At 51.1% G+C, this 57,671-nt stretch carries 54 protein-coding genes (1 of these 54 only partly in view); 41 read left to right on the plus strand and 13 right to left on the minus strand.

The annotated features are described in order from the left end of the window. The 9 genes from cyoA to MHH48_RS10645 all read left to right on the plus strand — a co-directional run. Window positions 1-211 carry the 3' end of a ubiquinol oxidase subunit II gene (gene cyoA, locus MHH48_RS10605; RefSeq protein ID WP_076320751.1) on the plus strand. It extends 710 nt beyond the left edge of the window, so only the last 211 of its 921 coding nucleotides appear in the window; its start codon lies off the left edge, out of view; the stop codon is at window positions 209-211. Window positions 212-225: 14 nt separating this feature from the next. Continuing rightward, entirely contained in the window at window positions 226-2,199 is a 1,974-nt protein-coding gene (locus MHH48_RS10610; RefSeq protein ID WP_076320752.1) for a cbb3-type cytochrome c oxidase subunit I, read from the plus strand. A gap of 71 nt (window positions 2,200-2,270) precedes the next feature. Continuing rightward, window positions 2,271-2,825 (plus strand): cytochrome o ubiquinol oxidase subunit III, encoded by a 555-nt coding sequence (gene cyoC / locus MHH48_RS10615; RefSeq protein WP_256720416.1) that lies wholly within the window; start codon window positions 2,271-2,273, stop codon window positions 2,823-2,825. Window position 2,826: 1 nt separating this feature from the next. Then, entirely contained in the window at window positions 2,827-3,150 is a 324-nt protein-coding gene (cyoD, locus tag MHH48_RS10620) for a cytochrome o ubiquinol oxidase subunit IV (protein ID WP_076320754.1), read from the plus strand. Continuing rightward, window positions 3,147-4,019: a heme o synthase gene (gene cyoE / locus MHH48_RS10625; RefSeq protein WP_076320755.1), complete on the plus strand. Its 873-nt coding sequence runs from the start codon at window positions 3,147-3,149 to the stop codon at window positions 4,017-4,019. Before cyoD ends, cyoE begins: the two co-directional genes overlap by 4 nt. Before the next feature lie 123 nt (window positions 4,020-4,142). After that, the gene (locus MHH48_RS10630; protein ID WP_179090570.1) at window positions 4,143-4,451 is read left to right on the plus strand and encodes a FixH family protein; all 309 of its coding nucleotides are present in this window, start codon (window positions 4,143-4,145) and stop codon (window positions 4,449-4,451) included. Window positions 4,452-4,488: 37 nt separating this feature from the next. After that, complete coding sequence (locus tag MHH48_RS10635) at window positions 4,489-4,854, plus strand: cytochrome c (RefSeq protein WP_076320757.1); 366 nt, start codon at window positions 4,489-4,491, stop codon at window positions 4,852-4,854. After that, window positions 4,851-5,426 (plus strand): SCO family protein, encoded by a 576-nt coding sequence (locus MHH48_RS10640; protein ID WP_076320758.1) that lies wholly within the window; start codon window positions 4,851-4,853, stop codon window positions 5,424-5,426. The genes MHH48_RS10635 and MHH48_RS10640 overlap by 4 nt, the downstream gene beginning before the upstream one ends. 26 nt (window positions 5,427-5,452) lie before the next feature. Continuing rightward, on the plus strand, window positions 5,453-5,974 hold the full coding sequence (locus tag MHH48_RS10645) for a redoxin domain-containing protein (protein ID WP_076320759.1): 522 nt from the start codon (window positions 5,453-5,455) through the stop codon (window positions 5,972-5,974). A gap of 95 nt (window positions 5,975-6,069) precedes the next feature. On the opposite strand, the gene MHH48_RS10650 is transcribed toward MHH48_RS10645, so the two are convergent. Beyond that, a complete protein-coding gene (locus tag MHH48_RS10650) occupies window positions 6,070-7,506 on the minus strand; it encodes a PLP-dependent aminotransferase family protein (RefSeq protein WP_083659541.1) in 1,437 nt (478 codons plus the stop codon). 306 nt (window positions 7,507-7,812) lie between these two features. On the opposite strand from MHH48_RS10650, the gene rpmG reads away from it, so the two are divergent. The 20 genes from rpmG to MHH48_RS10750 all read left to right on the plus strand — a co-directional run bounded on the left by rpmG (window position 7,813) and on the right by MHH48_RS10750 (window position 27,493). Then, entirely contained in the window at window positions 7,813-7,962 is a 150-nt protein-coding gene (gene rpmG, locus MHH48_RS10655) for a 50S ribosomal protein L33 (protein ID WP_076320761.1), read from the plus strand. A gap of 112 nt (window positions 7,963-8,074) precedes the next feature. Next, a complete protein-coding gene (locus MHH48_RS10660; RefSeq protein WP_076320762.1) occupies window positions 8,075-8,548 on the plus strand; it encodes a hypothetical protein in 474 nt (157 codons plus the stop codon). Window positions 8,549-8,653: 105 nt separating this feature from the next. Beyond that, window positions 8,654-9,262: a DUF1349 domain-containing protein gene (locus tag MHH48_RS10665; RefSeq protein ID WP_076320763.1), complete on the plus strand. Its 609-nt coding sequence runs from the start codon at window positions 8,654-8,656 to the stop codon at window positions 9,260-9,262. Window positions 9,263-9,470: 208 nt separating this feature from the next. Then, window positions 9,471-10,373 (plus strand): alpha/beta hydrolase, encoded by a 903-nt coding sequence (locus MHH48_RS10670; protein ID WP_076320764.1) that lies wholly within the window; start codon window positions 9,471-9,473, stop codon window positions 10,371-10,373. A 190-nt stretch (window positions 10,374-10,563) separates the two neighbouring features. Then, window positions 10,564-10,752 carry a hypothetical protein gene (locus tag MHH48_RS10675; protein WP_076321309.1) on the plus strand — a complete coding sequence of 63 codons (189 nt, stop codon included), beginning with the start codon at window positions 10,564-10,566 and terminating at the stop codon, window positions 10,750-10,752. A 306-nt stretch (window positions 10,753-11,058) separates the two neighbouring features. Next, a complete protein-coding gene (locus MHH48_RS10680) occupies window positions 11,059-11,739 on the plus strand; it encodes a response regulator transcription factor (protein ID WP_076321310.1) in 681 nt (226 codons plus the stop codon). After that, window positions 11,736-13,493 (plus strand): sensor histidine kinase, encoded by a 1,758-nt coding sequence (locus tag MHH48_RS10685; RefSeq protein WP_076320765.1) that lies wholly within the window; start codon window positions 11,736-11,738, stop codon window positions 13,491-13,493. Before MHH48_RS10680 ends, MHH48_RS10685 begins: the two co-directional genes overlap by 4 nt. Beyond that, window positions 13,486-14,052, plus strand: coding sequence for a hypothetical protein (locus tag MHH48_RS10690; RefSeq protein WP_076320766.1), 567 nt, complete (start codon window positions 13,486-13,488; stop codon window positions 14,050-14,052). Before MHH48_RS10685 ends, MHH48_RS10690 begins: the two co-directional genes overlap by 8 nt. Window positions 14,053-14,206: 154 nt before the next feature. Beyond that, window positions 14,207-14,656, plus strand: coding sequence for a hypothetical protein (locus MHH48_RS10695; RefSeq protein ID WP_144023398.1), 450 nt, complete (start codon window positions 14,207-14,209; stop codon window positions 14,654-14,656). Between the two features lie 33 nt (window positions 14,657-14,689). Further along, complete coding sequence (locus tag MHH48_RS10700; RefSeq protein WP_076320768.1) at window positions 14,690-15,664, plus strand: Gfo/Idh/MocA family oxidoreductase; 975 nt, start codon at window positions 14,690-14,692, stop codon at window positions 15,662-15,664. Between the two features lie 367 nt (window positions 15,665-16,031). Beyond that, window positions 16,032-19,706, plus strand: a complete 3,675-nt coding sequence (locus MHH48_RS10705; protein WP_076320769.1) for a nitrate reductase subunit alpha — start codon at window positions 16,032-16,034, stop codon at window positions 19,704-19,706. Then, on the plus strand, window positions 19,696-21,231 hold the full coding sequence (narH, locus tag MHH48_RS10710; RefSeq protein ID WP_076320770.1) for a nitrate reductase subunit beta: 1,536 nt from the start codon (window positions 19,696-19,698) through the stop codon (window positions 21,229-21,231). The genes MHH48_RS10705 and narH overlap by 11 nt, the downstream gene beginning before the upstream one ends. Further along, window positions 21,224-21,802 carry a nitrate reductase molybdenum cofactor assembly chaperone gene (narJ, locus tag MHH48_RS10715; RefSeq protein WP_076320771.1) on the plus strand — a complete coding sequence of 193 codons (579 nt, stop codon included), beginning with the start codon at window positions 21,224-21,226 and terminating at the stop codon, window positions 21,800-21,802. The genes narH and narJ overlap by 8 nt, the downstream gene beginning before the upstream one ends. After that, window positions 21,789-22,481 carry a respiratory nitrate reductase subunit gamma gene (gene narI / locus MHH48_RS10720; protein ID WP_076320772.1) on the plus strand — a complete coding sequence of 231 codons (693 nt, stop codon included), beginning with the start codon at window positions 21,789-21,791 and terminating at the stop codon, window positions 22,479-22,481. Before narJ ends, narI begins: the two co-directional genes overlap by 14 nt. Window positions 22,482-22,532: 51 nt before the next feature. Continuing rightward, window positions 22,533-22,997, plus strand: coding sequence for a GAF domain-containing protein (locus MHH48_RS10725; RefSeq protein WP_076320773.1), 465 nt, complete (start codon window positions 22,533-22,535; stop codon window positions 22,995-22,997). Beyond that, the gene (locus tag MHH48_RS10730; protein ID WP_083659542.1) at window positions 22,994-24,076 is read left to right on the plus strand and encodes an ATP-binding protein; all 1,083 of its coding nucleotides are present in this window, start codon (window positions 22,994-22,996) and stop codon (window positions 24,074-24,076) included. The genes MHH48_RS10725 and MHH48_RS10730 overlap by 4 nt, the downstream gene beginning before the upstream one ends. Further along, on the plus strand, window positions 24,073-24,720 hold the full coding sequence (locus tag MHH48_RS10735) for a response regulator transcription factor (RefSeq protein WP_076320774.1): 648 nt from the start codon (window positions 24,073-24,075) through the stop codon (window positions 24,718-24,720). Before MHH48_RS10730 ends, MHH48_RS10735 begins: the two co-directional genes overlap by 4 nt. Before the next feature lie 164 nt (window positions 24,721-24,884). After that, the gene (locus tag MHH48_RS10740; protein WP_076320775.1) at window positions 24,885-26,399 is read left to right on the plus strand and encodes a nitrate/nitrite transporter; all 1,515 of its coding nucleotides are present in this window, start codon (window positions 24,885-24,887) and stop codon (window positions 26,397-26,399) included. Between the two features lie 51 nt (window positions 26,400-26,450). Beyond that, window positions 26,451-27,176, plus strand: a complete 726-nt coding sequence (locus MHH48_RS10745) for a YwiC-like family protein (protein WP_076320776.1) — start codon at window positions 26,451-26,453, stop codon at window positions 27,174-27,176. Between the two features lie 80 nt (window positions 27,177-27,256). Beyond that, window positions 27,257-27,493 carry a hypothetical protein gene (locus MHH48_RS10750; protein ID WP_076320777.1) on the plus strand — a complete coding sequence of 79 codons (237 nt, stop codon included), beginning with the start codon at window positions 27,257-27,259 and terminating at the stop codon, window positions 27,491-27,493. 108 nt (window positions 27,494-27,601) lie between these two features. Here MHH48_RS10750 and MHH48_RS10755 read toward each other — a convergent pair whose 3' ends face one another. The 4 genes from MHH48_RS10755 to MHH48_RS10770 form a co-directional block, all read right to left on the minus strand. Continuing rightward, window positions 27,602-30,091 (minus strand): glycoside hydrolase, encoded by a 2,490-nt coding sequence (locus tag MHH48_RS10755; RefSeq protein WP_076320778.1) that lies wholly within the window; start codon window positions 30,089-30,091, stop codon window positions 27,602-27,604. A 22-nt stretch (window positions 30,092-30,113) separates the two neighbouring features. Continuing rightward, complete coding sequence (locus MHH48_RS10760) at window positions 30,114-31,118, minus strand: ROK family protein (protein WP_076320779.1); 1,005 nt, start codon at window positions 31,116-31,118, stop codon at window positions 30,114-30,116. Next, window positions 31,115-32,992: a class I mannose-6-phosphate isomerase gene (locus tag MHH48_RS10765; protein ID WP_076320780.1), complete on the minus strand. Its 1,878-nt coding sequence runs from the start codon at window positions 32,990-32,992 to the stop codon at window positions 31,115-31,117. Before MHH48_RS10765 ends, MHH48_RS10760 begins: the two co-directional genes overlap by 4 nt. A 123-nt stretch (window positions 32,993-33,115) precedes the next feature. Further along, window positions 33,116-34,048 (minus strand): AraC family transcriptional regulator, encoded by a 933-nt coding sequence (locus MHH48_RS10770; protein ID WP_076320781.1) that lies wholly within the window; start codon window positions 34,046-34,048, stop codon window positions 33,116-33,118. Between the two features lie 207 nt (window positions 34,049-34,255). Between MHH48_RS10770 and MHH48_RS10775 the strand changes: the two genes are divergently transcribed. Further along, complete coding sequence (locus MHH48_RS10775; protein WP_076320782.1) at window positions 34,256-34,846, plus strand: YdhK family protein; 591 nt, start codon at window positions 34,256-34,258, stop codon at window positions 34,844-34,846. 76 nt (window positions 34,847-34,922) lie between these two features. Here MHH48_RS10775 and MHH48_RS10780 read toward each other — a convergent pair whose 3' ends face one another. Next, a complete protein-coding gene (locus tag MHH48_RS10780) occupies window positions 34,923-35,831 on the minus strand; it encodes a TIGR01777 family oxidoreductase (protein WP_076320783.1) in 909 nt (302 codons plus the stop codon). Between the two features lie 135 nt (window positions 35,832-35,966). Here MHH48_RS10780 and MHH48_RS10785 point away from each other — a divergent pair, with 135 nt between their 5' ends. After that, complete coding sequence (locus MHH48_RS10785) at window positions 35,967-36,932, plus strand: bile acid:sodium symporter (protein ID WP_076320784.1); 966 nt, start codon at window positions 35,967-35,969, stop codon at window positions 36,930-36,932. Between the two features lie 169 nt (window positions 36,933-37,101). Here MHH48_RS10785 and MHH48_RS10790 read toward each other — a convergent pair whose 3' ends face one another. The 5 genes from MHH48_RS10790 to MHH48_RS10810 all read right to left on the minus strand — a co-directional run bounded on the left by MHH48_RS10790 (window position 37,102) and on the right by MHH48_RS10810 (window position 42,822). Continuing rightward, on the minus strand, window positions 37,102-38,292 hold the full coding sequence (locus MHH48_RS10790; RefSeq protein WP_076320785.1) for an ornithine--oxo-acid transaminase: 1,191 nt from the start codon (window positions 38,290-38,292) through the stop codon (window positions 37,102-37,104). Window positions 38,293-38,387: 95 nt separating this feature from the next. Continuing rightward, on the minus strand, window positions 38,388-39,296 hold the full coding sequence (gene rocF, locus MHH48_RS10795; RefSeq protein ID WP_076320786.1) for an arginase: 909 nt from the start codon (window positions 39,294-39,296) through the stop codon (window positions 38,388-38,390). A 238-nt stretch (window positions 39,297-39,534) separates the two neighbouring features. Then, on the minus strand, window positions 39,535-40,896 hold the full coding sequence (locus MHH48_RS10800; protein ID WP_076320787.1) for an ABC transporter substrate-binding protein: 1,362 nt from the start codon (window positions 40,894-40,896) through the stop codon (window positions 39,535-39,537). 124 nt (window positions 40,897-41,020) lie between these two features. Then, window positions 41,021-41,845 (minus strand): carbohydrate ABC transporter permease, encoded by an 825-nt coding sequence (locus MHH48_RS10805; RefSeq protein ID WP_076320788.1) that lies wholly within the window; start codon window positions 41,843-41,845, stop codon window positions 41,021-41,023. Continuing rightward, complete coding sequence (locus tag MHH48_RS10810; RefSeq protein ID WP_076320789.1) at window positions 41,842-42,822, minus strand: sugar ABC transporter permease; 981 nt, start codon at window positions 42,820-42,822, stop codon at window positions 41,842-41,844. The genes MHH48_RS10805 and MHH48_RS10810 overlap by 4 nt, the downstream gene beginning before the upstream one ends. Window positions 42,823-43,057: 235 nt before the next feature. Here MHH48_RS10810 and MHH48_RS10815 point away from each other — a divergent pair, with 235 nt between their 5' ends. From MHH48_RS10815 to MHH48_RS10845, 7 genes are all read left to right on the plus strand, one after another. Further along, window positions 43,058-44,041: a LacI family DNA-binding transcriptional regulator gene (locus MHH48_RS10815; RefSeq protein WP_076320790.1), complete on the plus strand. Its 984-nt coding sequence runs from the start codon at window positions 43,058-43,060 to the stop codon at window positions 44,039-44,041. Then, window positions 44,041-44,919, plus strand: a complete 879-nt coding sequence (gene rbsK, locus MHH48_RS10820; protein ID WP_076320791.1) for a ribokinase — start codon at window positions 44,041-44,043, stop codon at window positions 44,917-44,919. Before MHH48_RS10815 ends, rbsK begins: the two co-directional genes overlap by 1 nt. A gap of 2 nt (window positions 44,920-44,921) precedes the next feature. Continuing rightward, a complete protein-coding gene (gene rbsD / locus MHH48_RS10825; protein WP_076320792.1) occupies window positions 44,922-45,320 on the plus strand; it encodes a D-ribose pyranase in 399 nt (132 codons plus the stop codon). Between the two features lie 15 nt (window positions 45,321-45,335). After that, complete coding sequence (locus MHH48_RS10830; protein WP_076320793.1) at window positions 45,336-46,817, plus strand: sugar ABC transporter ATP-binding protein; 1,482 nt, start codon at window positions 45,336-45,338, stop codon at window positions 46,815-46,817. A gap of 1 nt (window position 46,818) precedes the next feature. Continuing rightward, window positions 46,819-47,787, plus strand: a complete 969-nt coding sequence (gene rbsC, locus MHH48_RS10835) for a ribose ABC transporter permease RbsC (protein ID WP_076320794.1) — start codon at window positions 46,819-46,821, stop codon at window positions 47,785-47,787. A 15-nt stretch (window positions 47,788-47,802) separates the two neighbouring features. Further along, window positions 47,803-48,720 (plus strand): ribose ABC transporter substrate-binding protein RbsB, encoded by a 918-nt coding sequence (gene rbsB, locus MHH48_RS10840; RefSeq protein ID WP_076320795.1) that lies wholly within the window; start codon window positions 47,803-47,805, stop codon window positions 48,718-48,720. A 221-nt stretch (window positions 48,721-48,941) separates the two neighbouring features. Then, complete coding sequence (locus MHH48_RS10845; protein ID WP_076320796.1) at window positions 48,942-50,018, plus strand: Gfo/Idh/MocA family oxidoreductase; 1,077 nt, start codon at window positions 48,942-48,944, stop codon at window positions 50,016-50,018. Window positions 50,019-50,155: 137 nt separating this feature from the next. On the opposite strand, the gene MHH48_RS10850 is transcribed toward MHH48_RS10845, so the two are convergent. Together MHH48_RS10850 and MHH48_RS10855 are read right to left on the minus strand one after the other, a co-directional pair. Beyond that, a complete protein-coding gene (locus tag MHH48_RS10850; protein WP_076320797.1) occupies window positions 50,156-51,778 on the minus strand; it encodes a response regulator in 1,623 nt (540 codons plus the stop codon). Further along, window positions 51,775-53,511: a histidine kinase gene (locus MHH48_RS10855; RefSeq protein WP_076320798.1), complete on the minus strand. Its 1,737-nt coding sequence runs from the start codon at window positions 53,509-53,511 to the stop codon at window positions 51,775-51,777. The genes MHH48_RS10850 and MHH48_RS10855 overlap by 4 nt, the downstream gene beginning before the upstream one ends. A gap of 314 nt (window positions 53,512-53,825) precedes the next feature. Here MHH48_RS10855 and MHH48_RS10860 point away from each other — a divergent pair, with 314 nt between their 5' ends. The 3 genes from MHH48_RS10860 to MHH48_RS10870 are packed head-to-tail and all read left to right on the plus strand — an operon-like array spanning window position 53,826 to window position 57,360. Beyond that, complete coding sequence (locus MHH48_RS10860; protein WP_076321312.1) at window positions 53,826-54,755, plus strand: ABC transporter permease subunit; 930 nt, start codon at window positions 53,826-53,828, stop codon at window positions 54,753-54,755. Between the two features lie 20 nt (window positions 54,756-54,775). Further along, window positions 54,776-55,696 carry a carbohydrate ABC transporter permease gene (locus MHH48_RS10865; protein ID WP_076320799.1) on the plus strand — a complete coding sequence of 307 codons (921 nt, stop codon included), beginning with the start codon at window positions 54,776-54,778 and terminating at the stop codon, window positions 55,694-55,696. 44 nt (window positions 55,697-55,740) lie between these two features. Further along, entirely contained in the window at window positions 55,741-57,360 is a 1,620-nt protein-coding gene (locus MHH48_RS10870; RefSeq protein WP_076320800.1) for an extracellular solute-binding protein, read from the plus strand. Window positions 57,361-57,671 lie beyond the last annotated feature (311 nt).

Genomic DNA, 57,671 nt, shown 5'->3' on the forward strand with positions numbered 1-57,671 from the left:
GGTTGAGGAGGTCAAGTCCAATTCGCCCAAGCTGACTTTGGAGGGATACAAGCAGCTGAGGGAGCCATCCACATCGGAGGTTCAATCGTACTCCGCATTTCCGGAAGGTCTGTTTGAGATGACGGTGACGAAATATGCCGCTTCTCACAACCATGGTTTGTCATGGAAAAACACGCAAAACTTCAATTTCAAGGACCAGGTGACTAGGTAAGGAGAGAGCTTCTAATGTGGGAAAAGATAAAAGAATTTGCTTCCGGATTTTTCGTGACGGGCGATCCGTTAATTTATGGCGCGGATGTCACCATCGTTCTAACGTTGATTGCCATTGTAAGCGGCTTGACGTACTTCAAAAAGTGGAAGTGGTTATGGCGGGATTGGCTGACCACCGTCGATCATAAAAAAATCGGCATTATGTACATTTTGTCCGCGTTCCTGATGCTGTTTCGGGGCGGAGTAGACGCGCTTCTCATGAGGGCGCAGCTGGCTATGCCGGAGCTTGATTTGTTGCCGCCGGATCATTATAACCAGATCTTCACCACGCATGGGGTGATCATGATTCTGTTCATGGCCATGCCGTTCATGTTCGGTTTGTTTAACATCATGGTGCCGCTGCAGCTCGGAGCTAGAGATGTAGCCTATCCGTTTCTGAATTCGCTCAGCTTCTGGCTGTTCTTCTCAGGGGCGATGCTGTTTAACCTGTCCTTTGTCATTGGTGGCTCGCCCGACGCCGGGTGGCTGGCGTATCCGCCCTATTCGGGCTCCATGTACAATCCGGGTGTAGGGCAGGACTTTTATATATGGGGAATCCAAATCTCGGGGCTCGGCAGCTTGATGACCGGGGTTAACTTCCTGGTGACGATTCTGAAAATGCGGGCGCCGGGCATGAAACTTATGAAAATGCCGATGTTTTCCTGGTCGGTCCTATCCAGCTGCATCGCCATTATATTCTCGTTTCCGATTTTGACGGCAACGCTGGCACTGCTTTTCCTGGATCGTTATGCCGGGGCGCATTTCTTCACGCTTGACGGCGGGGGAAACCCGATGATGTATATCAACCTGATCTGGATGTGGGGACACCCTGAGGTGTATATCATTGTCCTGCCGGCTTTCGGCATATTTTCAGAGATCGTCTCCACGTTCTCGAAGAAAAAGCTGTTCGGCTACAAGTCCATGGTGTGGGCGATGATGATCATCAGCGTCCTGTCCTTTCTGGTATGGGCCCACCATTTCTTTACGATGGGGTCGGGGGCGGACGTCAATGCTTTCTTTGCTTTAACAACCATGCTGATCGCAATCCCAACTGGCGTGAAAGTGTTCAACTGGCTGTTCACCATGTTCCGTGGAAAAATTACATTCGAAACGCCGATGTTATGGACGATTGGATTCATTCCATGTTTTATCATAGGGGGGTTGACGGGGGTTCTGTTATCCGTCGCTCCGGCGGATTTTCAGTTCCATAACAGTTACTTCCTGGTCGCGCATTTCCATCAGGTGATCATAGGGGGCGTCGTGTTCGGTTACTTTGCCGGGCTGTACTATTGGTGGCCGAAAATGTTCGGCTTCAAGCTGAACGAACGCATCGGGAAGTGGGCATTCTGGTTCTGGAACATCGGTTTCTATTGCTGCTTCATGCCGCAATATGTGCTCGGTCTGATGGGAATGACCCGCCGGGTCGTTTCGTATAGCTGGGACAAAGGCTGGTGGGAGCTGAATCTGGTGTCCACGATAGGTGCTGTGCTCATGGCGATTGCCTTTCTGTTTCAGGTTTGGCAGATCGTGGATGGGTTTAAGCACCAGGCAAAGAACCGGGATGTCACGGGGGATCCGTGGAATGGCCGTACGCTCGAGTGGTCCATTCCTTCGCCGGCACCGGTCTACAACTTTGCCATATTGCCGAACGTCTCCCATCAAGACGAATGGTGGGAGCAGAAACAAGCGTCAGGGGAACATTGGACCAAGAAACAGCGCCTGGAACCGATTCATATGCCTAGAAATTCCGGTGTTCCGATTGTCATGTCAGCTTTCTGGTTTATAGCAGGTTTTGGCTTCATATTCGATTGGACCGGATTTATCTATACCGGATTGGCAGGCGTGGTAGGCTGTTTACTATATCATTCCTTTAATTATGACACGGATTATTATATTCCGGTTGACGAAATCGAGCGAACTGAAGCTGCCATAAGGAAGGTGAATATCTAATGGCTGAGTCCCAAATATCAGAACCCATAACTCAAGCACACTTGCAGGAAGCGCATCAGGGTCATCCGGATATGGAGGAAGTACGAACGTTCGGCTTCTGGATTTATCTCATGACTGACGTTATTATATTCGGCACGTTGTTTGCCACCTACATTGTTCTGCAACGCAACACGGACGGAGGTCCGGGACCTGCAGACCTGTTTCAGATGGGCGGAATTATAGCCAGTACGTTCATATTGCTTGCGAGCAGTTATACTTGCGGCCTTGCGCTGCTGTCGATGCACAAGCATAACGTTAAAGGCCTCATATCCTGGCTGGCGATTACAGCCGGGCTGGGTGCCATATTTATCGGGATGGAGATTGCTGAATTCAATCATCTGGTACATGAAGGTGCGACAATAGGAACCAGCGCATTTTTATCCGCCTTCTTCACGTTGGTGGGAACGCATGGATTGCACGTATTGTTCGGACTGGTCTGGATGATCGCCCTGATCCTTCAGATCGCCAAGCGGGGAATTACCCCCGTGACCAAACGGAAGGTCAATGTGATCAGCTTGTTCTGGCATTTTCTCGATGTGGTATGGATCTTTGTATTTACAGTCGTGTACTTAATGGGGGTGAGTTAATATGGTGCCGTCCAATACGCATCAAGCCCCGGAAGGGCACGGTTCTTTCAAATCGTATACCATCGGATTCATCTGCTCGATCATTCTGACACTTATTCCTATCATAATTGTCATGAATGACTGGTTGGAAGGAACCTGGAACACCGTTGTGTTGATGATTGCGGCCGTGCTGCAGCTCATGGTTCAGCTCTTATTCTTCATGCACTTACGTGAAGAGAATAAGCCGAGGTACAACCTGATCTCGCTGGTTCTGGGCCTGGTCATTTTGCTGGTCATCGTAGCAGGGTCCATGTGGATCATGCTGTACAACATGGTGGCTGTATGAGGAAGCGCACCGTACTGGGAGATTGGATACAGCTCGTCAAACCGCGCATTATCCAGCTAAATCTGGTTGCAGCATTCGGAGGCTACTGGCTGGCTTCTAAATGGGTCATAGACTGGGGCTTGTTATGCTGGATGCTGCTTGGTACAACGCTAACGATGGCATCTTCCTGTATCTTCAATAATATTTGGGATCATAAATTGGACCGCAAAATGGTTCGAACGAACGGCAGGCCTCTTGCCACGGGGCGGATTCAGTTAACCCATGCCTTATGGTGTGCTCTGGTCCTTGGTATCTTAGGAGAATGGATCCTGTTCTTAAACGTGAACCGGATTGCAGGTTGGCTCGGTTTGCTGGGGATGTTCTTTTATATTGTCATATACACGATGTGGCTTAAACGGAAGTCAACCTGGAGTACCGCTGTCGGCGGCGTGTCGGGAGCGGTTCCGCCGGTTATCGGATACTGTGCCAGCACGGGAACGATAGATACCGGAGCCGTTTTGTTATTCTGCTTGCTGTTTTTGTGGCAGCCCGCGCATTTTTGGTCGCTGGCCATCCGGCGGGTGGAGGAGTACAGAGCGGCTGGTTTTCCTTTACTTCCTGTACGAAAAGGGGTCAGGCGCACCAAGCTGCAGATGATTCCTTATGTAACGCTGCTGCTCCCAACCGTCATTTTGCTGTACGTTACCGGTTTTTCCGGTCCCGTATTCCTGATAGTGTCTGTGATCGGTGGCGTTATATGGCTATGGCATACGCTGCGCGGAATGATCGTTTCACTGGATGAACGCTGGGCCAGGACCAATTTTCTGATTTCCGTGAATTATTTGATGATTGTGTTCATTGTTATGATTCTGGACACGCCTTCGATTTAATGAAAAGCATTGCATAATGAGGTGAGGCTTATGAGGAGATTAGGGTTATTTGTCCTTTTGGCGTGTGTACTTCTATTAGTGTCGTGTTCTCCGGCTCCTGCGTCCGATCCAGAGGTTGAAGCATTGATTCAGGTTGATCTGATTTTACCGACCGGCCCGGTGGAGACCTTGCAATCGGTTCCCTTTGAGGCGCGAGTGACGCAAGGTGAAGAACCTGTAGCAGATGCGCAAGAGGTGAGTTTTGAATTCCGGCTGGTCGGTCAAGACGAACATGATTTGATTGACGCTAACCATGCTGAAAACGGCAGTTACCGGATCGATAAAACATTTGAAGCGGAAGGGACCTATGAAGTGACTGCGCATGTTACGGCAAGAGGCATGCATGTGATGCCGAAGAAAGAGATCGTTGTAGGAAATCCGGGGAAAAAGTGAACTTAAGGTTGCCATGATTCGGTAGGAAGGGTGGCAGATGGAATTGATCCGAGAATATATATGGATTGTTGTTATGCTTGCTATGCTGACGTTGTCTGCATGCAGCGAACGGACCGAGGATGATTCGGTTCTTCGTGCCAGCATCACCACAACGGAGGATGAAGAGGCGGTTGCGCTGTACAAGAGCCAGTGCCTGTCATGCCATGCCGTCGACTTAAGCGGAAGGGTTGGCCCAAGTCTGAAGGATGTCGGGACGAGGCTATCGGAGGATCAAATCGCGGACATCGTAATGGAGGGTTATCAAGGCATGCCATCATATAAAAAGATTCTGGAGGAGAGCGAGATCAAGTCCATTGCGATGTGGCTTTCGAACATGAAGGAGGAACAGGAGGGAGATACATGAAAAAGATTGTGTTTATAGGCGTAATCATGGTGTTCACGTTGGTGGCAGCCGCATGCGGCAACTCTAAACCAAGTCAGCTGAGCATTCCGATCCAGCCTTTTGAATATATCAACCAAGATGAAGAGCCGATTTCTTTAGCCGATCTGGAAGGCAAGGTATGGATCGCAGACTTTGTGTTCACGCGGTGCATTACGGTATGTCCGACCATGACCGCTAATATGGCCGAGCTGCAGCAGCGGCTGGATAACGCGGGGCTTGAAGCCGCGCTGGTATCTTTTTCGGTGGATCCCGAGCGGGATGACCCTGCAGCACTGAAGAGCTATCTGAGTAAATTCGATGCGAATTTCACGAACTGGCATGCGTTAACAGGCTATACGTTTGAAGAAATTAAAACGTTTGTGCTGCAATCCTTCAAAGCGCCTATCGCCATGGATACTGCAGCGGATCAGGTCATCCATGGGACGTCCTTCTACTTGGTTGATCCATCAGGTACAGTCGTTGCGAAGTATGATGGTAACACAGATCCTCCATATGACAAGATCCTGAAGGACGTCAAATCGCTGCTGAAGTAGCGGCGAATATCGTGAGGTGGAGTGAGATGAACCTTATCGCTCGTTCAACATGGGTCCGAGGGCTGATTCTGGCAATTCTTCTGGCAGCCGCTGCATATGCACTCTTTCAATCCATGATGAAGGATGGCCAGATTGCAGAGATTGGGCATGCCGCGCCTGGCTTTGAAGCGGTGAATCTTCAGGGTGAGCCGGTCCGGCTCTCCGATTATAAAGGGCAGGCCGTGCTGCTGAACTTCTGGGCGTCCTGGTGCGGTCCCTGCGTGAACGAAATGCCGATTCTGAACGAAGCGTATGCACAGGAGCCAGGTGTTGAAATAATTGCCGTTAATATAGGCGAAAGCCGCGAGAAAGCAGAGGCATTCGTTCGGAAGCATCAACTGGATATACCGATCGTGTTGGACCAACAAAATAAAATCAAAGGGAAATACGGCATAAGCGGCCTGCCGGTAACCGTGCTGATCGATGACCAAGGCAATATCGTGGATCGCGTAACCGGTGAGCTGCCGAGCCTTGAATTTGTCAAGGAGTTGATGGACAAAATTCGGTAGGATGGGATTTGTCGGGTTATGAAAAAAAGGTTAGCTTCCGGTAAGCTAACCTTTTTCCTCGTTACAGGTAGGGTAGCGCCGTTCCCGGTGCTGCCCTATTGGATCGTGGCGTGCAGAGCTTCAGCGAACCTGGATATTCCAGATGGGATATCCTCAGCCCTGGCACGAGCATAAGTGAATCTCACATAACCTGAAGCTGAACCGTATACGCTGCCCGGTGCAAAAATCACGCCTTTTTGAATGGAGCTTTCCAGCAGCTTGCTGTCATTCACGTCCGGGACGATTTTGCACCAGAGATGCAGGCCGCCCTCGGGCACATGGAAATGCACCAGGCCTTGCAGTTCCTTCTGAAGGGCCTCGATCAGTAAATCCCGCTTGTATAGCAGGCTTGCTCTCAGCCTGTCCAGGTGCGGAGCAAAATGGGAAGAATTGAGGAACTGTCCGGCCAAGCTCTGGGGTACTACGCTTAATCCGAAATCCATCTGCTGCCTGGCGTCCGCAAGCCGCTCCACCACCGAATTAGGGGCGACCATCCAGCCTACCCGGAGACCGGATGCGGCTATTTTCGAGAAAGACCCGATGTACACCACCGACCCGACAGAATCCACGGATTTCAAAGGGGCAGGCGGAGAACATTGATAGGCCGTTAAACTGAAGGGGTCATCCTCCACGATCGGAAGCCCGAGCTCACTTGCCGTATCCAGCAGTTGGGCCCTTCTCTCATGATCCATAACGGTGCCTGTCGGGTTCTGAAAATTCGGATTAATGAAAATCATCTTGATCCGGTGTTTCTTGTACAGGGAGCGGATGTCTTCCGGTTGTACCCCTCGTTCATCGACCGGGAGCCTGAACAATCGCAGACCTGCGGATTGAAACATCGGCAGTGAATAACAATAGGATGGATCTTCGATGGCAACCGCGTCACCAGGTGACAGCAAGCACTGTGTAATGAGATACAGCGATTGCTGGGATCCCGACGTGATCAGGATGGACGATTCGGTGGTATGAATCCCGCGATATTTTTTGAGATACGTAACCAATGCTTGTCTAAGTGGTCCATATCCTTGTGGATTGTCATAACCGAAATAGGACATATTGGGTTTCTGACTCATCAACGTATTCATTTCTTGGATCGGCGCCAAATCCCCGGCGAGCTCCCCGCTGGCAAAATCAATCAAAGAAGGATCATGCGCCAACGCCTCCCGAATCCGGCGGAGAAAAGGGGGATTAGGCAGGAAATTTCCTCCCTCAGCGTAACGGCGCCAGTTCGGCGTATGTTTTGGCGTGGCGCCCCACTTGGAACTGCTGACCCGCGTACCGCTCCCGGAACGGCTCTCTATGATTCCAAGCGCCCGAAGCTCCGAGTAAGCCAGAACCACGGTGCTTCGATTAACTCCGATTTGCTCCGCCAGTTTTCGCTCGGAGGGGAGTAAGCTGCCTGGTGGAAATTCTCCATACGATATTCTTTGCTCCAGATCATCAGCAATTTGCTGATATAGAGGTTGTGTGCTGTTGCGATCCGGCTTCCACACCTTCCTCATCCTTTCATGAACATATTCAGGCTGTTTCTGTCTGTAATGTTAATCATATCATTATGTATAAATGAAGGGTTTTCATAATTTCATCATTACGATGACAAATATCCTGCAATCCGTTGAACATGGATGGTGTATCTGATTGTAAATTGGATGGGTCAACGTAATCCCTCTTACTGGGATGTGGCTGTAATTCGCTTGCGCTTTCGGTTTCTTGACAAATTTTAAAAAGAGGAATAAAGTATGGTTTGACTAATAGTAATTGTTACGATTAAACAAACACAAGAATAGGAGGTGCTGACTATGCGAGTGACGGTAACATTGGCATGCATGGAAACCGGCGACCGTAACTATACAACGACCAAAAATAAAAGGAATCACCCGGAGCGAATGGAATTGCGCAAATATTGTCCACGGTTGAAGCGGGTAACGCTTCATCGGGAAACCCGATAGTGAATACGGACCGTAAGCCGGATCTATTATCCGGCTTATTTGACTTCAGGTGAAATGGGATTACACTAAAAGTAGCAGAAGTGCAGCCATGTGAATGAGGGGGATGGATGGGATGAACCAGGAACGACATGATTCCAGCGGTGAACTGCTCCTAAGCACACATACCCCGGAACAGTGGAGACGGAGAAGGCAGGAGCTAAATGAGTGGATCAACAGACATAAGGTGCGTAAACAGCCCAAACGGACGCGGGTATTCGGAAATGCCCCTGTCGATGAGCAGTTATACCCGATATTGATTCGGCTGCAGCAGGCGGGATTGGAGACCGAGTTTTCCTGCGCGGGTGTAAGCCCGCTTGATGAACCCGTTGATCATTCCCTGTACGCCTACCTAACTTTTTTCTCGAGTGGTCCTGCGGAGCAGTTCGCTAACATTTTGAAGGGAAACATGAAGCATCGAGCGCTGATTACCTATGAGCCTGCCCGTCACCGCTATGACGTTTCATCGTTCTTTATCGGACATAACCGTTCCTTTTGTATACTTCTCCAGCACAGTGCGGACCAGTTACTGAGAGATTTAGTCCGGTAGAAAATGGGGCTTTTACATAAAATAACATTGCTTTGCCGGCTCAGAGTCCCTTGAGCAGCTTAGCTTCGAACAACCCTATTAGGGGAAATAAGGAGTTGTGATCGAATGACGAAACGGAGAATTGTTTGGAATTCAGGCCAATGGACAACCGAACCGGTATCGGTGACAGAGGAAGGGTTGAATCTGAAGGTTGAGTCCAGAGAAGGCAGTGATTATTGGGAGAAAACCCTATATGGGTTTCAACGTGACAGCGGTCATTCACTGCTTTCGGCGTGGGATAAGGATGAGGCCATAGAGGTCACATTTGAATTGGATGCCTTTACGGAGCTTTATGATCAGGCCGGGCTGATGCTAATGAACGCTCCGGGACAGTGGATCAAAGCGGGGATTGAAATCAATGACGGAATCCCCCAGCTGGCCACGGTGGTCACCCATGAATATTCGGATTGGTCACTCGCACCCGTGCCGGAGTGGGTTGGCGAGCGTGTCACGATCCGTGCCTCCAGGCTGAATGATGCGGTCATCATTAGGGCGAGAACCGGGAAGCATCCTTGGCGCACCGTTCGCGTGGCGCCTTTTCCCGCCCGAACAGCTAGTCAGGCAGGACCTTTTGTCTGTTCACCTACCCGCTCCGGTCTCATCGTGACCTTCACACGTTGGGTGAATACGCTGCCGGACAGCGACATTCATGTTGACCCGCCGATTGAAGAGTAGAGGTAGGGCCTAGACTCCTGATATAACCAACAGACATAGCGGCAAAGAGACTTCACCCATCATTTCGTGATCGGTGAGGTCTCTTTTATATGCAGACCGTTCTGTATCAATTGCCACAGCGGCCATGCGGATTGTGGTGGTATATTGAGGCTGGATACACACTAATCTGCCATATATTGATAACGTCCAGCAAAGGGGATAAAACCATATGCCGAGCAAAGAAAGTTTTGCTATAAAGGAACTGCTGACCGCAGAGGGATTCAATCATAAATGGGAAAATGCCGGAACGATTCGGCAATATATCGAAACGCTGCCTCCATATCCTGCACTTCCAGAGGAACAGGAGGGATTTGAAACCCGCTGTTTTGAAAGTGGATCCGGCTTGAGTATGAATTATTATATATCGCGTGGTGCAATGGAACAGGGGACTGTCGTTTATTTACACGGTGGAGCTTATATCGAAGAGATTCTACCGCCCCATTTCGCTTTTGCCAAACAGTGGACGAAGCGAACCGGATTTACCGTAATTATACCCAATTACCCTACCGTCCCGGCTATTGATGCGAAGAAGCTGACAGGGCTAATGCGCGAATTTTACAAGTACATCTGCGCCGAGGCGGGGAGTGCGGTATTTCTAATGGGCGATTCGGCCGGTAGTGCGCTGGCTCTCGATATGGCCCAATCAGTAAAAGAAACGCCGCTTGCACCAAAAGGGTTAATCCTGCTCTCGCCATGGGTGGATGCATCTACGGACAATCCCCAGATTGCTACGCTCGGTATACCGGAGCGTGACGTCTTTCTGCAGCCGGCCGGGCTCGGTGAGGTTGGAAGGATGTATGCAGGAAGTCTTCCTATGGACGACCCGGCGGTCAGTCCGTTGTTTGGCGAGATGGGAAGCCTTTCCCGCACGGTCATTCTCGTCGGAACCGATGATTCTCTGCTGCCGGACGCTCGTCTGCTGCGCGATAAACTGGTCCGAGAAGGTGTTGATTCCGAGTACTGGGAATACGAGAACATGATGCATGTGTGGCCTCTGTTTCCGATGCCTGAAGCCGTAGAGGTACTGGATCGGCTGCATCAGTGGGTGGCGTGCGGTGGTGGAAAGCCATAATGGAGGGTGACAGACCAGCCAATTGGATGGTTACAACTGTCGCGCAATTGGATGGTGTGCATTAGCCGATTGTTCATTATAATGAGGCAGAAATGACAAATGAATGATGATTACTGTTGATCCTGATGCCTCAGGTTCTATAATAGAGTGTATATAATGAATAATCGAATGGGGTTGTTTGTGGTTGGTTATGTATATTATCGTCATCGCGCTGGCATTAATTGGTGGAGTTTCCACGCTTCTTGTCGGATTATCTCAGGAGAATAAGAAGGCAAACCCGAACTATGAGCGGAAAACAAAAACCAATCTCACGAAGCTGCTCATCATTTATTTTGTTTCGTTAATTGCGTTTATTGTGATATGGATGATTTTGAGATAACTATAAAGGCTGTTTCCTGAACGATCGGGGAGCGGCCTTTTGTTATTCAGATAAAGGACTCGAGGGTGTCCGATGACCATCTCGTGATAGGTTCTTCTAAAGTTCAAACCGAGTACACACGATGTACACAGCACTTTTCTATACTAGGTCTTGAACCTAGAGACGAAAGGTGTGGAGGACAGCTGCTCGGTATGGCGAAATATGGATCACTTGTCGGTCATGCAGGATGAACGTGATTCGCAGTTTATTGTGTTAACATGAGGGTATATGGAACTTCAGCTTATGACAGATGCGGAGTGTTATGCAATGAAACGGAGTCTATTGTTGGTCGAGGATGACCTGCTGATGCGGGAATTCATAACGGACTATTTCAAAAAGGAACAATGGGAAGTGCATGAAGCGGAGAATGGAAGGATTGCGCTTGAAATTTTCGAGCAAACCTCCATCGATCTGATGGTGCTGGATATCATGATGCCGGAAATGGATGGGTGGTCGGTATGCCGGCGCATTCGCGAGAAGTCGGACGTGCCGATCATCATGATTACGGCAAGAGCCGAGGACGATGATCACATTATGGGGTTCGAGCTGGGGGCCGATGAATACGTGACAAAGCCGTTAAGCCCGAGAGTACTGGTAGCCCGTGCCGCTGCTTTAATGAAGAGAAAGGAAGGTACGGTTGGACGGGAGGGAGATCGTCTGGTCTACGGCGATTTATATGTGAACAGAACGGCGCATACCGTCTCGGTTGCGGGCAATAAAGTTAATCTGTCCCCGAAGGAGTATGACCTGCTTCTCTTTCTGATCAAGCATTACGGGAAAGTCCTGTCTCGTGATTATATTCTGGATGCGGTCTGGGGTTACGATTATTTGGGCGATCTGCGTACCGTAGACACACATATCAAAAAGCTAAGAGCCAAGCTCGGGGATGAAGGCCGCTATATAGGCACGGTCATCCTTTCAGGATACAAATTCGAGATGGAATCATGAGAAGAAGCAGCGTTGTTTTTAAATTGTTTATGGTGACGTCTGGTATGATATTGATCGTCTTTTCACTGGTGATGGTAGCGGAAGGACTGTTTTTCGAGCGGTTCTACCGGACTTCCAAAATCCATGCATTAGAGCGGAATATGAATCAATTCGCATTGCAGCTTAAAGAGACTGAGGCGGGAGAAAGACAGACCGCACGGCTGCTCGGTCATTTCATGAATGAGAATGATGCCAGCATCTCGATGCTGAACGAACGGTTTGCGCCCCTGCATATCAATCCATACTTTCTGGAGATTCAGGTAGACGACAAGATGATAACGATTCCTCTTCCAATGGAAGGCATGACCCTGGAGGATATCCCGCAGGGAATCAAGGTGGGGGATATGCTGGTGGTCGATGGCATCTTTATGGACCAGGAAGACACGATCATGCAGCCTGTGGTCTTACAGCAAACGGATTCAGAAACGGAAGAGGGATTGGTGCGGGTCAGAGGGAAGGTTACGGACCTGATGCTTCCGGAGAAGCGGTCGTATAACCCGTTATATCAGGATGCGCTCATAGATGATGCTCTTCTGGATTGGATGCAGGAAGCCGAACAGGATCATACTCGCTTGCAAAAGGGTTCGCCGGTTCAGATGTCATGGACCGACAAGTGGAGCGGGGTTGATTATGTAGTGCTGGTTCGCTTGCTTTCAGAAGAGGGGCAGAGGGATCGTTATTTGTTTGTCATGACCTCGATGCAGCCGGTCGGGGAAGCCGTTGGAACACTCAAGCGGTATTTTATCTATATGGCGCCGATTATAGTGGTACTTGTCATCATCCTCTCCATGATCTATTCACGAATGGTCTCACGCCCGTTGGTGCAGCTAAACCGTTCGGCGGCGCGTCTGGCGAAGCTGGATTTTTCCGCGCAGGCGGAAATCCGTTCCAAGGATGAATTCGGGGAGCTGTCACGCAGCATGATTGTTTTGTCGCAGAATTTGGATGAAGCACTGAAGGAGCTTACCCGCGCGAATACCAAGCTGCAGGAAGACGTAGAGGAGAAGCAGAGGTCCGAACAGCTCCGCAAAGAGCTGATTGCGAACATTTCCCACGAATTAAAGACCCCGCTGGGGATTGTCAAAGGATTTGCGGAAGGGCTGCAGGATGGCGTGGCGGACGATAAAAGAGAACGGTACCTTGCCTTCATCGTCAATGAAACGGATCGAATGAATGCGCTGATTATGGATATGCTGGAGCTTTCCAAATTCGAAGTGAAGGCTATAAGGCTGCAGCCCCGAAGTTTTTCGCTCACTGATCTTGTCCAACAGGCAGCGGATTCGTTTACCCGGCAGTTGGAGAACAAACGTCTCCAGCTTAGCATCCACCAAGGACAAGATGAAGAGGCCATCGTTCAGGCGGATTCGAGACGGATTGAACAGGTTATTCTCAATTTATTGAGCAATGCCATCCGGCATGCCGAGGAGAACAGCGTCGTTACCATAAGGTTACTGCGGATGTCTCCAGGGAAGGTCACCACGATCATTGAAAATGCCGGCAAGCCCATTTCGAAAGCGAATATGGGGCGGATATGGGACCAATTCTACCGGGCCGAGCGTTCCCGGGATCGCAAATCCGGAGGTACCGGCCTTGGACTCGCGATTGTCAAACATATTCTGGTGCTTCATGAAAGCGACTATGGCGTTATGAATACGGATCGAGGCGTGGCCTTTTATTTTACATTGAACGAAAGCAGAGGGGAAATTCATGAATAATAAAAAATATATCTATCTTATTTCGGCACTACTCGTGCTGCTTCTGACCAGCGCTTGCGGCGCACCATCGGGTACGGAATCCCCGGCAACCCAAACGGGTACGCCGGTCGAAACGGATCAAGGTAACGCGGTCGATCCTGAAACGCCGGCCGCGAGTCAAGACGGGACCGATGATTCGGCGGAGTCCGAATCGGATCAAGAGGGCACGGAAGCGGCCAAAGAGCCGGATAAGGATCAGCAGATCCTCATCGTGATCGATCAGACACCGAAGCCGATTACGGGCAGCAGCTTCGATTTTGCGGTAAAGCAAGTTCCGGAGGGGTATTCCCTGAGTGAAATGCAGTGGAAATCGGACACAACCGAGATCAAGAGCACGTGGCAGGAAGCGATTGAACACGGGCAGACCGGAGAGGACGGATTTTATTTCAGCGGCAACGGCCAATTTTCCGGGTTTATCTATCCCGACGAGATGAAGGGCGAGGAAGGTCAGGTGATGTTTCGGTTCATCGATGAACAGGGGCACGAGTTAACTTGGGAGAAAAAATTGACTCTGAAATAGCCTGGAACAAGTAATACAGACAGAAGGGCGGCCGGATGCGGCTGCCTCTTTGTTTTTCCAACCGCATAAAGGCATGATCTTCAGCATCGTCCGCTAACATCTTCTATAAAAGGAATAGAATCATTCAGGAAGGAGTGAGGTTTTGGAGCTTTTTTTGAGAAAAAACAAATACAGCTTGATTGTATTAGCGCCGTTAATCGGAGGCTGGTTGTTTAATTCATTGATGGTGATGTTGCCCTTTTCCGGTTTTTTGCTCTGGACGGCCAATATAGGGTTCATGCTGTTCTGGTTCTGGGCCGGGCGGCAGTTCGCCCTGCTTCCGCGGCATAACATGTACAGCTTCCTGCTGGGCAACATGGTCTGGCTGCTATCCTTCCTGCTCTACATTTGGCAGTTCGTGCTTGTGGACGAAGCCTCCAGAAACATGATGCTCGCCGGTCTGTCCCAATACTATGTGTTATTCACGATTATCATTGGAACCCGGGTCCATTTGATGTATTCTGGAGACATCAGCTCCACGGAGATCGTCATCATCGCTTACGTCCTGATGCTGGTTGTGTTCGCTGCAGGATTTGTATATCAATGGCTGAGAAGAAAACCATAGCGTCTCTAATCGAAGGGGAGGTCTTAGGATTACATGGCATTGCGAATTGGAATCATAGGCACAGGCTGGTTTAGCAAAGTACATGCAGATATATTATCCAACATGGACGGAGTACAAGTTGCTGCTTTTGTCGGGACAAGTCAGGAGAAGGCGGCACGAGCGGTGCAGGGCTATGCCTCGGCCAAGGCGTATAGCAACACTGAGCAGATGCTGGATGAAACCAAGCCCGATGCGGTTTATATCTGCGTTCCGCCGTTTGCGCATGGAGAGATCGAATCCCAGCTCGTGCAGAGGGGCATTCCTTTTCTGGTTGAGAAGCCGCTAGGCACTAACCTCGATACGCCAAGGCAGATTCTGCATGGCGTGAAGAAGGCCGGCTTGATTACGTCCGCAGGGTACCATTTCCGTTATACGGATGCAGCGACCAAGGCCGCCGAGCTGCTGGAAGGACGAAAGATCGGGATGGCGCTTGGCTACTGGATGGGAGACATGCCGCAGGTGTACTGGTGGAGACGACAGGAAGGCTCCGGGGGACAATTTATCGAGCAGACCACTCATATGGTTGACCTGCTTCGCTGCCTGCTTGGTGAAGTGGATGAAGTGTATGCGGCGTTCGCCCATAGAGCCATGAAGGACATTCATGAGGGGGTAACGGTACACGACGTGGGTACCGCGACGCTGAAATTAAGGAGCGGGGCCGTGGCAACGATCTCCAATACCTGCATGCTGCCGGAATCGGATAAGGTAGGCTTGGCTATCTATACGGAGCAGGGAGTCATTGACATTCAACCCGATAAACTCATCGTCAAGGAAAAAGGAAGATTGACGGAAATCCGCAATGCAGCTAATCCTTATCTTCGAGAGAATGAAGCTTTCATCCATGCGCTGCGCACAGGCGACGCTTCCGGAATCTTATCGACCTATGAGGATGCCGTCAAAACCATGGAAGTTACCTATGCGGCTTTGCGGTCAGCCGAAACGGGGATACCGGTGAAGGTCGGGGAATGATGAGGCTATCATCCTTATCTCGCAAGAAAAACTTCCATTATATGCGGTCTGTCTGAAAAGGTACGTCGATCGACGTTTTTCATATGTTCGTCAACCAGATTCATAATGAAAGCCTTAGGGATGTCCCATAAGATCTTCAGGTCTTATGGGACATCCCTTTTTTCGTTCAGAAAGCGCTCCGTGCACGACTCGCTCCTTTCGATGGGGCAGTCCGGGCGACAATCCATCAACAAGGGAATTCTCGGAGGAATATAGGTGTTTCCCTAATAGGAACCAAGGAAGAGGCCACTCATAATTAAATTATACGAAGGACGGCACATTGATTCCCCAATCATTGTCATTCAAGCAGAAGGAGTTGAACTGTCCTATGAAACGAAAGTCGGGGCTGAAGTTCTTCAAGAGGATGGAAAGCTATTCTGACAATTGGTCCGTTCTGGAGGAGAAAAGCAGGGAATGGGAAGATATGTACCGCAAGCGCTGGTCGCATGACAAAGTGGTACGGACGACGCATGGCGTGAACTGCACAGGCTCCTGCAGCTGGAAGGTTTTCGTGAAGAACGGGATCATCACTTGGGAAAACCAACAGATTGATTATCCTTCCTGCGGGCCGGATATGCCGGAATTCGAACCACGCGGATGCCCGCGTGGAGCTTCATTTTCCTGGTATGAATACAGTCCGCTGCGAGTGAAATACCCTTATATGCGCGGCAGGCTATGGCATATGTGGAAAGAGGCCTTAAGCCAACACAGCGATCCGATCGCCGCTTGGGCCAGCATCGTCGAAGATCCGGAGAAATCCAAGTCCTATAAACAAGCGCGGGGTAAAGGCGGTCATGTCCGTGTGTCCTGGCAGGAGGCCACGAAGCTGATCTCCGCGCAGCTCATTTATACGATCCGCAAATACGGGCCAGACCGGATTGCCGGGTTTACGCCCATTCCGGCAATGTCGATGATCAGCTATGCTTCAGGAGCCAGATTTATTTCCCTGCTTGGGGGAGAAATGCTCAGCTTCTATGACTGGTATGCGGACTTGCCGCCGGCATCTCCACAAATCTGGGGAGAGCAGACGGATGTGCCGGAATCCAGCGATTGGTACAATGCCGGTTACCTTATTATGTGGGGCTCGAACGTGCCGTTAACGCGCACGCCGGATGCTCACTTCATGACAGAAGTTCGATATAAAGGCACCAAGGTCGTGTCGGTCGCGCCGGATTATGCTGAGAACGTTAAATTCGCCGACAACTGGCTGGCTCCGAATCCCGGAACCGATGCCGCAATTGCACAGGCCATGACGCATGTTATTTTAAAAGAATTCTATCATGAGCGTCAGGAACCGATGTTCCTGAATTATGCGAAACAATATACGGATATGCCTTTCCTCATTCTATTGGATGAGTTTGAGGGGGGATACAAGGCGGGTCGCTTCCTGCGGGCAAGCGATTTGGGCGATACCACGCAGCATGCCGAGTGGAAGCCGGTGATTATCGACGAGAATACCAATGAAATCACGGTTCCGAACGGCACGATGGGGCAGCGCTGGGAGCAGGACAAGAAATGGAACCTGATCCTGGAGCGCGAGGACGGCTCGGTCATTGCGCCGGCGCTGTCCGTGGAGCCTCAGGGTGGAGAGCGACAGACGATTTCCTTCCCGTTCTTCGATAACAACGCCAACGGCACTTTCGAACGCCATATTCCGGCGAAGACCATTCAGCTGGCGGACGGGACGCAGCGTCTGGTGGTAACGGTATACGATCTGATGCTGAGCCAGTATGGCATTGGACAGGCAGACAGCGGGCTGGATGCAGACGGGTACAAGGATGCGGACTCCTTCTATACCCCGGCCTGGCAGGAGAAAATCACCGGTGTGAAGCCATCCATCGTGGTTCAGATTGCCCGGGAGTTTGCGCAGAATTCGCTGGAAACCGGCGGTCGCTCGATGATCATCATGGGCGCCGGGATTAACCACTGGTTTAACAGTGACACGATCTACCGTTCCATTTTGAATCTGGTCATTCTAACGGCGTCCCAAGGCGTAAACGGCGGTGGCTGGGCGCATTACGTCGGCCAGGAGAAATGCCGCCCGATCGAGGGCTGGTCCACGGTTGCCTTTGCTAAAGACTGGCAGGGACCGCCGCGTCAGCAAAACGCGACATCGTTCTTTTATTTTGCGACTGACCAATGGAAGTACGAAGAAATGGGAGCCGATTCTCTGAAATCGCCAACGGGCGGGGAGATCCGTTACCAGCATCCGGCGGATTACAATGTGCTTGCCGCGAGACTTGGATGGCTTCCATCTTACCCGCAGTTCAACAAAAACAGCCTGAAGTTTGCGGAGGAAGCAGCGCAGCAGGGGAAAACCACCCATGAGGAAATTGTGAAGCATACGCTTGCGCAAATTGTCTCTGGAGAGACCCGGTTTGCGGCAGAGGATCCGGATGCGCCGGAAAACTATCCGCGTTCGCTGTTCGTATGGCGCTCGAATCTGATTTCGAGCTCCGCCAAGGGTCAGGAATATTTCATGAAGCATTTACTGGGCGCTTCGGACAGCCTGCTCTCGACGCCGAATGAAGAGGATAAGCCGGAGGAAATGGTCTGGCGCGAAGAAGTCGAAGGCAAGCTGGATCTGCTTGTTGCCTTGGACTTCCGGATGACATCAACTCCGATGTACGCAGATGTAGTCCTTCCTGCAGCAACCTGGTATGAGAAAACGGACTTGTCTTCAACCGATATGCATCCTTTTGTGCATCCGTTTAATCCGGCAGTGGATCCCCTCTGGGAATCCCGGTCGGACTGGGATATATACCGAACGATTGCCGAAGTCTTCTCAGATATGGCGAAGACCCATCTTCCGGGAATATATAAGGACCTGGTCACCACACCGCTCTCTCATGACTCCATAAGCGAGATCGCCCAGCCATACGGTGAAGTGAAGGATTGGCGCAAGGGGGAGATTGAGGCCATACCTGGCAAAACGATGCCGAATCTGACGGTGGTCGAGCGGGACTATACCAAAATTCACGACAAATATATAACGCTCGGTCCGAACCTGGCTACAGGTAAAGTCGGAGCGCATGGCGTCAGCTTCTCGGTAGCCGAGGAGTATGAAGAGCTGAAGCGTTTGAACGGAACTTATTACGATGACACCATCAAGAATGGCCTGCCCAAACTTCATACGGCGCGAAATGCGGCGGATGCCATTTTGAATCTGTCTTCGGCCACGAATGGCAAGGTATCGCAGCGAGCCTGGGAATCGGCGGAACAGGACACTGGCGTGCAGCTAAAGGACATTTCCGCGGACCGCGCCGCAGAGCGCATCACGTTCCAGAGCATTACGGCCCAGCCGCGGGAAGTCATTCCGACGCCGGTATTCAGCGGATCGAACAAAATGGGCAGAAGATATTCCCCGTTCACAACGAATATTGAACGGCTTGTGCCGTTCCGTACGCTGACCGGCAGACAGCATTTTTATATCGATCACGAAATTTTCCTGCAGTTTGGAGAGGCGCTGCCGGTGTATAAACCGACGCTTCCGCCAATGGTATTCGGACCGCGCGACAAGCAGATTACCGGGGGAAAGGATACACTCGTGCTCCGATATCTGACGCCGCATGGCAAATGGAACATTCACAGCACCTATCAGGATAATCTGCACATGCTGACGCTGTTCCGCGGAGGCCCGACGGTATGGATTAACAACGATGACGCAGCGGCTCACGACATTCAGGACAACGATTGGCTGGAAGTATACAACCGCAACGGGGTCGTCACCGCTCGCGCCGTCGTTAGTCACCGGATGCCGAAAGGCACGATGTACATGTATCACGCGCAGGATAAACACATCAACGTGCCGGGCTCGGAAATAACGAAGGATCGCGGCGGCAGCCACAACGCGCCGACGAGAATCCATGTGAAGCCGACCCAGATGGTTGGGGGCTATGCGCAGCTCAGCTATGGATTTAACTACTACGGACCGATCGGCAACCAGCGGGATGTGTACGTGGCTGTCCGCAAAATGAAAGAGGTGGATTGGCTTGAAGATTAAGGCACAAGTCGCCATGGTTATGAATCTGGATAAATGCATCGGATGCCATACGTGCAGTGTCACCTGCAAGAGCACCTGGACGAACCGTCCGGGTGCGGAATATATGTGGTTTAACAACGTGGAAACGAAGCCGGGCGTAGGCTATCCGATCCGCTGGGAAGACCAGGAAAAGTACAAGGGAGGCTGGACGCTGAAAAAGGGCAAGCTGCAGCTGAAATCCGGCAGCAAGCTGTCCAAAATCGCGCTCGGCAATATCTTTTACAATCCGGATATGCCGGAAATGAAAGATTACTATGAGCCGTGGACCTATAACTATGAGCATCTAACCAATGCCGGGGAGAAGAAGCATCAGCCGGTGGCCCGTCCGAAATCGGCGGTAACCGGCGAGACGATGAATCTGGAATGGGGTCCGAACTGGGAAGACGATCTGGCGGGAGCCCATGTGACCGGCCCAAAAGATCCGAATATCGAAAAGATCGAGGAAGAAATCAAGTTCAACTTCGAGCAGGCATTCATGATGTATCTGCCCCGCCTGTGCGAGCATTGCCTGAACCCGAGCTGCGTAGCGTCCTGTCCTTCCGGTGCCATGTACAAGCGGGATGAAGACGGCATCGTCCTGGTGGACCAGGAAGCCTGCCGCGGCTGGCGGTACTGCATGACGGGCTGTCCGTACAAAAAGGTGTATTTCAACTGGAAAACGAATAAAGCCGAGAAATGCACCTTCTGTTTTCCGAGAATTGAAGCCGGGCTGCCTACGGTATGCTCCGAAACCTGTACAGGACGTATCCGGTACTTGGGCGTGCTGCTGTACGATGCCGACAAGGTACAGGAGGCAGCCTCCATGCCGGATGAGAAGGATCTCTATCAGGCCCAGTGCGATCTGTTCCTAGACCCGCATGATCCGGCAGTGATCGAGCAGGCGCGCAAGGACGGATTAACCGAAGAATGGATCGAAGCTGCCCAAAACTCGCCCGTATATAAACTGGCCATTGAATACAAGCTGGCCTTTCCGCTCCATCCGGAGTATCGGACGCTGCCAATGGTTTGGTACGTGCCGCCGCTCAGTCCGATCATGAACTATTTTGAAGGCAGGGATTCGATCGAGAATCCGGACATGATTTTCCCGGCGATCGAGGAGATGCGTACACCGATTCAGTATCTCGCGAATCTGCTCACGGCAGGGGACACGTTGACGGTAAAGGAAGCCCTGCAAAAAATGGCGATGATGCGTTCTTATATGCGCGCGCAATCGTCGGGGACTGAGTTTGATGAGACGCGGCTAGAACGGGTTGGGTTGACCGCCCATCAAATGACGCAGATGTATCGGCTGCTCGCCATCGCTAAATACGATGACCGGTTTGTGGTCCCGACTTCGCATAAAGAAAGCCATATGGATGTTTACCGTTCACAGGGCTCCGAAGGCTTCAGCGCAAGCTGCGGCGGCTGCGGACCGGAAGGTCTGCAGGGCAAAACGGGCAAAGAGCTGTACGAAGAAAACTTCTACGGGGGGATCTGGCGTGATTAATCTCGGAAAGCTGCATGATTATAAACATGTTTTCGGTTTTTTCGCTCAGCAGCTCACGTATCCGGAAAAGCTGGATTTCCATCCGTCTGTCATGGAGGAGTCGCTTGGCTCCTCGGACCCGGCCTACGAATCCGTCAGAACGTACTGGACGGCCATGCATGAATACAGCATGGAAGAGATTGAAGAGCTGTACGTCCAGACCTTCGACTTTCAGGCGAAATCTACATTGTACATGACCTTTTATAAATTTGAGGATGGCCGGGAACGTGGCCAGATGCTCGCCAAACTTAAAGAGACGTATGAGATGTTTGGCCTGGGCATCGCAGGCTCTGAATTATCGGATTATCTTCCGCTGATGTGCGAGTTTATATATGCGGCGAATTGGCAGGGTCGCGAGAAGGAAGTGGCAGCGAGCCTGGATTTGATGCTGGCTGTAATGGAAGACGGCACCTATCATCTGCTGAAAGCTTTGGAGAAGTATAAGAGTCCGTATCTTCATCTCATTCAAGGTCTGCGTGAGACGTTCAAAGCATGTTTCAATCAGGAGGCGGCAGATCATGAGCATGATTAATCAGTTTCTGTGGGTCATCTTTCCCTATATCTGCCTTGCTGTGTTTATTGTCGGTCATATTTACCGTTACCGTACGGACCAATTCAACTGGACGGCAAAATCCAGCGAGTTTATCGAGAAGAAACATCTCAAGCTGGGCAGTCTCATGTTTCATTTAGGCATCATACCGGTTATCGGGGGTCACGTCGCAGGCTTGGCCATCCCTCAATCCTGGATGGAGTCGCTGGGCATCAGTGATCATATGTACCACATCGGGGCGGTGTATATCGGAAGCGCATTTGGCTTTCTAACCCTGGCAGGTATGGTACTGTTAACTGCCAGGCGGTTCACCATTCGAAATGTGCGAAAACTGAGCAGCGCTTCCGATATGATGGTTAATGTACTCCTGCTGTTTATCGTATTTATGGGGATGTACAGCACGCTGGTTACGAACGCGGTACAGCCGGAATTCAATTATCGGGAGTCGGTCTCCGTGTGGTTCCGGGGATTGTTTATGCTCCGTCCGGATGCTTCGTTGATGGTGAATGTGCCGCTGGCGTTTAAAATTCACATTTTGGCCGGATTTGGTATTTTTGGCTTATGGCCGTTTACTCGATTAGTGCATGTGTGGAGTGTTCCGTTGAATTATGTGGGTAGAAGATATATTCTGTATAGAAAGCACCGTAAATTTGAATCGTAGAGCGGAAGAAGGCTTTTTGGCCTTCTTTTCTACGTCAGAGGAGTAATGGAAATGAAGAATCAGCCGATCTTTAACTACCAAAGTGAAATGGATAAGCTTCGTGCCCGGTTTCAATTCGATTTCGTGTCCATGGCATTGGTGCAGCCGGCTGAAGACCGATTTGTATTAACCTGGCAGTATGCCTCGGGAAATATAAACGAGAGGTATAAGCGCATCGTTTTACATTCCGGCAAAGGCATCGCCGGCATGGTGTTTAAGACAGGAAAACCGATGCTGATTCAAAACGTGAATGCTGATATTGAATCAAGGGACTTGTATAATTACCCGATTATCGTTGCCGAGCAGTTGAAAAGCCTTGGTGCAGTACCGCTGTGGGAAGGCTCTCGCGTCAGGGGTGTTTTGCTTGTGGGATATCGCAAGGAAAACGTGCTGGATCCAATGTCCTTTGAGACGTTTCAGGAAGGAATAGGAACGGAATTTGGTGCTTTTTATGCCAAGGAGGTATCACAGCCTTGATTCAAATGACGGATGAGCATTTAAGCGAATTGCTTAGAAACATGTATCATAATAGCATGGAAGCCATTTTTTTTATTGACGATAAGGGCAGCGTGGTGGCTATGAATCCGGCCGCAGAGAACATTCTTGACATTGAAGTGATCGAGAGGATGCAGTCTGGTGCGGATGGTTCCTTCTGCCAAACCTGCAAAGGGTACACCGATGAACAGGATCTCATAACCTGCTCCACATGCTATCTGGATTATCCGGATGGCGAGTTTTCGTCGTTCCAAGTCTATCTTAAGACACGCGGCGAAGGAATCGTTCCCTATGCGGCCAGTTACCATATCATCGATGAAGCTCGCGGCATCCGGGTGATGATGCTTCTCGACCTGACGAAGCAGCAGAAGACACAGGAAATGCTGCAGCGGACGAATATGCTGAAATATGTCATCAAGGCACAGGAGGACGAGCGCAAGCGGATATCCCGCGAACTGCATGATAGCGTGGCTCAAGAGCTCTTAAGCTCGCTGGTCGACCTGCGCGTCGTTAAATATATGAATGTGGGCGAGGATGTGCTCAAGAAACTACAACAGACAGAGGTGTCTTTAACCAGGCTTCTGGATGATATCCGGCATTTATCCGTTGAACTCAGGCCGGCTTCATTAGACGATTTGGGGCTTGAGGCTGCATTCCGCTCCCATTTTAAATGGATCGGGAAGAATTACGGTATGTTGGTTGAATTCTCTGCCGAGTTAGCGGCGGCCCGCTACGGCAGCGAGATTGAAACAGTTGTGTACCGGGTATGCCAGGAAGCGGTGCTGAATGCCATGAAATATTCAGGAACGGATGAGGTACATGTACGCTTATGTGAAGTGAATGGCTACCTTCAGTTAACCGTCCGGGACCGTGGAGTCGGGTTTAACATGGTCATTGATGAAGCTAAGGGAACCGGACTGGGACTGTACGGGATGCGCGAACGTGCAGAGCTCGTCGGTGGTCAGTTTATTTTGCTTTCCGCTCCCGGTGAGGGTACGACGATTCAGCTTAACATTCCGCTTGCGAATGGTGACGACAAGCCGGAGGTGATGGGTACATGAAAATTGTGATTGCGGATGATCATGCCGTGGTCCGCAGCGGGTTTTCCATGATTCTGAATTACCAGGAAGATATGGAGGTCGTCGCGACGGCGGCAGACGGCATGGAGGCTTACACCATGGTGGCGAAGCACCGGCCGAATGTGCTGTTGATGGATTTAAGCATGCCTCCGGGCGAAAGCGGACTGATTGCAACCGGCAAGATCAGCAGTGAATTTCCAGACACGAAAATTCTGATTCTAACCATGTATGATGATGACGATTACCTGTTTCATGTTTTAAAAAACGGTGCTTCAGGTTACGTACTGAAAAATGCGCCGGATGATGAATTAATCTCCGCCATCCGCATGGTGCATAAGGGAGGGACCTATATCCATCCCCAGATGGCTACTTCCCTGGTTCGGGAGTTTATTAAGAAAGATAGCGAGAGCGCGGAGCAAGATCCGTTTAACAGTCTGTCCAAACGGGAGATTGAGATCCTACCCCTGATCGCCAAGGGTTATGGCAATAAGGAGATTGCGGAAAAACTTTTTGTATCGGTCAAGACGGTGGAAGCGCACAAGGCCAAAATTATGGACAAGCTGAATTTGAAAAGCCGCCCGGAGTTAGTGGAATATGCATTGAAGAAAAAATTGCTGGATTTTTAGTCCTTGCATATAAAAAGGGCGCAATAAAGGGTTGTTGCTTTAAGGAATAGGGAAGTTCCCCGGAAGATTCAGGGAACTTCCCTATTAGCATTGTGAATAGGTGCACGTACAATAGGAGCTGGGGATCAATTGCCATTCATTACGCTTTAGAAAAGGTGATGGAAATGATCAAAAAGCTGCAGCTTCCGCTGCAAACAATGAATCTGGTGCTTGGCTTTATGGTATGGGTCATCATCTCCGCGCTCTTGCCGTTTATTCGAGAAGATATCTCCATTCCGGCAGACCGGCTCGCTATTCTGACGGCTATTCCGGTGGTGCTGGGTTCGGTCCTCCGGATTCCGCTTGGCTATTACGCCAATGTCGTGGGAGCACGAATTGTTTTTATCGTCAGCTTTATCCTGCTGCTGTTTCCGGTTTATTTTATCAGCTCGGCTTCATCCTTTACGCATTTGGTCATCGGTGGCTTGTTTCTGGGGATCGGAGGGGCCGTGTTCTCGGTCGGTGTGACCTCATTGCCTAAATACTATGCGAAAGAAAAGCTGGGACTCGTAAATGGGATTTACGGGATGGGCAACATTGGCACCGCCATTACCACGTTTGCTGCACCGGTCATCGCGACTCAGATCGGATGGTCCAAAACCGTCCAGCTGTATTTAGTACTGCTGCTGATATTTGCCGTGCTAAATGCACTCTTAGGTGACCGTAAAGAAATCAAGGTGAAAACACCGATTATGGAACAGATAAAGGGTGTATATAAAAATGAAAAACTGTGGTTTTTCTCTCTTTTTTATTTCATCACATTCGGTTCGTTCGTAGCCTTTACGGTGTACTTGCCGAACTTCTTGGTTACCCATTTCGAGCTTGCGAAGGTGGACGCCGGGATGCGGACGGCAGGATTCATTTTGGTAGCCACTTTATTACGCCCTGTAGGCGGCTGGCTTGCGGATAAATTTAAACCGCTGTTCTTATTAATGGGCATATTCTTAGGGCTCACGGCTGCGGCCATCCTGTTGGCATTCTCTCCATCCATTGGCTTATATACGGCCGGATGCTTAACCATTGCCGTTGGTGCCGGTCTCGGAAACGGCGTTATTTTCAAACTCGTGCCCCTATATTTCAACAAGCAGGCGGGCATTGTGAACGGTATCGTGTCCATGATGGGCGGCCTTGGCGGATTCTTCCCGCCGCTGATGCTTTCCTTTATCCATTCGGCCACAGGGCAGTATTCCATTGGATTCATGGCCTTATCGCAGGTTGCGCTTGCCAGTTTCGTTATTGTGGTATGGATGTACTACCAGGACAAACTTTCCGTGCAATCCGAGGTGTTTAACTCCACCGGCCAGGGGATTCTGGTTACGGATCCGAACGGTAGGATCAATGCCGTCAATCCGGCATTCACGAAGTTAACCGGATATTCGGAGGAGGAAGTGCTCGGCAAAAATCCGAGCGTATTGAAGTCCGGAAGACAATCACCGGCGTTTTATCAGGCGATGTGGTCTGAAATCAGAGAACACGGGAGCTGGCAGGGGGAGATTTGGAACCGCCGGAAAGACGGAGAAGAGTACTTGGAGCTACTGACGATTAACGCGGTAAAGGACGAATCGGGTGACATCGTACAATATGTGGGTACCTTCAGCGATATTACTTATCATCCCCCTGGCCGTTGTTCGAATGGCTGAAGAGATGAATCATGATGGGTATGAGTTGATGGATTGGAGAGGGAGAGACGCATGAAAAAGACGAGGATTGTCATCCCACGGGAGCATGGTGGCTGGGCTATGGTCAGTGTACCCTATATCATAGGAATGGCGGCAGCCAAGCCGGTTCTGCTGCACCTTCCTCTATTTTTGGCCTGGTTATGTTTATACATGGCGTCCTATCCGTTTCTGCAATCCTTAAAGAAGACGTCCCAACGTAAAACTTGGGTATCCTGGGGGATCGTTTATGCCCTTATCGCCGTTGTTTTTCTAATTCCGGTGCTTGTCTTCAAACCGTCGATGCTCTGGTTTGCACCTGTGCTGCTCATCCTGATCATGGTGAATGTTTGGCATGTCCTTCAGAAAGCGGAGCGTGCGCTGTTAAATGATATTTGCGCGATTCTGCTGTTCTGTACCGGAGGCGTCGCTGCTTATATGCTGGGGGGCGGTGGTTTCGATCCGATGCTTGCCACCGTCATTGTGTATAATTTCCTATATTTCACGGGCACCGTGTTCTTTGTCAAATCGGTATTCCGTGAGCGGAAAAACAGGCGCTGGACGATATACGCAAGAATATATCATGCTGTCATGTTGGTTCTGCCGATCATCTTCGGGAATCCGTGGATGTGTCTGCCATTCGTATTTCCGTTCATTAAGACGTTACTGTATTCCGGAAAAGCAATGAAACCGATGAAGGTCGGAATAATCGAGATTGTGGGTTCCGTCCAGTTTTTATTGCTGTCCATGATCTTGATGTAGTCTGCCGTTTTCATAAAAATCGATTCCATCGTCCATTCTGTTATAATAAGTGAAGGTATACAGAAGGGAACGATGTTCATATGACATATACAGCGCAGCAGGTGGCCGAATGGATGGTGGAGGAAATCCGGTTTACGGGTAATTTGTATCAGACAGAGGCCATCCGCTATGTACGCGAGAACTTCGGGGAAGAGTTTGTTTTCGTTAACGAAAACGGTAATGCCTCACTGTCCAAGGAAGTGAAAAAGGCATTCCGCAAACTGCATGGCGGTCGGATCGCTTGGGATCGTGACGGCTTCATGTGGGCATGGACGTAGGTTTTGCTGTGGAAAAAATAATAAGGGGAAAGGGGTCGGCTTGCCACCCTGCCTATCATAATGAAAAACAGCTGCCTTGAAACCAGGGCAGCTGTTTTCCATCTTGACTTATTTGATTCGGTGAATCGTAAATTGTCCGGTTGAAGCGTGCAGGGCTTTCACAGCCTGCTCCGGGTCCAACTGGCGATGCCGCTCTAGCGCATAACGGAACTCGTAGAAGCCGCCGAGCGTCGCCTTGAAGTTGGTTTCCCAGTAGTTGGTCAATATCCAGGCATACGTGGAAGGACGGCTGTCCGCAGACTGCATGGTGTGGAGCAGCCGGGGGGCGTGCTCCAGCGTTCCCAGCTGTACGAGCGGCGTGTCTGTCATGGACAGAATGAGCGCTTCCCGTTCTTTGGCCGAGTGCCAGAATATTCCCTCTTGGACACTGGTGTAATCCAGGCAGGTTCCGGGAATCTGATCCTTCCATGGCCGGACATGACAGCCGGCTTTTTCTACATATAGCTCGGCTTCAGTGCCCATAGTGAATGGCAAAGCCACGTAAACATTCTCCGGCAGCCAGACGCTGTCCTTGTGGAAGCGGACGGACACCTCGACACGAGGTTGGTTCGCATACATCTTGATGTGTAGGGCATAGTAGCTGAGCCCTTTCACGTCAAAGACCAGCTCCACCAGGGCAAACAGCGGTCCGTTGTCCAGCACTGTGACTTGGGCCAAGCGTCCGGTATCCCGCTGGACGTTCGTGCCCTTCCGGTTGCGTCCCATGCGGCGGCGGGTTGAGCATATTTCGGACGGATTATGCTCATCCTGTGCCGGCGTTACCTCGTACACGGGGGTGAATGGCGCGTGCTCGCGTGCATCGTCCAGCAAGTCTGCCGAGCGTGTCTTATCGATCCATGCCGTAATGCCTTCGTTCATCTCCCATTCGATCCGGAAGGATTCGGATTCGATCGAACGCTTGCCCACAACGATTGGATATGGAGTTATGGGCTGGGTTTGGATGTCGGCAATTCCTTCGCATGCAATCGGTTCGGTGTTGCGCGCAGTCACCATGTTCCCGGAAGCGGAGAGTGCATCCGGTGTTTCGTGCGGATGGATGTACAAGATCCGGGACTCATCCGGTTTAAGTGAGAGCTGCGTGACAAGCGCCCCCGTGTGTGCCAATTGGTACGGTAGCGCCTGTCCGGTCGTTTCGTCGATTAGCTCGAACTTTTTCTTCAAGATCACATGTTCCCAACCATCCAGCGGGATGGCGACCTGCAGCGTCGCCGCGGCCGGCTCCGTGTTGATCACCTCGTAGCGCAAGGGACGATGAGGGGCAAGCAGTGCGCCCTGACGGGCAACAAGCGTTTTATCCAGCGCCCGGTAAGCCAGCTTGCTGGCTTCAGCCGCATAGGCTTGCTTCCGCACCTCCAGCATTTGCACCTGCGGGTGCCATGGCTCATACACGGAGGAATGATAGCCCCATGTATGCTCCGCGTACATGGTCAGTGCTTGTGAGGCATCCTCGATCTCGGTCAGGCTTGCCGCACCATGGACCGGATCGAGCCGCTTGACCTTGCGAAGGGTGCGCTGGGCATCCCGGTAAATCTGGGTATGCATCGCTGTTGAAGCCACCCCATCGGTCCACCAGTCCGGCCAATCCCCCCGGTGTACCGGAAGCGCGGACAGGTCCTCCTGTTTCAATGCTGCAAAAAATTCGGACAGCGTAGCCATCTTAATGGTGATTTGGTCGCCGTATTGTTCATTCCAATTCGTAATCCACTCCGCGATATCCGCATTCGGGGATGCATTGTCCGTGCCTAGGCCGGAGACCATGACCGGAACGAAGGAGTAGGGGTAGGATTCCTGCTCGAGATTCCATAAATACCGGTTAATCCGTAAAGCAGCGATGTCGTTATGACGTTGTTCAGGCTCCATCAGGTTATGCTGAAGCTCGTCTTTGATGATGTATTTACCCAGTGCATCCGGACAGAACCCGAGCTCGTTGCCGAACATATAATGTTCGCCGTTCCAAACAAGCAGCTTGCCGCCACTTGGACTTTCCCACCAGAACGGCGTTTGTTTGCGGCCCAGCGGATACATGCCGTGATGCGTATGGATGCAGGAAAACAGGTGCTCGATGTTATGTTGCAGCAAGCTTTCGGCATACCCCCAGCTGTACCCGTTAATGTCGGCGGTCATGGCGCTGTCGATCCGATGTCCGAAGGTCTCCGCGAACCTTTGCGCCTTGCCGTGATTCCGCAGAAGGAGGTCGAAATCCGGGAGCTCGGTCATATTGAGATAGGTTCCGGACAGTTCGATATCGCCACGTTTCACCGCTTGTTGAAAAGCTTCTTTCTCTGCCGGAGTTGCTTCTTCGAGAAATTTCTCCACGGCCCAGAAGGTCTCGCAGGTCCAGCGGAATGTTTTCCATTCCGGGCGCTCCCCGCGGTGTGCGGCTTCCGTGATGTCAAGTGCCTGGCGGATAAAATCCACATGGTACTGCTCAATTCTTTCTTGGCGCTCGGTGTAGCCGATATCTGTGTGGGAATGATGGATGACATAGATCGTCCAGGGGCGGGCGGGTCGATGACCGCCTTGCGTGGATAGGTTCATAATATTGGTGACCTCCTATAAATTAATTGGGAGCGGAAACATGATGATCCGAATCCCCGAATAACTTCTCAATGCCGTTAAACACAGCCGCCGTTCCATCTGCGAGACTGTGAACCGGAACGGCATGCCTGCCTAAAGCTAGCTGGATTTCCCTTTCCCATAAGGGCAAGCTGTACGAGATTTGTCCGCCTAGCACTAGGCGGCTAGGTTTGAACTCGGATAGATAAGGGAGAAGCATCTCTCCTAGCTTGGTGCCGTATTCCCGGAATACATCCTGAGCTTGCGTGTTACCGCCCTTGGCTGCTTCAGCGAGGTCGGCTACATCGATCCCGTCGGTCAGGAGACCCCGCTTCGAAGCCATGTTCAGAATGCCCCTTCTCCCGAAATAGCTGTCCACGATGTGATCCCGGTAAGGCTCCGCAAACAGCATTCCGCTGCTTGGGATACCGTGTCTACCGGCTACGATTTGACCATTCTCCACAAAGGCAGAGCCAAGGCCTGTACCGAGCGTAAGGCATAGGAGACGCTCCGATGGGAACCGGATGGAGGCCCCAAGCCCGAACATGAAGGCGTCATTCCCGAACCGGATATCGGCCGCAGTCAGACGATTCATTGTGACACCCGGGAAGGATGGCTTGAGTCTCTGAAATTCGAAACGGAGCAGATCCCGAACCGACAGCTTGAACAGGGCTTCATATTTGCCGATGCCTTGAAGAAGCGCGATGCCCTTTGCATAATCGAAGGGCCCCGGAAAAGCAAAGCCGATCCGGATCGAATCGTAATAATCCAATGGCCGGAAGGCCGAAGCGTAATAGGTGATCAAATCATGACAGGCTTGAGCAAAGCTGGCGATTGTATCCGCCGCGGCTCCTTGGGATTCTGAAGGCCGGGTTAGGAACGAGCCGGGGATTAGCTGCCCGTTCACGATGAGCGCTCCCTTCAACGCAGTGCCGCCAGCATCGAGCGCGATCGTGATAGGGGCAGGGGAAGGCACGCTTTCTGGATCGGCGCTTTCATTGCGGCTCATTGAAACTCCCCACTTTCGGTTGCCCAGTGAGGCGGAAGAAGCGGAAGATTCCACTCCGGATTGACTCTGGCGGCGATCAAGGTGCACGGGGAGCCGGACAGGTTCTCCAGACGGTATTCTCCCACACATGCCGGGACGATGTAGGATTCCGCATAACCCCATTCAACGGCCGCACCCTCGTCCGCTGCCGGTACAAGGCGGACACGTTCACCTTCCACAAGGTTGTACATGACGAATTCTCCTTGTGTGTCTGCATTCCATGTTTCATGCAGGGTCAGCCTGCTAACCTGGAATAGCAGATCATCCCGTTGACCGAGCAGTTCCTCCGCACTACGGCCTTGACGGCTTATGACGGTTGGCTGGGCGATAAGTCCGCTTTCTACCGCTGACGTATTCATGGCGTCATTGATATTGTGGCGTGCATGCTCAGGGTTCATCGGGCGCGGCTTGCCATCCGCGTCCATCCGTAAGTAATCGTAGATCTTGAACGTGAACCACCAGGTGGTTGAGGAGATTTCTAGCACCAGATTATCCCTGCCAGAGCAGTGGACCGTGCCTGGTGGAATGAGGTAAAGATCCCCTGTTTGCGAATCGTACTCGTTAACGTAGTCGGAGAGCTGAAGCGGCTTTTCCTGAAGCTGGGCGTCTTCCACTGCTTCAAGCAGACGTCCGCCGCTAATTCCTTCCTTCAGCCCGAGATACACCTTGGCTCCCGGGGCATTCCGCATGATGTAGTACGACTCTTGCTGCGTCATATGTTCATTGAACCGTGACTCGGCATATTCTTGCAGCGGATGCACCTGCAGCGATAGCTCGCCGCCCTGCATTGTATCCAGATAATCAAACCGGATCGGGAAATAATCGCCGAATAGCCTGACATTACGCGTTCCCATGATCTCTTGAGGCGCTGCCTCCATCAGCAATGTGAACGGAATCTCGAAGGTGATATCCTGCACGCACAGTAGAAGCGTATTCTCGGGAGCGATGGGCTCAAAGCTCCAGGCGCAGTTCGGCCATTCGTCGGGAAGGCCGCATAATTCCTTAAGGTATTGACCACCCCATATTCCCGGGGCAAAAAACGGCTTAACCCGAAACGGCTGCTGACTAGCTTTATGCAGTACGTTTGCCAAGGTTGCTGCCGGCAGCCACACCGGCTCTTCCGGACGATTGAAGTCCATGTAGAACGCTTTATTGTCCGAGCGTTCGGCATGGGTATAATGGGCTAACCAGTCACGACGGTAAGTCTCCCAGACGGGCCATTCGAGAAATAAACAATTCTTGTAAGTCTCAACCTTGTCGTGGGAGATGCCCAAGCCGAAGCTGCCCATATGCTGGGCATGACGCCGCTGCTGGTTTTCGCGGGAGTAATCGGCGTAGAAACGAAGGTCGGGGGTCCGGCCTTCAAGCAGCGAAGCGCCGGGTCCGTGCAGTACGTATATGCCGCGCATCGCGTCAGATTCAAGCGCACTTTTTTTCAAGGCAGACCGTGCGTCCTGTTGAAAATATTGAATGGGACGTACATCGGTTGCTTTATAGCCGAATGCCCGGTTGTCAGTCAGATAAGGAGCCATCTCGGCCCGGAGCTCGGCTTCGGGTTTGACATAATCGGACGTGGAATCGCATGAGAAGGTGATCCCTTCTTGCTCACAGGTTTGCTGAAGCTTTGCCAGAAGTTTATCGAAATCCGCGCCGTGTGTTCCGTCAAGCGTAATGAAGATACTGCTCTTTTCTTGCACTTCATGCTGGGATTTTTGTTTGTAGGTCGATAAGATCAACGAACACCATGAGTCGATCCCGCTCTTCATGAATTGGGGTCCGTTTCGAAAGTCCAAGTGGTTGATCGGGTGTGATTGAAAGGCTGTTGCAGGTTTCATGGATAGATGGATCCTCCCTTCCGGAATGTCTGTTACGACTTCATTGTAGAAGGCAAGGGAGGATCCGTCTTTATAAAAAGAGGAAGTGTTTTTGTACGATCAGGACATCGACGTCTCTAGCCGCTAAAGCTCGGAGTCGTAACGACCTTCCGAAAACTGCGACCGCCGGAAGCGGGCCGGGGTTACACCAAGCTTAGATGTAAACACCCGGGTGAAGTAGTGCACGGACTCGAATCCGCAAGAGATGGCAATCTCTTTGATCTGCCGGTCTGTATTCAGAAGCAGGTGTTTAGCCTGCTGCACACGCTGCTCCTGCACATAATGAACAAAGGATTGATGTCCGTATTTCCGGAACAGTCTTGTCAAATGACGGGTCGTAACGTGAAGATGGCCAGCCACCCGCTCCAGCGAGAGCGGCTCGCCCAGATTATCCTTGATAAACAATTCGGCCTGATGAAACATCGAAGCTCCTTCTTCGTTTGCTCCACCATCGGAAGGTTCTTGGTAGAAACCGGGGCCGTGGGCTGCCAGAATCGATAATATGAGTGAAATAGCCATGCTGTTCAGCATATGCGGCGGGTGCTGCTTACCGCCAGAGCCCGACTGAAACACGGATAACAGCGAAAGCCACAAGAGTCCGGGCGCTTGCCCGGCACCTTCCTGAAGCACCGGAATGCCTTGGCTGGCTAACCTTCGGAAAGCAGCCGTATGGAAATCGTTGTTTGCCGATTCATCCAGCTCAAAGGCAACATAACATAAGGCCAAGCCTTCTCTGCTCTTAATTTGGTGCTGGACCCCCGGCCTTGAGAGAAACAGGGTGCCTGGATGAAGATGGAATTCTGTCTCGTTTTCGATATACGATCCACGGCCTGTCAACACGTAACAGGCTTCAAAAAAAGAATGCCTATGCTCCGTATTATCGTAGTGGCGCGGCATAAATCCCCAGTAGTGGATCCGGATGCTCAGTTCCTGCTGATCGATACGGTTCAGGGTTCGGTTTAATATGGAATTGGCCCGTTTAAATAACGGGATGAAAGTTTCGTCATTGATTTGCATGGGAGATGGTGCTCCTTCTGGGAATTGGCAAATATGTCTACCAAGAGTATAGGACTAAATAGTAGTTATGATCACTCTCTATTTTATATCACAGATAAGTTTTATTGAAAAAATGGGTATAGTGATGTAATGCATAGACAGCTACACATGTTCTTCATAAGTAGCTGCTATGCTATGAACATTCAATATAAGAGAGGAGTTCATCATATGTCAGCAAAGAAACGATGGAAGCCGCTTATTCTGGTTGCGTTAGCATCCCTCATCCTCATACTGGGTGCCTGCGGTAATACGAAAAGCGCAAACCCCGATAACAAGGAAAACACGGAGGCCACCGGGAACATGGATGACATGGATCATGGCAGCATGAACCATTCCGGCTCGGGGGAGGTTCCGGAAGGGTTGAAGTCGGCAGAGAATCCAACCTATGCGGTGGGCACCGAAGCGATCATTGAATCCGACCACATGCCCGGAATGAAGGGGGCAAAAGCAACGATTGTCGGGGCGTACGATACGACGGTGTACACGATATCGTATACGCCGACGAGCGGCGGACCCGAAGTAAAGGATCATAAATGGGTGATTCATGAGGAGATGAAGGATGCCGGGAAGGAGCCCCTAAAGCCTGGAACGGAAGCCGTCGTGAATGCGGATCATATGGAGGGAATGAAGGGAGCCACTGCCGTTATCGATTCCGCCGAACAAACGACGGTCTATATGGTGGATTTCACGACGACAACCGGCGAAGAAGTCAAGAACCATAAGTGGGTGACGGAAAGCGAGCTGGCCCCCGTACAATAGAAGTTTTATGAAAAAAAGAAAACAATCGTTCTCTATACATGAGAGCGATTGTTTTCTATGCATATGGCCGTACGGTTCAGCTTTCTTTGATCTGCTTCAGTGCGTCCGTCACTTCCGGATAGCGAAACTGGAAGCCGTGACGTTGGGCCTTAGCCGGCAGGATACGCTGGCCCTTTAGCAGAATGAGCGACATTTCGCCCAGGATGGCTTGGAGCATGAAAGCAGGCAGGGGGAGCCAGTGCGGACGGTGATAGACCTTGGCGATGCTCCTGCCGAATTCATCGTTCGTGACCGCATGCGGGGAAGCCGCATTCACGACTCCGGATATGTCCTCGTGCAGGATACAATAATCGATGAGTTCCACGATATCGTCGATATGTATCCAGGAGAGCCATTGCTTGCCGCTGCCGATCTTGCCGCCTACGCCTAGTTTATAGGGCAGCAGCATTTTGGGAAGGGCTCCGCTTTTACCTCCCAGAACAACGCTGATGCGCAGCTTAATTAACCGGTCAACCGGGATGCGGTCGGCCGCTTGCTCCCATTGCAACACAACCTCGGACGGGAAATCCATAACCGTGGCAGGACTTTCCTCATCAAATGTTTCAAACTCGGATGTGCCGTAAATGGCCATCGCCGAAGCTTGAACTACGACCGGAGGTTTATGCTCCAGGCGGTCCATCAGTTCGGCTACGGAGGAGACGGTTCGTTGTCTTGACTGAAGGATTCTCTGCTTGCCCGCTTGCGTCCAGCGCTGACTAAGGGAAGAGCCAGCTAGGTTAACGATGGCATCCAAATCCTCAAACCGCTCGGGATGGGACTTCATCTCATCCCAGGTCAGATAGGATATAGGCCCATCTTGTTGGCGATGGGGAGGAACGTCCGGCTTCGATCTGGTGACGATGATAACGTCATGCCCGTCGCGCTGCCAACGCGAACACAATGCCTGCCCAATGAAACCGGTGCCTCCGCAAATGGCTATTCTCATATGAACCTCCTTATACTTTTAATTTGTCCTGAACATTATACAATCCATTATACAAAAAATGCGGTATGATTCCGTTATATGATTTTTCGGTCATTACTTCATTTTGTCCATGATTTAAATGGTAAGGGGTGCGGGATGGGACTTATAGAGAAACTTCAAACTTTGATCATCATGGGCGCGGTGGCAATCGGGCTGTTATTGGGGCAGTTTCCGGTTGTTTCGGAATATGCAGACTACGGGATCGTTCCTTTTTTGCTGCTGATGTTGTATGGATTGTTCTTGACGATACCGCTGCAGCAGTTAAGAGAGGCGTTCAAGAACATCAAGTTTCTGGGGGCGAGCACCGCCATTAATTTTATCTGGACGCCGCTGCTTGCTTGGGGACTCGGCGCTGTTTTTCTGTCGGCTCACCCGGCGCTTTGGATCGGATTCATTATGTTGATGGTGACCCCATGTACCGACTGGTATTTGGTGTTTACCTCGATTGCCAAGGGGAACGTGCCCTTGTCAACATCGGTGCTGCCCATTAATCTGATCCTCCAGGTGCTGCTGCTTCCGCTATATTTGCTCTTGTTTTCCGGTACGATCGAAACGATATCGCTGGAAACGTTGATCGAAAGCGTGCTGCTTGTGCTTGTAGTTCCGTTCACTCTTGCACATCTCACCCGTTTCTTGCTGAGAGCGAAGAAAGAGGCGCTGGAGCACAAGGTGCTGCCATTTTTTGGACGGGCACAGATTGTCTTTCTATGTCTTGCCATTGTCGCGATGTTTGCGTCACAAGGGTCATACTTATTGAACCATATGGACATGATTTATATTCTCATTGTTCCGATCTTGATTTATTTTATGATGAATTACACGCTGGGCAGCGTAGTGGGCAGAATGCTGCGTTTCTCTTACGAGGATTCGGTCAGCCTCCATTTAACAATCATTGCCCGGAACTCCCCGGTGGCTCTCGCGATCGCCGTGACGACCTTTCCGGAACAGCCGGTCATTGCCCTTGCCCTGGTTATCGGACCGCTGATCGAACTGCCCGTGCTTGCTGTTGTCTCTCAGCTGCTGCTTCTATCAAGAAGAATGAAAGTGAAGTCGATTAAATAACTGTGCTCAGACCCTATCAGGAAAGTGGCACGGTGAATCGCAGTATCAGGATAAGCTGCAAAGCTTGAGTGAGAGAGGAACCAGAAAAACAGTTTGCCGCACCCGTTGTTATTTGAGCCAGGGGGTGAACAAACTGTTTTTTATGCAATTGCAAGTCTGTTTCGGATCGTCACGCAAACGCTTGCCTTACGATCCCAATGGCCTGGTCCAGTTCCGCTTTGGTGATGATGAGCGGAGGGGCGAAGCGGATAATGGATTCATGGGTTTCTTTGCAGAGCAAACCGAGATCCTTTAGTGTCTCGCAGTAGGTTCTGGCTGGAACCTTCAGTTCCATGCCGATGAATAGGCCCCTGCCGCGCACCTCCTGAATATCGCGATGCCGGATGGATCGAAGCTGCTGAAGAAAATAGTCGCCGAGCTCCTTGGAGCTGCCTTCCAGCCCTTCCTCCAGGAATACATCCATGGAAGCGATGGCCACCGCGCAGCCGAGGGGATTCCCGCCGAAGGTGGAGCCGTGGGACCCCGGCTCGAATACACCGAGAATATCGGCGTCCGCCGCCACGGCAGAGACTGGGAAAACACCGCCGCCCAGCGCTTTTCCAAGGATGTACATATCCGGCATGACATCCTCCCAGTCGCAGGCAAAACGTTTTCCTGTCCTGCCGAAGCCGGTCTGGATTTCGTCCGCGAGCAGAAGAACGCGATGCTGCTTGCACAGCTCCATTGCGCCGCTAAGGTATCCGTCAGGGGGGATAATGATGCCGGATTCTCCCTGGATCGGCTCTACAAGAAAGGCGGCCGTATTCGGTGAGATGGCCTGCTTCAGCGCTTCCAGGTCGCCATAGGGGATGACTTTGAAGCCCGGCGTGAAAGGGCCGAAGTCTTCCCGATATTCGCTGGATGAGGAGAAGGAAGTGACGGTGATGGTGCGGCCGTGGAAATTACCTTCGCAGACGATGATTTCGGCCTGATTGGCCGGTATGCCTTTCTTCCGGTAAGCATAGCGGCGTGCTGCCTTGAGTGCCGTCTCAACAGCCTCGGCCCCCGTATTCATGGGAAGAATCATGTCTTTGTGGGTGAAAGCAGACAGCTTCTCGTAAAACTCGCCCAGTTGATCATGATGGAATGCGCGCGAAGTCAGTGTCACCTTATCTGCTTGTTCCTTTAAAGCGCCGATTATTCGGGGATGACAATGACCTGCATTCAGCGCCGAGTAGGCGCTTAACATATCGATGTACCGCTTGCCGTCCGAATCCGTCACATGGATGCCTGCAGCTTTGGCAATGACAATGGGTAACGGGTGGTAGTTTCTCGCACCGTACCTTTCGGCTTTCTCGATATGTGGGTTTGAAGGGTCCATAGTGTAACCTCCTTGGGAGTCTTAAGAAACCTAACCGGCGGCTGGCACCGGATACCGCGCCAAAAAAGCCTCTCATAATCAAGTATGAGGACGCGTCACAAGATGCTTTCGCCCAGCATGGAGCCGATTAAGCCGACAAGCAGCCGGGACGTTGTCTGTCCGCGGTCCAGCAGCGGGTTGTTCTCCACGAATTCGGCCGAGGTCAGAATAGCGGATTCCGACAGCATCTCCATGGCCAGATGCGCTTCCCGGTAACTGAGTCCGCCCTGAACCGGCGTTCCCGTTCCAGGTGCGATTTTCGGATCGACACTATCGATATCGAAGGAGAGGTGAACGCCATCCGTGCCCGTTGACGCTATTCGGATAGCCTCCTTCATGACCCGGAACATGCCCATGCGGTCGATGTCCTGCATCGTGAAGCAGGTAATGCCTTCCCGACGGATGAAATCCCGTTCGCCCTGATCGAGGGAACGAGCGCCAATGAGCACTACATGCTCCGGCTTGATCGTTGATTTTACGCCGCCGATCGATGTTAGCCGTGCATCGCCTCTTCCCAAGCTGACAGCCAGCGACATGCCGTGGATATTGCCGCTTGGAGTTGTATCCGGCGTATTGAGATCGGAGTGGGCATCAATCCAGATGACGCCCAAGCTTTGATAGTGCCGGGTAAGCCCGGCTAGCGTGCCGATTGCAATGCTATGGTCACCGCCAAGGACAAGCGGGAAGACGCCCGATTGTGCCAGGGCAGACACATGAGCTGCGAGCTGCTCGTTAATCGTTATGACTTCTTTCAGATGTTTTAATTGAGGATCGTGCGTTTCATCCTTGTGTTCGGGGAGTCCAGCAAGGTCATCGACCTGGTAGGATACACCGAGCATGTCAAGCTTGCGTTTCAAGCCGGCTCCGAAAATCGCATTCGGTCCCTGGCTTGCGCCGCGGCGGGTAGCACCCCGGTCAAACGGCACCGGGACGATGGTTACGGTGGACGGAAGATTTCTCATCATAGGCTCACCTCCACTTTGTATCAGTGTATTCAGGAGCCCGGCTAAGTGACTTGGGCAAACCCCTATACAAGCTGATCCAATATGGAAAGTTGAGGTGAAGCTGCCATCAGAAAAATACCCCTGATGCATGATTCATAGGCACCGCGGAGGGCCTTATGATCCTGTATCAAGGGTTGCAATTCGTTCATATATGACAGTATATGAGATCTGTCTTCCGAGAAAGTACGTCGATCGACGTTTATTTCACCGTTTTATTATAGGTCTCGATCTTGGAGCTGATCTCCTGAGCGGCTTTGTCCAGTGCTTCCTGCGCCGTTTTTTGACCGTTCAGCACTTCCTCGATGGCCGTTTCCGTCAGCTGGCGGGCTTCAGGGAACACGCCCATGACAGCGCCTTGCGTTGCCAGGTTGGCCGTCGTTTGATGCAATTGATCCACGGCCGTCTGGAATTGCGGATATTTCTCCAGGTTTTCCTTTACCAGGGTCTCTTCGTAAGCTTTAGTCGTTACCGGGAAGTAACCTGTGTTGACATGCCAGTAGGCTTGCGTTTGCGGCTCGGCCAAATATTTCATGAATTCCCAGGCTGCCTGCTGCTCTTCTTCCGATTTGTTGTTCATCAGCCACAGGCTTGCACCGCCGATAATAACGCCGCCTTCGCCGCCGTCAGCCGGTTTGGGCAGGAACGCCGTACCGACTTCGAATTTGCCTTCCGCTGCGCTGACGATTCCGCGGAGGGAAGCCGTCGAGTCCAGCGTCATGGCAATTTGACCTGCTGCAAATGCTTTTTTGGTGTCGTCCGTTTTACGTCCCAGGTTCAGGAGCACCTTATCGTCCAGCATTTGCTTCCACCATTCCAGCGTCTTCACGGCAGCGCCGTTGTTGACCTGCGAAGCGGTTGCCGGGGAAGTGCGGCCATTGCCGTTGTTCAGCAGCTCAACGCCTTGATTCGCAAGGAATTGTTCCATGAACCAGCCATAGATGGCGAAGGATGCGCCGGTTTGGCCGCCTTTTGTCAGCGCTTTTGCCGCTTCCGCTACCTCTTCGTAGGTTTTGGGAGGGTTTTCCGGGTCGAGACCCGCCGCTTTAAAAGCGTCCTTGTTGTAATACAGAATCGGGTTGGAGGAGTTAAACGGCATGGAGTACAATTTGTTGTCGAATGTATAGTAATTTTTGATATTCGGTTCCAAGGAGGAAATGTCGTATGCTTCAGCATCCATGAAGTCCTGAACCGGACGGATGGCCTTGGTATCCATCATGAAACGACTGCCGATTTCGTACACCTGGATCATGCTTGGACCGCTCTTCGATCCCAAGGAGGCCTTCAGCTTGTTCAAGCTTTCATCATATGTTCCTTGAAACACGCCCTCAACCTGAATATCCTTGTGGGCCGCATTAAAATCGGAGATCAGCTTGTCCGCGACAGTCCCGAGCTCCCCGCTCATGGAATGCCACCACACAACCTTAACAGGATCTTTGGCTGGCTCGCTGCCGGCAGCAACGGTCGTTTCTCCAGCGGCTGGCGTATTGCTGCAAGCGGCGCTGATCAGCATGAAGCAGGAAAGCAGGAGCAGCGCGAAGGACCTTTTACCAAAACGTTTCATGATCGGTTAATCTCTCCCTTTTTGAAAATAAAGTATGGTTTGATCTATCAGAAATTGCGCGGCCCGTTTCTTATCGATAACCGGCACGCAAGGCTGATTCACTATAGCCCGACTAATATAGCGATTAGCCCTTCAACGCACCTGCCGTGATGCCGCGGACAAGCGGCTTCAAACCGAGCGCAAGCAGCAGCAGGGAAGGAAGCAGCAGAAGGAGTACGCCGGACAGAATCAAATTCCACGAATTCATCTCTTCGAACTGCAGCATGCCAATCCCGATCTGAACGGTACGCATTTCAACGCGGTTGGTGGTCAAGAGCGGCCACAGGTACATGTTCCAATTGTTCAGGAACGAGTACACGCCCAGCGTAGCAATTCCAGGTATGGATAACGGCACCACCATGCTCAGAAATATCCGGACATGGCCGCAGCCGTCCACCCGGGCCGCTTCAAACAGCTCCTTCGGCAGCTGCAGAAAGGCTTGTCTGAGCAGGAAGGTTCCGAAGGCGGTTGCCAGGAATGGAACGATAAGCCCTTGGTAGGTATCGAGCCAATTCAAGCTTTTGACCGTCAGATAGTTCGGGATCATGATCACTTCCCACGGGATCATCATGGTGGCGAGAAAGAGGCTGAACAGCAGCGTTTTACCCGGGAACCGGAGGAAGGCAAAGGCGTATGCCGCCAGGCTTGCGGTCACGATCTGCCCGACCATGATGGCAATGGAGACGACCAGGCTGTTCCCGATAAAGGTAAGGACAGGGATCGTATCGATCACCTTGGCGAAATTGGACAGATTGATGTCTTCCGGAAGCAAAGGCGGCGGATAAACGGCCGATTCAGCCTCGCTCATAAGCGATGTCGACAAGGTGTATAGAAGCGGAAAGGCAACGACCAGCGAACAGAGAAGCAGCGCGAAGTAGATGAAGCTTTTGGGCATGAGACGCATGTTCATTGGTAATGCACCTTCTTCTCCACGAATTTAAATTGAAAGACGGTCAGCAGCAGAATGATCGCAAACAGGATGAGCGCTTGCGCACTGCCGATGCCGAAGCGGAAGTTGACGAATGCATCCTGATAGATATTGAACACGATGACGTTGGTGCTGTTCATCGGACCGCCCTTGGTCAGGATGTTGATTTGTCCAAACGCTTGGAAGGCGCCAATCACTGACACGACGGATGTGAAGAATAACGTAGGGGAGATCAGCGGCATCGTAATCCGGAAGAAGGTTCTTAACGGACCGGAGCCGTCAATCTTGGTACTGTCATAGATATCCTCGGATACGCCCTGCATGCCGCTCAGCATCAGGATGTAATTAAACCCAAGATTCATCCAGACCGTCATGATGGCAACGGAGATCATGGCCCATTTCGGATCGGTCAGCCATTGGATGGGCTGCGTGCCGAGTTGCGACAGGAAATAATTCAGCATGCCCATAGTCGGATGGTAGAGGATCATCCAGATCATCGAGCCGGTACCGACGGAAACGGCCATGGGCAGCGAGAATATAAAACGGAATATTTTCATGCCTTTCAGTTTATTATGCGTCAGGGCTGCGAGCAGTATGGCGGCTGCCATGCCGGTCGGGACCGTCAGTACGATAAACAGCAGTGTGTTGCCGAAACTGGTATAAAACATCTCGGAGGCCAGTATCTCCTTGAAATTATCGAACCCTACGAATTCGGCTACCCGGCCTTGAGGATCGGTCAGGAACAAGCTCAGATAGACGGATTTGAGCAGCGGATAGAACAGAAATAGACCGAAAATGAGCAACGATGGTGCTAGACATGCATAAGCGAGCATGATTTCCCTGCGTCTTGTTTTCTTGATAGAGATCGGTTTTGCGGCTGTCGAAGGCTCAGCTTCGCTAACCGGCGGCGTCAGAGAATGACCCGGAGAGGGAAGCATAAATTCTTTTTCCATAATCATGTTTACCTCACTTTCCTGCTTGGCCTTACAGGTATTGAGTATAGGAACCGGATGTAAACTCCAGTAAAGGTTTTTGTAAGAATACCGTAATTTATTGCTGGCCATGTTATTACTGAAGGTCAGTTTGCCAGTGCCGGGTACAAAAATATTCCAATCCTCAAAAGCTTGCAGCTTAAAAAAAGATGTGATATGTTATAGCTGTAACCGGTTACACATGAATGAGGTGATGACGGTAATGGCAACGATCAAGGATGTGGCAAACCGGGCCGGCGTGTCCGTGGCCACGGTTTCACGGGTATTAAATGGAAACGGTTACGTGCATGAAGACACCAGGTCCAAGGTAGAACAAAGCATTCGCGAGCTGAATTATACGCCGAATGAAGTAGCACGTTCTTTATATAAAAGAAAATCCAAATTGATAGGACTTTTGCTTCCGGATATTATGAACCCTTATTTCCCGCAGCTTGCCCGCGGAGTTGAGGATGAGATGCAGGAAAATGATTATCGGCTGATATTCGGGAACAGCGACGAGAGCAAGAAGAAGGAAATGGAGTACATCCAAACCTTTGTCCAAAATAATGTGGTTGGTGTCATATCATCGACCAATGATCCGGATGCCGACATATATGCAGGGCTCAAGATCCCGGTTGTATTTCTGGATCGAACCTCATCGGATCGACCTTCCGTATTTGCGGATGGTCGGCAGGGAGGTAGGATTGCGGCACAGGAGATGGTTAGGCGAGGCAGTAAAGCTATAACCGTGATTCAAGGCCCGGAGGATGTCCGTCCTGCCCAGGAGCGTTTTGAAGGAGCTGTTGAGGTTCTGGAAAAACAGGCGGCTGCGTATCAAGTGCTGAAGACGACATCGTTTTCTTTAACCGACGCGGAAGAATTCGCCCAGCAAGTGTTCATTGAGCATCCGGACACGGACGGCGTCATCGCCAGTAACGATATTATGGCATCCGCCGTAGTCAAGGAAGCGCATCGGCTGGGGAAAAGGGTGCCGGAAGACGTACAGATTATAGGATTTGACGATATTCTGCTCAGCCGACTGCTGGCCCCGCCCCTGTCCACGATTCATCAGCCGGCATATGAAATGGGCCGGGAAGCGGCCAGATTGCTTATCGGACTTATTGAAGGGCAGCACATCGAGAGAAGCAGTATCGAATTCTCAGTAGAATTTATTGAGCGGCAGACAACAAGAAAGGTGGAATCATAATGGCGAAGATCGTGGTAATCGGAAGCGCGTCGATGGACTTGGTGGTCACCTCCACCAAGCGCCCCGGCGCTGGAGAGACGGTGCTAGGCGACAGCTTTAAGACGGTACCCGGAGGAAAGGGAGCCAACCAGGCCGTCGCGGCGGCGAGACTGGGTGCAGAGGTAACGATGATTGGCTGTGTAGGTGAAGATTCCTTCGGCGAAACGATTTTGAGCAATTTGCAGGCGAACGGTGTTATTACGGAGTATGTGGAACCGGTTACAGGTATTGAAAGCGGAACCGCACACATCATATTGGCAGAGGGAGACAACAGCATCGTGGTAGTTAAGGCTGCCAACGATCGGATCACCCCGGATTATGTTGATCAGGCAGCGGAGGTTATCCAGGCTGCGGATATCGTGTTGATTCAGCAGGAGATTCCGGAGGAAACGGTGGTGCATGTCAGTGAATTATGCGCAAGATATCAGGTGCCGTTGATGCTGAATCCGGCTCCGGCCCGCCCGGTGCCGAGCGTTGTTATTGAACGGGCGGCTTACATGACGCCGAACGAACATGAAGCGGCTATCCTGTTCGGAGATGAGCCACTAGGCGACGTGCTGCGCCGTTATCCGAACAAGCTGATCGTGACGGAAGGCAAGCGGGGAGTTCGTTATTTTGACGGCCATGCAGAGGTCGTGGTTCCCGGCTACAAGGTTGAAGCCGTGGATACAACGGGAGCGGGCGATACATTTAACGGTGCCTTTGCTGTGGCTCTGTCCGAAGGCATGAGCATGGCCGACAGCCTGAGATTTGCGAACCGCGCAGCTTCCTTGTCGGTCATGAAGTTCGGAGCGCAGGGCGGAATGCCGTCGCGTCTCGAAGTGGAAGGGAGTCTTTGATCATGAAGAAGAACGGCATGCTGAACAGTCACATCGCAAAAGTGCTGGCAGATCTGGGGCACACCGATACCATCGTTATTGGAGACGTTGGCCTTCCGATTCCCCCAGGCGTTCCGAAGATCGACCTGGCTCTCACACTGGGGACGCCAAGCTTTGCCGAGGTGGTGGAGGCGATCGCCGACGACATGGTCATTGAAAAAATCGTGATCGCTGAAGAAATGAAGCTTGATAATAAGGAAACACTGCTTTATATACAGGAAAATTTTCAGGATTGCGAGATCGAGGCTTGCTCACACGAGCAGTTCAAGGCACGGACTCGAAACGCTAAGGCGGTTATCCGTACAGGCGAAGCCAAGCCCTATGCGAACTGCATTTTGCAGGCCGGTGTTTATTTCGGTTAAAAAGGAGGAAGCACCATGAACATTGAGATGACGAATATCCAAAAATCTTTTGGCACGAACCGGGTGCTGGCAGGCGTGGACTTTGATCTCCGGGAAGGAGAGGTCCATGCCCTGATGGGAGAGAACGGCGCAGGTAAATCGACGCTGATGAATATATTAACCGGTCTTCACAGCCGGGATGAAGGCAAGATTGTCATCGACGGTAAGGAAACCTATTTTGCTAATCCGAAGGAAGCGGAAGAGAGAGGCGTTGCCTTCATCCATCAGGAGCTTAACATCTGGCCGGAGATGACGGTTCTGGATAACTTGTTTATCGGCAAGGAGATGACGTCCGGCCTCGGTTTCCTCAATATGAAACAAATGAAGGCGCTTGCGAAGGAACAGTTCAGCAAATTAGCGGTGACGATACCATTATCGCAGGAGGCAGGAGAATGCTCCGTCGGCCAGCAGCAGATGATTGAGATCGCCAAAGCGCTTATGACAAAAGCGAAAGTCATCATTATGGATGAACCGACGGCGGCATTGACCGAAAGGGAAATTGAGAAGCTGTTTGATGTCATCCGTTCATTGAAAAAACAAGGCGTATCCGTCGTTTACATTTCCCACCGGATGGAGGAGATCTTTACGATCTGCGACCGGATTACGGTCATGCGAGATGGTAAATCCGTCGATACCAAATCCATTCCGGACACGGATTTTGATGAAGTCGTCAAAAAGATGGTCGGCCGGGAGCTGACCGAGCGATATCCGGCACGTCATCCATCTCCGGGTAAGCCCGTGCTGGAAGTGAAGAATATTAGCAGTAAAGGCCGGTTCGAGAATGTAAGCTTCACGGTTCGTGCCGGCGAGATTGTTGGCGTATCCGGCCTGATGGGGGCAGGGCGCACCGAGATGATGAGAGCGATCTTCGGATTGGACCCGCTGGATAGCGGCGAAATCTGGGTACGCGAAAAGAAAGTTTCGATCAAGAAGCCGGATGACGCCGTGAAACACGGCATTGGATTCATAACAGAGGACCGCAAGGATGAAGGGTTGGTCCTGGATTTCTCGGTCCGTGAAAATATGGCACTGCCCAATCTGTTCAGTTTCTCTTCCAAAGGGTTCATTTCCGGGAAGAAGGAGCAGGATTTCGTGGACACCTTGACGAAGCGGCTGCAGATCAAGACGCATACATCCGAGACGCTGGCACGCAATCTGTCGGGTGGTAACCAGCAGAAGGTCGTTATTGCCAAGTGGATCGGAATTGGGCCGAGCGTGCTCATCCTGGATGAGCCGACACGCGGCGTGGACGTTGGTGCGAAGCGGGAAATTTATCAGCTGATGAATGAACTGACCGAACGCGGCGTGGCGATTCTGATGGTGTCGTCGGAGCTGCCGGAGGTGCTCGGAATGAGCGATCGGATTCTCGTTGTTCACGAAGGCAGGATTTCCGGTGAATTGGACCGTGAACAAGCCACGCAGGAACATATCATGACTCTAGCTACAGGAGGTCAGTAATATGACAACTATTAACGATGCCAAGGCGGAAAAAGGGTTTAAGGTATCAGGTTTGACGCAAAAGCTCGGTCCGCTGCTCGGACTGATCATTCTAATCGTTATCGTATCCGTCCTGAATCCAAGTTTCTTGGAACCGCTTAACATTCTGAACCTGCTGCGTCAGGTATCGATTAATGCATTGATTGCATTCGGTATGACGTTTGTTATTCTGACAGGCGGTATTGACCTGTCGGTCGGTTCGATTCTCGCGCTCTCCAGCGCATTTGTTGCCAATATGATGGTGGCCGGGTTTGACCCGATCCTATCGATCATCATCGGCGTTGCGCTTGGCGGTGTCATGGGGATGATCAATGGTCTCATGATTACCAAGGGGAAAATGGCGCCGTTTATCGCCACCTTGGCCACCATGACGATATTCCGAGGACTTACGCTCGTCTATACGAACGGTAACCCGATTACGGGTCTTGGCGACAGCCTTGCATTCCAATTGTTCGGTCGTGGATACCTGCTTGGTATTCCGGTGCCTGCTATTACGATGATCATCACGTTTGCCGTGCTGTGGGTCATCCTGCATAAAACGTCATTTGGCCGCAAGACATATGCCATCGGCGGTAACGAAAAAGCATCGCTTGTATCCGGTATTAAAGTACCGAGAGTCAAGATCATGATCTATTCCCTGGCAGGGATGCTGTCCGCGCTTGCAGGCGCGATTCTGACCTCCCGTTTGAATTCCGCACAGCCGACTGCAGGGACGTCCTATGAATTGGATGCCATCGCAGCCGTTGTTCTTGGCGGTACAAGCCTGACCGGTGGTCGCGGCCGGATCGTCGGTACGTTAATCGGTGTGCTGATCATTGGCATACTGAATAACGGACTCAACCTGCTCGGCGTCAACTCTTTCTATCAGATGGTTGTCAAAGGCGTCGTGATTGCGATTGCCGTACTGCTCGACCGCAGAAAATCGGCTTAAGGGGGAGAATGAACGATGAAAAAAACAACTTTGCTGCTCGTATCACTTATGTTGATCTTCATAACAGGCTGTTCTCTGGAGCCGCCGGAATGGGCGAAGCCCAAGGCCGGCGGGGATGTCAAAGACATCAAAATCGGTCTTTCCATCTCGACCTTGAATAACCCGTTCTTTGTATCCCTGAAGGATGGCGTCGTCGCCGAAGCGACCAAACAAGGGATGGAGGTCGTTGTCGTAGACGCACAGAACGACTCGGCCAAGCAGAGCAATGACGTTGATGATCTGATTCAGCAGGGCGTCAATGCACTGCTGATTAACCCAACGGATTCGTCCGCAATTTCCACTGTGGTGCAAACGGCAAATAGCTTGGGTATTCCGGTCATTACGCTTGACCGTTCGGCGGATCAGGGCGAAGTCGCTGCGCTGGTTGCCTCCGATAACATCAAAGGCGGTCAGATGGCAGCCGAGTATATCGTGGATCAACTGGGCAAAGATACGAAGGTCATTGAGCTCGAAGGGGTTCCGGGTGCTTCCGCGACCCGCGAACGCGGCAAGGGATTCCATGATATCGCAGATAAGCAGTTGAACGTGGTGGCGAAGCAGGCAGCGGATTTTGACCGGACGAAGGGTCTGACCGTGACGGAGAATCTGCTGCAGGGCAACCCGGACGCCAAAGCGATTTTTGCCCACAATGACGAAATGGCCTTGGGCGCAATCGAAGCGATCCAAAGCTCGGGCAAAGACATTATGGTCATCGGCTTTGACGGTAACGACGATGCGCTGAAGTCCATCGAAGCCGGCAACCTGACGGCTACCGTAGCCCAGCAGCCTGAGCTGATCGGTCAGCTTGCCGTCGGCGCAGCCAAGGACGTGCTCCAGGGCAAAGAGGTGGAAGAGAATATCGCCGCACCACTGAAATTGGTGGTGAAGGAGTAATCTAGCATGATTTAGAAGCGTTACCTTTTGCGATAGAAGCAGGGTAACGCTTTTTTTTGGGAAATATATTGATCATTTCTTACAGGATGCGAAGTAACTCACAGCCTTGCGATAATAGCGGGAATACAATATCGTTAAAAGAGAACAGTTATTTCGCATATTATATTATAATGGATGTGTATGCGTTTACTTCTTAGATGTGATAAAGGAGCTATGTAATTATGACGATGGAGAAAAGAAAACATGCAATCGTGATCGTAGGTTATGGCGGAATGGGCAGCTACCATGCCAAGCTGATTAAGGACAATGCATTTCTTGAGGTTACGGGAACCTACGATATTTTGGAAGAACGCCGGGAAGTATCCCAGCAAGACGGGTATCCTCCCTACGAAAGCTATGAGCAGGTACTAAACGATACTGCGGTTGACGTGGTGCTCATTGCTACGCCTAATGACGTGCACAAGGAACTGGCACTTCAGGCGTTTAAAGCCGGCAAACATGTCATCTGCGAGAAGCCGGTAACATTGTCCGTCAGTGACTTCAAAGAGATGGTGGCTGCGGCCGATGCTGCTGGCCGGGTACTGATGGTTCACCAGAACCGCCGCTGGGATGAGGATTTCTTGACCATTAAACAAATGTACAATGAGAAAACGATAGGTGACCTGTTCCGAATTGAATCCAGGGTGCACGGGGCGAATGGCATACCGGGCGACTGGCGTCATCTGGAAGCCCACGGCGGCGGCATGCTGCTGGACTGGGGCGTGCATCTTCTTGACCAGGTACTGTTCATGGTGGACAGCCGAATAACCAGCCTGAGCAGCCGCTTGAGCTTTATTCTCGGCGATGAGGTCGATGATGGCTTTGAGTCGGTCATCGAATTCGAGAACGGCGTATCCGTACTGATTGAAGTGGGAACGACGAATTTCATTACGCTGCCACGCTGGTACGTCAAAGGAACAGAGGGAACCGGTATTATTGAGGATTGGTCGTTAAACGGAAGAGTCGTTACCCGGAACCAGGATGCCGTGAAGGTGGAGCCGAAGCCGATTCAAGCCGGGGTAGGCTTGACCAAAACGATGGCCCCTCCTTCCGAAGAAGCTACCATTACGGGAGCTCTGCCGGAGCCATACCGTCAATCCAGCAGCTTCTTCGATAACTTTGCGGCCGTGATCCAAGGCGAAGCAGAACCGATTGTGAAGAACGAGGAAGTACTACGTGTCCTGAATCTGATCGAGGCAGTATTTGAATCGGCCAGAACAGGAGAAACGCTGAAGGATTTTGATATTTACCCTGCGTAATCTATACAGACTAGCACTCATTATGATCATAGAAAAAGTACCGCGGCTGCCAAGCATAAAGCTTGAGGCTGCGGTACTTTTTCTTCATGTTGTGGTTGCTGTCAGCTCATTCGCGATGCCAAGCCGAAAGTGTAATGTTATTTCGCATGATCGATCTTTCCGCTGCTCCCGGCTTGCAGCACCCGTCTATAGTCACTGGGCGACCAGCCCGTATCCTGCTTGAACAGCTTTGAGAAATAGGAATAGTTGGCGTACCCCACCTTAGCCGCAATCTGGTATACCGACAAGGGAGTCGTCTCCAGCAGATGCTTGGCCGCCTTGATGCGGGACTGAATGATGTAAGTACCCAAAGAGACGCCCGTTTCTTTCTTGAACACGCGGGCCAAATAATCCGGGTTGAGATAGACGATTTCCGCCAGGCTCGTTCGCGTCAGCTCATCCCCGTAATGGCAATGAATATATTGCTTGATCTCCTCCACCACGGTATGCGAATGGTCCGCGTAGGCATGATATTCTGCTGCCGTGCTGACGAGATATTTCGTATATTTCTCCATATCTTCAATTGAGTTCAAGGATTGCAGGAACAGCTGGTCATTGGTTTTGCCGGTATACAGCTTATGAGCCTGGATCTCTTTGCCCTTCAGATAGGAATATACCAGCTGTACGATATCCAAGCGGAATAAACGCAGCACCGAGGTGTTGTAGACGCTATTCTTGGCCAGGTTGTGCAAGTATTTGCGGGTTTCTTCCAGAAACCCAGCCGGATTGTTCCCGCTGAGAAGGACTTCCCAGTCTTGCAGCGGGGGAGGGGTGTACGTGGCTTCTTGCAGGGAATGGTGTTCCAGAAAAACAATCTGATTCCGCTTTTTGATCATATCCTCATTCATTTGCAGCAGCATCCGAATGGACTTGTTGATCTCCTCCAACGCCACCGAAATCGATACGCTGCAGGAAGCATCGCTTCGGAGAAATTGATTGGCTTTTTCAATAAATGACGTGCAGATGTTTTCCATGACGCTGGAATCCGGAGGAAGATTCCATTTCAGCATGACCATCCAATTGTAATCCTTATATTCCATAGCGGCTTCAACCGTGAAGAGCGGGTCCTGGAACAATTCGGATAGCACGTTGAGAAACGCATAGTCAAACAGGTCTTTGTCTTCTTTACCCAAACTTTGATCATGCGGAAAAATGGTGATGAGCACAGGAAGAAATAGATCCGACATCTCATAGGAGAGTTTCTGTTCCGCGATATATCCTGCGATGGCGCCCCGGTCCGAAGAAGCTTTCCGTTCCTTTATCAGCTTGCTCCAAAAATGCTCCTGGAGCTTTTTTTGATTTTTTTTCCACAGCTGCCCGTCCTGTATCGCTTCCTGATCGCTTTGCTGTTCCTTTGCTTTATAGACGGCCTTGGAGATGATAAGGCTAAGCTTATCGAATTCAATCGGTTTCAGGAAATAGTCAAAGCTTTGCAGCTCAATGGCTTTCTGCGCATAGTTGAAATCAGCGTAATTCGTCAGAAATATCGTTTGAATGCCGTATTGTTCCTCGCGTATCCAGGCGAGAAGCTCGAGTCCGCTGCCCTGCGGCATTTCGATATCGCAGATGAGGATCTGGACCGAATGCTGCTGCAGTATGTCCCTTGCCTGCGCAACGCTGTAAGCGGTATAGACCTGTTCGATCGAGAGTGCCTTCCAATCAATCTTCTTCTCCAGTGCGGTCACGACAAAATAATCATCATCAACCAGCAATACGTTCATTGATTTTCTCCTCTCCGTTCCTGCACGGGTTGTGGAAGCGTTAATGTGACGCTAGCGCCGCCCTCTTCCGGGTTCGAAAATTCCACATGCGCCCGGCGATGATAGAGCAGCTCGAGCCGTTGAAGGGTGTTCATAATCCCGATGTGCTTCCCTTCGCTTTGATCGAGCGCTTTGCCGGTTGTCAGTTTATCCAATACTTCTGCGGGAAACCCGGGCCCGGTATCGGATATCCGGATGACCATAGAAGGTTTATCACCCTCCATCCGTAGACTAACGGACAATCGGATTTGCAGCTCATGATCTCGGGATACGGCGTATTTTACCGCGTTTTCGATAAAGGTCTGGAGCACGAGGGGCGGAATGGTGAGACCGGTAAGCTCCTCTTCAACATCGATACGATAAGAAAAGGCATCGCGATAGCGGTGCTTCTGAATCTCCAGGTAAATCCGGACATGCTCGATTTCGTCCTCAAGCCGCACGAGGTTATCGCCGCTTTGAAAGATGTAGCGAAAGTATTTGGACGTGGACAGCGACATATATTCGATTTCCTTAAACATCTGCATTTGCGCCATGCTGTAGATGTTCGTCAAGCAGTTCAGGAAAAAATGGGGGTTGATCTGCAGCTTCATATAATCCAGCTGGATTCTCTGTTTATCCAGCTGCTGCTCATAAATATCGATTTTAAACTTCTTGATCTGTTCGATCAGATGTTTGAATTGGGAGTTGACCTGCTCAAGCTCGATGATCTCGCTGCTCATGAAATCCAGATTTTCGCTATCCTCATGGATGCGCCTTACGTTTTCCGAGAAATTCTGAATCGGCTTTAACACTTTCTTCTTGAAATACAGCATCACCAGGCTGAGCGTACACGTGAGTATAACAAACAGCAGCATAATGAGGAGCTGGGCGATCATGATCGTCTCAAATACGCCGAATTGGATGACCAGTTGCACGTTGAAGGAAGCGTTCGAGAATCCCTCCGTGACCGTAGTCCGCGGCTGTGACAGGCTAAAAGGGGAAGCTTTGGCAGCTTCGACCATGGCTCCCAGCTCGCCGACACTGGCGCTCGAAAGAGCTGCCCCTTGATCATCCACCAGAGACACGTAACCATCCTCACCCAAATCCAGTTGTTGGAGTGGTCGGATCAAATCGTCTGCGGAGATGAGACAGATCAGATACCGGTTGTGGTAAGGAACGATGTTGATGATGTAATTCGTGTCCTGAACAAGGATTGGATTCCAGTTGGAGTAGAACGTTTCGTATACGTTTTTGGAATCCGTGAGGGAGACGATTTGCTCCTTGAGTTCCAGGAACTCTGTATACGACAGGGACATGGGTGCATAGTTCTGAAAAAAATCCTGTTCTTTTAAATAGAAAAAGAAGTTGTATTCTTGGCCGTAGTTTTTTTGAAGCTCATTAAATCGTTTATGCACTCTTTCGCTCGACTTGATGTAGTCCACGTAATCGGTCCCGGGGGTATCCATGATCTTAACGCTCTCATCATTCGCCAGCGTCCAGCCCATATAGTGGTTGATGTAGGAGAAGTCATGATTGATCTGCCTGATGTACAGATTCGCTGTATCCTGCAAATATCGGGTCGATTGCTGCTTCACGATGAAGATGGAAGCGAAACTGATCACGAGATCCACCACGAGGGCAAAGATTGAGATAAAGAGCATGATTTTCACATAGTGACGGATGGGATATGGTTTGTTATTCAGTGCTTTAACCATTGGGCTGCCGTGATTCCTTTCAATTCGCCAAATAATGAAAGCGTTTTAATAGTGGTACTGTCATTATAAATGGAAAAGACGAAAAAATCAGGAGCGAACGCTCGGGCATCTTCCATAAAGTCCGGATACCACATCGTAAAGTCCGGATAATAGCATGCTTGTATATGGAAATCGAGGATTTCTTGAAGGGGGACAAGGCGAAGGTCCGAATAACGCATGATGAGGTCCAAAAAACGATTCCGGGTGGAAGTATACTTGAGTTGCTTACGCGACATGCCGGATCCACGACGACGCGAACAGAAAGGGGAATCGATTTGAAAGCAGGCCAACTGAATAGAACAACACACCCAACCCTCGGGCGCATCAAAAAGAATTGGGGCCTGTATCTGCTGCTGCTGCCTGCGGTTGTGCTGGTTTTGTTGTTTTCTTACGTACCGATGTACGGGATCTTGATCGCATTCAAGGACTATAGTCCCGCTCTCGGGATTATGGAGAGTCCATGGGCGGGTCTAAAGTATTTTGAGAAGTTTTTTAACTCCTATCAATTCTCGACAACGATCACCAACACGCTTGTGATCAGCTTATACAGCGTGGCGACGTTCCCTATTCCGATCATGCTTGCCTTGATGGTCAATCAAATGCGCCAGAATTGGTTCAAGCGCTTCTTCCAGACCGTAACCTATATGCCGCATTTTATCTCCACGGTCGTGATGGTTGGACTCATGCTGATTCTGTTCTCCCCGGGGTCGGGGCTGATCGGGAATATATTTCGTCTATTCGGTGCGGAAGCGCCGAACCTGATGGGATCGGCCGGCTTGTTCAGCAGCGTGTACGTATGGTCGGACGTGTGGCAGCATACGGGCTGGGACAGCATCATCTATATCGCGGCGTTATCTGCGGTGAGCCCCAGCTTGTACGAAGCGGCCACGATGGACGGGGCAAGCCGATGGCAGAAAATCCGGTTTATCGATATCCCGATGCTGATGCCAACGGTTGTGACCCTGCTCATTTTGCGGATCGGCAGCTTGCTTGGTGTCGGCTTCGAGAAGGTTTATCTCATGCAAAACAGTCTCAATATTACCTCCAGCGAGGTCATCTCCACGTATGTGTACAAAATCGGAATGCTGAGCAGCCAATACAGCTTCTCGTCGGCGATCAATCTGTTTAATACGGTCATTAATTTTGTTCTGTTGATTCTGGTTAACCAGATTTCGAAAAAATACAGCGAAAACAGTTTGTGGTAACGCAAGAGAGGAAGGGTTCTATGGGCGTTGTGGAAATAAGAGAGAAGACAGCGCCAAGGCAGAGGAATACCCGATCTTCCGACAGGGTGCTGGAGATCGGCCTGTATGTATTCGCTGTCTTGATGCTGATTGTGTTGATCTACCCCCTATACTTCATCATCATTGCTTCGTTCAGTGAGCCGGCGGCGGTTGCGAATGGACAGGTATGGCTTTGGCCCAAGGATTTTACGCTGGCAGGCTATCAAGAATTGCTGAAGCACTCTAATATATGGATTGGGTACCGAAATACGATTGTGTATACGATTGTAGGTACCGCCATCGGCTTGGTGGTTAACATTTCTGCGGCTTACGCGCTCTCGCGAAAAGACCTCGTAGGCCGCAAATATATATCGCTGCTCTTTATTTTTACGATGTTCTTTAATGGCGGTTTGATTCCGACCTTTATGACGATCCGCGATTTCCATCTGTACGATACGTTTCTTGTCATGGTGCTGCCGTTTTCGGTTGCAGCCTTTAACATCATCGTGGCACGGACTTTTTTCCAGAGCAGTATTCCGGAGGATTTATGGGAGGCGGCCCAGCTGGATGGCTGCGGAAATCTGAGATATTTCGTGACCATCGTGATTCCGCTATCGAAAGCAGTCATCTCGGTCATTGCCTTGTGGACGGCCGTGGGTCATTGGAACTCCTATTTCAATGCCCTGATCTATCTAAAAGATACGAACCTGTACCCGCTGCAGCTCATTTTGCGAAATATTCTGGTTACCAACCAGATGCAATCCGCTATGGGTACCGGAGAGGCCGCGGCCATAGCGCTGCGACTCGCCAATATTATGCGTTATGCGGTCATTATCGTCGCAACGGTACCGATTATGTGCATCTACCCGTTCGTGCAGAAGTATTTCAATCAGGGGGTGATGATCGGAGCCGTGAAGTCGTAAAGCCGGATAGATCTATTAAAAACAATAATTGGGGGAATGGTTGAATGGGAACAAATAAGGCAATGAGGAGACATCGTCTGAAGCTGGCTGCCGTCATCATGTTGGCCGGAGTACTGCTGTTAAACCTGGCGGGCTGCAGCGGCGGCAAGAGCAATGATACCAATACGGATGCCGAATCGGCTTTTAACAAAGAAGGTCTGCCGATTGTCAATGAGCCGATAACGCTGGATGTGCTGACCGTTCGCTGGGGCAACATGGGAGATACATTCCTCCAGAACCAGTGGCTCAAGGATTTAGAGAAGGAGACGAATGTCAAAATCAATTGGCAAATCATGTCCTCTAATGATTGGGGAGAGCAAAAATCGATCATGCTGGCGAGCGGAACGCTGCCGGATATTATTTTCGGCGATATCGTATTCAGCGATTCCGATATCGTGAACAACCTGTCGTATTTCCGCCCGCTGGATGACTACATCGATCAATACATGCCGAACCTGAAAGCGGCGCTGGAAGAAACGCCCGAGATGAAAAAGATGAGCACATTCCCGGACGGGAAAATCTACTCCTTGCCGGCGCGGCTGCCGTCAAGGCCGAAAGCATCGATCCAGCCGATCATTAACAAAACATGGCTCGACCAGCTCGGACTGGATATTCCGGACAACACAGACGAGCTGTACGAGGTGTTCAAAGCGTTTAAAGAACAGGATCCAAACGGCAATGGCAAGGCCGATGAGATTCCGGTCAGCGGATCGGGGAACATCAGCATCGACCTGCTGAATCCGTTCGGCATCACGGACATTAACGGCAACAGCATGATGGTCATCGATAACGAGCCCGTGTTCTACCCGGTGATGGAGAACTACAAGGAAGCGATCAAGTGGGCGCATAAGCTGTATTCGGAAGGCCTGATCGACCAGGAGATCTTCACGCAGGACAGCACCATGTCCACGGCGAAGCATCAGAATCCGGATGCGGCGCTGATCGGTTTCTCCAACCAATGGGTGCCGGATGCGGTGTTCGGGAAGTGGAAGGATCAATATATTGCGATTCCGTCCATCGCCGGACCTGACGGAAAAAGGTATCAGGGCGGCGAGCCTCAAGGCATGAGCCTGCGGAGAAACGAGTTCCTTATCACCACGTCGAACAAGTATCCGGAAATTTCGGCTCGCTTCGCGGACCAGTTCTACACCAATGAAGCGAGCATCCAGAATTTCTGGGGAGCCATCGGCACGGTGATTCAGAAAAACGACGATGGGACGTTTACGCTCATGAGTCCGCCGGAAGGCACGAGTGCGGATGCGTGGTACTGGGAGCAATCCGTAAGGGATTTCGGTCCCAAGTATGTAAGCCCCAGCTTTGAGAAAAATATCATTCTGGATGAGACCACGGGCGATGGCTTGAAGCTGGTCATCGACAAGCTGGGCAGCGAATACGTAACGACGCCGTTCCCGAACGTGATGTACAGCGCCGAAGAATTCCAGGAGCTGCCTACGCTGACAACGGATATCGACGGTTATGTCGGCACCACCCGCGCGAAGTGGATATCCGAAGGCAATATCGATGCGGAATGGGATGCATACGTCAAGCAGCTGAACGATATGGGCCTTGAGCGGCTGGTACAAATCCGCAAGGAAGCCTATCAGCGGTATATCAGCGTGAAGTAGGGATTAGTTGTATGTCAGTGCTGCCCCGCAGATCGAAATGCTGCGGGGCAGCAACTTTTCGAAGGGTGACGAAACGGTGGTTTATTTTATACGATCAGCTTCAACGGAGAAGGCGGAATTGTTTTGGAGAAGCGAAGCGTGCCCCTGAAAGCTTTCCATCGGAAAGCTCGCAACGAAAGCATATGCTATCCCCGGATTTCAACATCATTAAATTTAATTCCGAAAAAATCCGGGGGTAACAGGGATCGGAAAAACAATCCGGATTCGTAGTGATGAATGGGCAACTATCAAACTACAGGAGGCAACCATGA

It is taken from the genome of Paenibacillus sp. FSL F4-0100, assembly GCF_037993005.1.
In the GTDB taxonomy this organism is placed as follows: Bacteria; Bacillota; Bacilli; order Paenibacillales; family Paenibacillaceae; genus Paenibacillus_AQ.

Excerpts from the sequence above, each read along its gene's own strand:
- MHH48_RS10705 (WP_076320769.1), top strand. The coding sequence starts at position 16,032 with ATGAAACGAAAGTCGGGGCTGAAGTTCTTCAAGAGGATGGAAAGCTAT.
- MHH48_RS10745 (WP_076320776.1), top strand. The coding sequence starts at position 26,451 with ATGAAAAAGACGAGGATTGTCATCCCACGGGAGCATGGTGGCTGGGCT.
- MHH48_RS10680 (WP_076321310.1), top strand. The coding sequence starts at position 11,059 with ATGAAACGGAGTCTATTGTTGGTCGAGGATGACCTGCTGATGCGGGAA.
- MHH48_RS10725 (WP_076320773.1), top strand. The coding sequence starts at position 22,533 with ATGAAGAATCAGCCGATCTTTAACTACCAAAGTGAAATGGATAAGCTT.
- MHH48_RS10865 (WP_076320799.1), top strand. The coding sequence starts at position 54,776 with ATGGGCGTTGTGGAAATAAGAGAGAAGACAGCGCCAAGGCAGAGGAAT.
- MHH48_RS10810 (WP_076320789.1), bottom strand. The coding sequence starts at position 42,822 with ATGATTATGGAAAAAGAATTTATGCTTCCCTCTCCGGGTCATTCTCTG.
- MHH48_RS10800 (WP_076320787.1), bottom strand. The coding sequence starts at position 40,896 with ATGAAACGTTTTGGTAAAAGGTCCTTCGCGCTGCTCCTGCTTTCCTGC.
- MHH48_RS10870 (WP_076320800.1), top strand. The coding sequence starts at position 55,741 with ATGGGAACAAATAAGGCAATGAGGAGACATCGTCTGAAGCTGGCTGCC.
- MHH48_RS10785 (WP_076320784.1), top strand. The coding sequence starts at position 35,967 with ATGGGACTTATAGAGAAACTTCAAACTTTGATCATCATGGGCGCGGTG.
- cyoC (WP_256720416.1), top strand. The coding sequence starts at position 2,271 with ATGGAGGAAGTACGAACGTTCGGCTTCTGGATTTATCTCATGACTGAC.
- MHH48_RS10685 (WP_076320765.1), top strand. The coding sequence starts at position 11,736 with ATGAGAAGAAGCAGCGTTGTTTTTAAATTGTTTATGGTGACGTCTGGT.
- narI (WP_076320772.1), top strand. The coding sequence starts at position 21,789 with ATGAGCATGATTAATCAGTTTCTGTGGGTCATCTTTCCCTATATCTGC.
- MHH48_RS10855 (WP_076320798.1), bottom strand. The coding sequence starts at position 53,511 with ATGGTTAAAGCACTGAATAACAAACCATATCCCATCCGTCACTATGTG.
- MHH48_RS10735 (WP_076320774.1), top strand. The coding sequence starts at position 24,073 with ATGAAAATTGTGATTGCGGATGATCATGCCGTGGTCCGCAGCGGGTTT.
- rpmG (WP_076320761.1), top strand. The coding sequence starts at position 7,813 with ATGCGAGTGACGGTAACATTGGCATGCATGGAAACCGGCGACCGTAAC.
- rocF (WP_076320786.1), bottom strand. The coding sequence starts at position 39,296 with ATGATGAGAAATCTTCCGTCCACCGTAACCATCGTCCCGGTGCCGTTT.
- MHH48_RS10645 (WP_076320759.1), top strand. The coding sequence starts at position 5,453 with ATGAACCTTATCGCTCGTTCAACATGGGTCCGAGGGCTGATTCTGGCA.
- cyoD (WP_076320754.1), top strand. The coding sequence starts at position 2,827 with ATGGTGCCGTCCAATACGCATCAAGCCCCGGAAGGGCACGGTTCTTTC.
- MHH48_RS10775 (WP_076320782.1), top strand. The coding sequence starts at position 34,256 with ATGTCAGCAAAGAAACGATGGAAGCCGCTTATTCTGGTTGCGTTAGCA.
- rbsC (WP_076320794.1), top strand. The coding sequence starts at position 46,819 with ATGACAACTATTAACGATGCCAAGGCGGAAAAAGGGTTTAAGGTATCA.
- MHH48_RS10660 (WP_076320762.1), top strand. The coding sequence starts at position 8,075 with ATGAACCAGGAACGACATGATTCCAGCGGTGAACTGCTCCTAAGCACA.
- MHH48_RS10665 (WP_076320763.1), top strand. The coding sequence starts at position 8,654 with ATGACGAAACGGAGAATTGTTTGGAATTCAGGCCAATGGACAACCGAA.
- rbsK (WP_076320791.1), top strand. The coding sequence starts at position 44,041 with ATGGCGAAGATCGTGGTAATCGGAAGCGCGTCGATGGACTTGGTGGTC.
- MHH48_RS10780 (WP_076320783.1), bottom strand. The coding sequence starts at position 35,831 with ATGAGAATAGCCATTTGCGGAGGCACCGGTTTCATTGGGCAGGCATTG.
- MHH48_RS10830 (WP_076320793.1), top strand. The coding sequence starts at position 45,336 with ATGAACATTGAGATGACGAATATCCAAAAATCTTTTGGCACGAACCGG.
- MHH48_RS10640 (WP_076320758.1), top strand. The coding sequence starts at position 4,851 with ATGAAAAAGATTGTGTTTATAGGCGTAATCATGGTGTTCACGTTGGTG.
- MHH48_RS10765 (WP_076320780.1), bottom strand. The coding sequence starts at position 32,992 with ATGAAACCTGCAACAGCCTTTCAATCACACCCGATCAACCACTTGGAC.
- MHH48_RS10790 (WP_076320785.1), bottom strand. The coding sequence starts at position 38,292 with ATGGACCCTTCAAACCCACATATCGAGAAAGCCGAAAGGTACGGTGCG.
- MHH48_RS10610 (WP_076320752.1), top strand. The coding sequence starts at position 226 with ATGTGGGAAAAGATAAAAGAATTTGCTTCCGGATTTTTCGTGACGGGC.
- MHH48_RS10815 (WP_076320790.1), top strand. The coding sequence starts at position 43,058 with ATGGCAACGATCAAGGATGTGGCAAACCGGGCCGGCGTGTCCGTGGCC.
- MHH48_RS10845 (WP_076320796.1), top strand. The coding sequence starts at position 48,942 with ATGACGATGGAGAAAAGAAAACATGCAATCGTGATCGTAGGTTATGGC.
- cyoE (WP_076320755.1), top strand. The coding sequence starts at position 3,147 with ATGAGGAAGCGCACCGTACTGGGAGATTGGATACAGCTCGTCAAACCG.
- MHH48_RS10755 (WP_076320778.1), bottom strand. The coding sequence starts at position 30,091 with ATGAACCTATCCACGCAAGGCGGTCATCGACCCGCCCGCCCCTGGACG.
- MHH48_RS10805 (WP_076320788.1), bottom strand. The coding sequence starts at position 41,845 with ATGAACATGCGTCTCATGCCCAAAAGCTTCATCTACTTCGCGCTGCTT.
- MHH48_RS10770 (WP_076320781.1), bottom strand. The coding sequence starts at position 34,048 with ATGCAAATCAATGACGAAACTTTCATCCCGTTATTTAAACGGGCCAAT.
- rbsB (WP_076320795.1), top strand. The coding sequence starts at position 47,803 with ATGAAAAAAACAACTTTGCTGCTCGTATCACTTATGTTGATCTTCATA.
- rbsD (WP_076320792.1), top strand. The coding sequence starts at position 44,922 with ATGAAGAAGAACGGCATGCTGAACAGTCACATCGCAAAAGTGCTGGCA.
- MHH48_RS10670 (WP_076320764.1), top strand. The coding sequence starts at position 9,471 with ATGCCGAGCAAAGAAAGTTTTGCTATAAAGGAACTGCTGACCGCAGAG.
- MHH48_RS10750 (WP_076320777.1), top strand. The coding sequence starts at position 27,257 with ATGACATATACAGCGCAGCAGGTGGCCGAATGGATGGTGGAGGAAATC.
- MHH48_RS10850 (WP_076320797.1), bottom strand. The coding sequence starts at position 51,778 with ATGAACGTATTGCTGGTTGATGATGATTATTTTGTCGTGACCGCACTG.
- MHH48_RS10700 (WP_076320768.1), top strand. The coding sequence starts at position 14,690 with ATGGCATTGCGAATTGGAATCATAGGCACAGGCTGGTTTAGCAAAGTA.
- MHH48_RS10690 (WP_076320766.1), top strand. The coding sequence starts at position 13,486 with ATGAATAATAAAAAATATATCTATCTTATTTCGGCACTACTCGTGCTG.
- MHH48_RS10760 (WP_076320779.1), bottom strand. The coding sequence starts at position 31,118 with ATGAGCCGCAATGAAAGCGCCGATCCAGAAAGCGTGCCTTCCCCTGCC.
- MHH48_RS10740 (WP_076320775.1), top strand. The coding sequence starts at position 24,885 with ATGATCAAAAAGCTGCAGCTTCCGCTGCAAACAATGAATCTGGTGCTT.
- MHH48_RS10675 (WP_076321309.1), top strand. The coding sequence starts at position 10,564 with ATGTATATTATCGTCATCGCGCTGGCATTAATTGGTGGAGTTTCCACG.
- MHH48_RS10635 (WP_076320757.1), top strand. The coding sequence starts at position 4,489 with ATGGAATTGATCCGAGAATATATATGGATTGTTGTTATGCTTGCTATG.